At 37.3% G+C, this 57,671-nt stretch carries 62 protein-coding genes and 1 other RNA gene (1 of these 63 running past the window's edge); 17 read left to right on the top strand and 46 right to left on the bottom strand.

The window, feature by feature from the left end:
• Positions 1-270 precede the first annotated feature (270 nt).
• Genes CQA43_RS07780 through folD form a run of 5 tightly spaced genes read right to left on the bottom strand, consistent with a single transcriptional unit; the run spans position 271 to position 3,455 of the window.
• Positions 271-609 (bottom strand): hypothetical protein, encoded by a 339-nt coding sequence (locus CQA43_RS07780; protein ID WP_115552034.1) that lies wholly within the window; start codon positions 607-609, stop codon positions 271-273.
• Between the two features lie 16 nt (positions 610-625).
• A complete protein-coding gene (rpiB, locus tag CQA43_RS07785) occupies positions 626-1,048 on the bottom strand; it encodes a ribose 5-phosphate isomerase B (RefSeq protein WP_115552035.1) in 423 nt (140 codons plus the stop codon).
• Between the two features lie 8 nt (positions 1,049-1,056).
• Positions 1,057-1,740 carry a site-2 protease family protein gene (locus CQA43_RS07790; protein ID WP_115552036.1) on the bottom strand — a complete coding sequence of 228 codons (684 nt, stop codon included), beginning with the start codon at positions 1,738-1,740 and terminating at the stop codon, positions 1,057-1,059.
• A gap of 20 nt (positions 1,741-1,760) precedes the next feature.
• A complete protein-coding gene (lepB, locus tag CQA43_RS07795) occupies positions 1,761-2,594 on the bottom strand; it encodes a signal peptidase I (RefSeq protein WP_115552037.1) in 834 nt (277 codons plus the stop codon).
• 12 nt (positions 2,595-2,606) lie between these two features.
• A complete protein-coding gene (gene folD / locus CQA43_RS07800) occupies positions 2,607-3,455 on the bottom strand; it encodes a bifunctional methylenetetrahydrofolate dehydrogenase/methenyltetrahydrofolate cyclohydrolase FolD (RefSeq protein WP_115552038.1) in 849 nt (282 codons plus the stop codon).
• A 72-nt stretch (positions 3,456-3,527) separates the two neighbouring features.
• Between folD and CQA43_RS07805 the strand changes: the two genes are divergently transcribed.
• Complete coding sequence (locus CQA43_RS07805) at positions 3,528-3,887, top strand: c-type cytochrome (RefSeq protein ID WP_245944279.1); 360 nt, start codon at positions 3,528-3,530, stop codon at positions 3,885-3,887.
• On the opposite strand, the gene CQA43_RS09935 is transcribed toward CQA43_RS07805, so the two are convergent.
• The 7 genes from CQA43_RS09935 to CQA43_RS07835 form a co-directional block, all read right to left on the bottom strand.
• Entirely contained in the window at positions 3,884-4,012 is a 129-nt protein-coding gene (locus CQA43_RS09935; RefSeq protein ID WP_281270119.1) for a hypothetical protein, read from the bottom strand. The genes CQA43_RS07805 and CQA43_RS09935 overlap by 4 nt on opposite strands.
• 117 nt (positions 4,013-4,129) lie before the next feature.
• Positions 4,130-4,227, bottom strand: an RNA gene (gene ffs / locus CQA43_RS07810) — signal recognition particle sRNA small type.
• Positions 4,228-4,327: 100 nt separating this feature from the next.
• Positions 4,328-5,386 carry an NAD-dependent epimerase gene (locus CQA43_RS07815; protein ID WP_115552039.1) on the bottom strand — a complete coding sequence of 353 codons (1,059 nt, stop codon included), beginning with the start codon at positions 5,384-5,386 and terminating at the stop codon, positions 4,328-4,330.
• 4 nt (positions 5,387-5,390) lie between these two features.
• Complete coding sequence (locus CQA43_RS07820) at positions 5,391-6,503, bottom strand: pyridoxal-phosphate-dependent aminotransferase family protein (RefSeq protein ID WP_115552040.1); 1,113 nt, start codon at positions 6,501-6,503, stop codon at positions 5,391-5,393.
• A 245-nt stretch (positions 6,504-6,748) separates the two neighbouring features.
• Positions 6,749-7,861, bottom strand: a complete 1,113-nt coding sequence (locus CQA43_RS07825) for a TRAP transporter substrate-binding protein (RefSeq protein ID WP_245944280.1) — start codon at positions 7,859-7,861, stop codon at positions 6,749-6,751.
• Positions 7,862-7,873: 12 nt separating this feature from the next.
• Complete coding sequence (locus CQA43_RS07830; protein WP_115552041.1) at positions 7,874-9,202, bottom strand: TRAP transporter large permease; 1,329 nt, start codon at positions 9,200-9,202, stop codon at positions 7,874-7,876.
• A gap of 2 nt (positions 9,203-9,204) precedes the next feature.
• Positions 9,205-9,792, bottom strand: coding sequence for a TRAP transporter small permease subunit (locus CQA43_RS07835; protein WP_115552042.1), 588 nt, complete (start codon positions 9,790-9,792; stop codon positions 9,205-9,207).
• A gap of 249 nt (positions 9,793-10,041) precedes the next feature.
• Here CQA43_RS07835 and CQA43_RS07840 point away from each other — a divergent pair, with 249 nt between their 5' ends.
• The 4 genes from CQA43_RS07840 to CQA43_RS09775 all read left to right on the top strand — a co-directional run bounded on the left by CQA43_RS07840 (position 10,042) and on the right by CQA43_RS09775 (position 16,970).
• Positions 10,042-10,785, top strand: a complete 744-nt coding sequence (locus CQA43_RS07840) for a TerC family protein (protein ID WP_115552043.1) — start codon at positions 10,042-10,044, stop codon at positions 10,783-10,785.
• 9 nt (positions 10,786-10,794) lie between these two features.
• Positions 10,795-11,034 carry a tautomerase family protein gene (locus tag CQA43_RS07845; protein ID WP_115552044.1) on the top strand — a complete coding sequence of 80 codons (240 nt, stop codon included), beginning with the start codon at positions 10,795-10,797 and terminating at the stop codon, positions 11,032-11,034.
• The gene (gene polA / locus CQA43_RS07850) at positions 11,031-13,748 is read left to right on the top strand and encodes a DNA polymerase I (RefSeq protein WP_115552045.1); all 2,718 of its coding nucleotides are present in this window, start codon (positions 11,031-11,033) and stop codon (positions 13,746-13,748) included. Before CQA43_RS07845 ends, polA begins: the two co-directional genes overlap by 4 nt.
• A 150-nt stretch (positions 13,749-13,898) precedes the next feature.
• Positions 13,899-16,970, top strand: a complete 3,072-nt coding sequence (locus tag CQA43_RS09775) for an autotransporter family protein (RefSeq protein ID WP_245944281.1) — start codon at positions 13,899-13,901, stop codon at positions 16,968-16,970.
• Between the two features lie 179 nt (positions 16,971-17,149).
• On the opposite strand, the gene CQA43_RS07860 is transcribed toward CQA43_RS09775, so the two are convergent.
• The gene (locus CQA43_RS07860) at positions 17,150-18,832 is read right to left on the bottom strand and encodes an N-6 DNA methylase (protein ID WP_115552046.1); all 1,683 of its coding nucleotides are present in this window, start codon (positions 18,830-18,832) and stop codon (positions 17,150-17,152) included.
• 10 nt (positions 18,833-18,842) lie between these two features.
• Positions 18,843-20,114, bottom strand: a complete 1,272-nt coding sequence (locus CQA43_RS07865) for an aromatic amino acid transporter (RefSeq protein WP_115552047.1) — start codon at positions 20,112-20,114, stop codon at positions 18,843-18,845.
• 132 nt (positions 20,115-20,246) lie between these two features.
• Between CQA43_RS07865 and CQA43_RS07870 the strand changes: the two genes are divergently transcribed.
• From CQA43_RS07870 to CQA43_RS07890, 5 genes are all read left to right on the top strand, one after another.
• Complete coding sequence (locus CQA43_RS07870; RefSeq protein WP_115552048.1) at positions 20,247-22,007, top strand: DNA polymerase III subunit gamma/tau; 1,761 nt, start codon at positions 20,247-20,249, stop codon at positions 22,005-22,007.
• Positions 22,008-22,016: 9 nt separating this feature from the next.
• Entirely contained in the window at positions 22,017-22,436 is a 420-nt protein-coding gene (gene tsaE / locus CQA43_RS07875) for a tRNA (adenosine(37)-N6)-threonylcarbamoyltransferase complex ATPase subunit type 1 TsaE (RefSeq protein ID WP_115552049.1), read from the top strand.
• Complete coding sequence (lptB, locus tag CQA43_RS07880; RefSeq protein ID WP_115552050.1) at positions 22,424-23,146, top strand: LPS export ABC transporter ATP-binding protein; 723 nt, start codon at positions 22,424-22,426, stop codon at positions 23,144-23,146. Before tsaE ends, lptB begins: the two co-directional genes overlap by 13 nt.
• Entirely contained in the window at positions 23,143-24,471 is a 1,329-nt protein-coding gene (locus tag CQA43_RS07885) for an RNA polymerase factor sigma-54 (protein ID WP_115552051.1), read from the top strand. The genes lptB and CQA43_RS07885 overlap by 4 nt, the downstream gene beginning before the upstream one ends.
• 74 nt (positions 24,472-24,545) lie before the next feature.
• Positions 24,546-24,998, top strand: a complete 453-nt coding sequence (locus CQA43_RS07890) for a DUF1104 domain-containing protein (protein WP_115552052.1) — start codon at positions 24,546-24,548, stop codon at positions 24,996-24,998.
• A 54-nt stretch (positions 24,999-25,052) separates the two neighbouring features.
• Here the strand turns inward: CQA43_RS07890 and CQA43_RS07895 are convergent, their stop codons facing one another.
• From CQA43_RS07895 to CQA43_RS07955, 13 genes are all read right to left on the bottom strand, one after another.
• Positions 25,053-25,952, bottom strand: coding sequence for a thiamine-phosphate kinase (locus CQA43_RS07895; protein WP_245944282.1), 900 nt, complete (start codon positions 25,950-25,952; stop codon positions 25,053-25,055).
• Positions 25,922-26,749: a carboxylating nicotinate-nucleotide diphosphorylase gene (gene nadC, locus CQA43_RS07900; protein ID WP_115552053.1), complete on the bottom strand. Its 828-nt coding sequence runs from the start codon at positions 26,747-26,749 to the stop codon at positions 25,922-25,924. Before nadC ends, CQA43_RS07895 begins: the two co-directional genes overlap by 31 nt.
• Positions 26,750-26,763: 14 nt before the next feature.
• A complete protein-coding gene (nadA, locus tag CQA43_RS07905) occupies positions 26,764-27,768 on the bottom strand; it encodes a quinolinate synthase NadA (RefSeq protein WP_407918779.1) in 1,005 nt (334 codons plus the stop codon).
• Positions 27,765-28,571, bottom strand: coding sequence for a phosphatidylserine decarboxylase (locus CQA43_RS07910; RefSeq protein ID WP_115552055.1), 807 nt, complete (start codon positions 28,569-28,571; stop codon positions 27,765-27,767). The genes nadA and CQA43_RS07910 overlap by 4 nt, the downstream gene beginning before the upstream one ends.
• A gap of 2 nt (positions 28,572-28,573) precedes the next feature.
• Positions 28,574-29,287, bottom strand: a complete 714-nt coding sequence (locus CQA43_RS07915; protein ID WP_115552056.1) for an arginyltransferase — start codon at positions 29,285-29,287, stop codon at positions 28,574-28,576.
• Between the two features lie 4 nt (positions 29,288-29,291).
• Positions 29,292-30,548 carry a murein transglycosylase domain-containing protein gene (locus CQA43_RS07920; protein ID WP_115552057.1) on the bottom strand — a complete coding sequence of 419 codons (1,257 nt, stop codon included), beginning with the start codon at positions 30,546-30,548 and terminating at the stop codon, positions 29,292-29,294.
• On the bottom strand, positions 30,548-31,315 hold the full coding sequence (locus CQA43_RS07925; protein WP_115552058.1) for a murein transglycosylase domain-containing protein: 768 nt from the start codon (positions 31,313-31,315) through the stop codon (positions 30,548-30,550). Before CQA43_RS07925 ends, CQA43_RS07920 begins: the two co-directional genes overlap by 1 nt.
• Positions 31,312-31,902, bottom strand: a complete 591-nt coding sequence (locus CQA43_RS07930; protein WP_115552059.1) for a DJ-1 family glyoxalase III — start codon at positions 31,900-31,902, stop codon at positions 31,312-31,314. The genes CQA43_RS07925 and CQA43_RS07930 overlap by 4 nt, the downstream gene beginning before the upstream one ends.
• Positions 31,903-31,912: 10 nt before the next feature.
• The gene (gene efp / locus CQA43_RS07935; RefSeq protein WP_115552060.1) at positions 31,913-32,476 is read right to left on the bottom strand and encodes an elongation factor P; all 564 of its coding nucleotides are present in this window, start codon (positions 32,474-32,476) and stop codon (positions 31,913-31,915) included.
• 13 nt (positions 32,477-32,489) lie between these two features.
• Positions 32,490-33,413 (bottom strand): class II fructose-bisphosphate aldolase, encoded by a 924-nt coding sequence (locus tag CQA43_RS07940; RefSeq protein ID WP_115552061.1) that lies wholly within the window; start codon positions 33,411-33,413, stop codon positions 32,490-32,492.
• Between the two features lie 9 nt (positions 33,414-33,422).
• Entirely contained in the window at positions 33,423-34,238 is an 816-nt protein-coding gene (locus tag CQA43_RS07945) for a peptidyl-prolyl cis-trans isomerase (RefSeq protein WP_115552062.1), read from the bottom strand.
• A gap of 145 nt (positions 34,239-34,383) precedes the next feature.
• Entirely contained in the window at positions 34,384-34,944 is a 561-nt protein-coding gene (locus CQA43_RS07950; RefSeq protein ID WP_245944283.1) for a hypothetical protein, read from the bottom strand.
• Between the two features lie 9 nt (positions 34,945-34,953).
• A complete protein-coding gene (locus CQA43_RS07955; protein ID WP_115552063.1) occupies positions 34,954-37,050 on the bottom strand; it encodes a TonB-dependent receptor domain-containing protein in 2,097 nt (698 codons plus the stop codon).
• A gap of 174 nt (positions 37,051-37,224) precedes the next feature.
• On the opposite strand from CQA43_RS07955, the gene exbB reads away from it, so the two are divergent.
• From exbB to CQA43_RS07970, 3 genes are read left to right on the top strand one after another with little or no spacing between them, the layout of a single operon-like run.
• Positions 37,225-37,659 (top strand): TonB-system energizer ExbB, encoded by a 435-nt coding sequence (exbB, locus tag CQA43_RS07960; RefSeq protein ID WP_115552064.1) that lies wholly within the window; start codon positions 37,225-37,227, stop codon positions 37,657-37,659.
• Positions 37,653-38,042 (top strand): TonB system transport protein ExbD, encoded by a 390-nt coding sequence (gene exbD / locus CQA43_RS07965; RefSeq protein ID WP_115552065.1) that lies wholly within the window; start codon positions 37,653-37,655, stop codon positions 38,040-38,042. Before exbB ends, exbD begins: the two co-directional genes overlap by 7 nt.
• A complete protein-coding gene (locus CQA43_RS07970) occupies positions 38,039-38,692 on the top strand; it encodes an energy transducer TonB (RefSeq protein WP_115552066.1) in 654 nt (217 codons plus the stop codon). The genes exbD and CQA43_RS07970 overlap by 4 nt, the downstream gene beginning before the upstream one ends.
• 35 nt (positions 38,693-38,727) lie before the next feature.
• On the opposite strand, the gene CQA43_RS07975 is transcribed toward CQA43_RS07970, so the two are convergent.
• From CQA43_RS07975 to CQA43_RS08000, 6 genes are all read right to left on the bottom strand, one after another.
• Positions 38,728-40,581, bottom strand: coding sequence for an ammonia-forming cytochrome c nitrite reductase subunit c552 (locus CQA43_RS07975; protein WP_115552067.1), 1,854 nt, complete (start codon positions 40,579-40,581; stop codon positions 38,728-38,730).
• An 18-nt stretch (positions 40,582-40,599) separates the two neighbouring features.
• The gene (gene nrfH, locus CQA43_RS07980; protein ID WP_115552068.1) at positions 40,600-41,109 is read right to left on the bottom strand and encodes a cytochrome c nitrite reductase small subunit; all 510 of its coding nucleotides are present in this window, start codon (positions 41,107-41,109) and stop codon (positions 40,600-40,602) included.
• A 201-nt stretch (positions 41,110-41,310) separates the two neighbouring features.
• Positions 41,311-42,657: an anaerobic C4-dicarboxylate transporter gene (locus CQA43_RS07985; protein ID WP_115552069.1), complete on the bottom strand. Its 1,347-nt coding sequence runs from the start codon at positions 42,655-42,657 to the stop codon at positions 41,311-41,313.
• A 9-nt stretch (positions 42,658-42,666) separates the two neighbouring features.
• Positions 42,667-44,073, bottom strand: a complete 1,407-nt coding sequence (locus CQA43_RS07990; protein WP_115552070.1) for an aspartate ammonia-lyase — start codon at positions 44,071-44,073, stop codon at positions 42,667-42,669.
• Between the two features lie 130 nt (positions 44,074-44,203).
• Positions 44,204-45,553 (bottom strand): MATE family efflux transporter, encoded by a 1,350-nt coding sequence (locus tag CQA43_RS07995; protein WP_115552071.1) that lies wholly within the window; start codon positions 45,551-45,553, stop codon positions 44,204-44,206.
• Positions 45,554-45,616: 63 nt separating this feature from the next.
• On the bottom strand, positions 45,617-46,336 hold the full coding sequence (locus CQA43_RS08000) for a uroporphyrinogen-III synthase (RefSeq protein WP_115552072.1): 720 nt from the start codon (positions 46,334-46,336) through the stop codon (positions 45,617-45,619).
• Between the two features lie 44 nt (positions 46,337-46,380).
• Here CQA43_RS08000 and CQA43_RS08005 point away from each other — a divergent pair, with 44 nt between their 5' ends.
• On the top strand, positions 46,381-46,710 hold the full coding sequence (locus CQA43_RS08005; protein WP_115552073.1) for a rhodanese-like domain-containing protein: 330 nt from the start codon (positions 46,381-46,383) through the stop codon (positions 46,708-46,710).
• A 227-nt stretch (positions 46,711-46,937) separates the two neighbouring features.
• On the opposite strand, the gene CQA43_RS08010 is transcribed toward CQA43_RS08005, so the two are convergent.
• From CQA43_RS08010 to CQA43_RS08020, 3 genes are read right to left on the bottom strand one after another with little or no spacing between them, the layout of a single operon-like run.
• Positions 46,938-47,279, bottom strand: coding sequence for a hypothetical protein (locus CQA43_RS08010; RefSeq protein WP_115552074.1), 342 nt, complete (start codon positions 47,277-47,279; stop codon positions 46,938-46,940).
• 57 nt (positions 47,280-47,336) lie between these two features.
• Positions 47,337-47,528, bottom strand: a complete 192-nt coding sequence (locus tag CQA43_RS08015; protein ID WP_115552075.1) for a hypothetical protein — start codon at positions 47,526-47,528, stop codon at positions 47,337-47,339.
• A gap of 18 nt (positions 47,529-47,546) precedes the next feature.
• Complete coding sequence (locus CQA43_RS08020; RefSeq protein WP_115552076.1) at positions 47,547-47,885, bottom strand: hypothetical protein; 339 nt, start codon at positions 47,883-47,885, stop codon at positions 47,547-47,549.
• Between the two features lie 168 nt (positions 47,886-48,053).
• On the opposite strand from CQA43_RS08020, the gene CQA43_RS09780 reads away from it, so the two are divergent.
• Positions 48,054-48,263: a helix-turn-helix domain-containing protein gene (locus tag CQA43_RS09780; protein ID WP_245944284.1), complete on the top strand. Its 210-nt coding sequence runs from the start codon at positions 48,054-48,056 to the stop codon at positions 48,261-48,263.
• A gap of 81 nt (positions 48,264-48,344) precedes the next feature.
• On the opposite strand, the gene CQA43_RS08030 is transcribed toward CQA43_RS09780, so the two are convergent.
• From CQA43_RS08030 to CQA43_RS08055, 6 genes are all read right to left on the bottom strand, one after another.
• Positions 48,345-49,565 (bottom strand): aminoacetone oxidase family FAD-binding enzyme, encoded by a 1,221-nt coding sequence (locus CQA43_RS08030; RefSeq protein ID WP_245944285.1) that lies wholly within the window; start codon positions 49,563-49,565, stop codon positions 48,345-48,347.
• A 33-nt stretch (positions 49,566-49,598) separates the two neighbouring features.
• Positions 49,599-50,525, bottom strand: a complete 927-nt coding sequence (gene accA, locus CQA43_RS08035; RefSeq protein ID WP_115552078.1) for an acetyl-CoA carboxylase carboxyl transferase subunit alpha — start codon at positions 50,523-50,525, stop codon at positions 49,599-49,601.
• 3 nt (positions 50,526-50,528) lie between these two features.
• Positions 50,529-51,764 carry a beta-ketoacyl-ACP synthase II gene (locus CQA43_RS08040; RefSeq protein WP_115552079.1) on the bottom strand — a complete coding sequence of 412 codons (1,236 nt, stop codon included), beginning with the start codon at positions 51,762-51,764 and terminating at the stop codon, positions 50,529-50,531.
• 72 nt (positions 51,765-51,836) lie between these two features.
• Complete coding sequence (gene acpP / locus CQA43_RS08045) at positions 51,837-52,070, bottom strand: acyl carrier protein (protein ID WP_115552080.1); 234 nt, start codon at positions 52,068-52,070, stop codon at positions 51,837-51,839.
• An 80-nt stretch (positions 52,071-52,150) separates the two neighbouring features.
• Entirely contained in the window at positions 52,151-52,894 is a 744-nt protein-coding gene (fabG, locus tag CQA43_RS08050) for a 3-oxoacyl-ACP reductase FabG (RefSeq protein WP_115552081.1), read from the bottom strand.
• 42 nt (positions 52,895-52,936) lie between these two features.
• Entirely contained in the window at positions 52,937-53,776 is an 840-nt protein-coding gene (locus CQA43_RS08055) for a YaaA family protein (RefSeq protein WP_115552082.1), read from the bottom strand.
• Positions 53,777-53,904: 128 nt separating this feature from the next.
• Here CQA43_RS08055 and CQA43_RS08060 point away from each other — a divergent pair, with 128 nt between their 5' ends.
• Together CQA43_RS08060 and CQA43_RS08065 are read left to right on the top strand one after the other, a co-directional pair.
• Positions 53,905-54,312 carry a hypothetical protein gene (locus CQA43_RS08060; protein ID WP_115552083.1) on the top strand — a complete coding sequence of 136 codons (408 nt, stop codon included), beginning with the start codon at positions 53,905-53,907 and terminating at the stop codon, positions 54,310-54,312.
• The gene (locus CQA43_RS08065; RefSeq protein WP_115552084.1) at positions 54,313-54,975 is read left to right on the top strand and encodes a 16S rRNA (uracil(1498)-N(3))-methyltransferase; all 663 of its coding nucleotides are present in this window, start codon (positions 54,313-54,315) and stop codon (positions 54,973-54,975) included.
• Between the two features lie 186 nt (positions 54,976-55,161).
• On the opposite strand, the gene CQA43_RS08070 is transcribed toward CQA43_RS08065, so the two are convergent.
• The 4 genes from CQA43_RS08070 to CQA43_RS08085 all read right to left on the bottom strand — a co-directional run.
• The gene (locus tag CQA43_RS08070) at positions 55,162-55,986 is read right to left on the bottom strand and encodes a hypothetical protein (RefSeq protein ID WP_115552085.1); all 825 of its coding nucleotides are present in this window, start codon (positions 55,984-55,986) and stop codon (positions 55,162-55,164) included.
• A gap of 35 nt (positions 55,987-56,021) precedes the next feature.
• Positions 56,022-56,720, bottom strand: a complete 699-nt coding sequence (locus CQA43_RS09785) for a hypothetical protein (RefSeq protein ID WP_245944286.1) — start codon at positions 56,718-56,720, stop codon at positions 56,022-56,024.
• Between the two features lie 245 nt (positions 56,721-56,965).
• Complete coding sequence (locus CQA43_RS08080) at positions 56,966-57,310, bottom strand: branched-chain amino acid ABC transporter (RefSeq protein WP_115552086.1); 345 nt, start codon at positions 57,308-57,310, stop codon at positions 56,966-56,968.
• A protein-coding gene (locus CQA43_RS08085; protein ID WP_115552087.1) for an AzlC family ABC transporter permease crosses the window boundary here: on the bottom strand, positions 57,307-57,671 show its 3' portion. It continues 334 nt past the right edge of the window; the window shows 365 of its 699 coding nt (coding positions 335-699); its start codon lies beyond the right edge, outside the window; it ends in the stop codon at positions 57,307-57,309. Before CQA43_RS08085 ends, CQA43_RS08080 begins: the two co-directional genes overlap by 4 nt.

Genomic DNA, 57,671 nt, shown 5'->3' on the forward strand with positions numbered 1-57,671 from the left:
GTGTCAAGTGCTTTTTTAAGAAATTTTTAATTTAATGTGTTTCTCTGCTTTTTTCTTTTTGTGTTTTGATTGCTTGAAAGTTCATTGTTTGCATTGTTTGTTCTTTGTTTCTTAAATATTTGAGAGGAGAAAATTTTTGTTTATTTTTTATGAAAATTTTATTGCAAAAAAGAGTAAAAGTGTAATAGAGATTACAAGAAAGAATGCAAAAAGATAAAATCTTATGGTAAGATTGTGGAATGAGATGAGGTTAAGTTTGAAAACCAAAGCCTATAACAAGGCTTCAATTTTTTGTTCTAAATCTTTAATTTTACTTTTGTATTTCTCGCTCTCTACACGATATTGTGAGTTACGCTGTTTGAGGGCTTTTACTTCATTACGCAAGGAAGTGATTTCATCGGTAAGAATATCAATGTTTCCCAAAGCTCTTTGAAGCTGTAATTGGTGTTTGCGGATTAAAATTTCAGCTTCTTGTAGTGTTAATTTCATCACGGCACTATTTTTTTCTTCTTTTTGGGCAACACTTTTATAAAAAAAGGTTTTTACTACCATAAACAAAACGAATAGAATAAATGCCGTTAAAAATAACCATTGTGTAAATTGTGCCATTTTATTTCCTTAAAAGTTATAATTTCCCTATACGACAGGTATGCCTACCACCTTCAAACACTCCCTCGCAAAAACTTTTTAAAATCTGTTCTACCATACCCTCCCCTACAACGCGTGCGCCTAAGCACAGCACATTTGCGTCATTATGTGCTCGGCTCATTGCAGCACTATAAGGCTCATTGCAGAGTGCTGCGCGGATACCTTTATGACGATTAGCAGCAATACTCATTCCAATTCCGCTTCCACAAATCAAAATTCCAAAACTTTTATCATTTTTCAAAACATTTTCACATAAGAGATTAGCAAAATCCGGATAATCCACGCGATTAGAATCGCTAGGTCCCAAATCCTCCACACTATGCCCCATTTCCCCTAATGTTTGAACCACAAAAGCCTTTAATGTAAATCCCGCGTGGTCGCTTGCGATAAAAAATTTCATTCTCTCTCCTATAATAGCAAGTTTATAATTGTCTGCACAGGCACAGAAATTATACTAGATAAAGGTGTGCTTAAGATAATCATTAACACCACCATACCCACCATTGGCGGCACTCTCTCAAACAATCTTGCAAAAAAATCATTCCGAAACATCAATCCAAAATAAGCAAGCACATTTGAGCCATCTAAGGGCGGAATTGGGATTAGGTTAAATACAGCCAAAACAACATTATAAATCAATAATTGTAAGAAAAAATAAATCACAAGCAGGGCAACAAAATTTGGATTAGAAAAATATTCAAAAAATCCCGCTAAGATTCCACCATTAAAGGCATAAATCAAAAGAGCGGTTAGAATCGCTAAGGCAAAATTATACGCCACACCTGCGATAGAAACCGCAAAAGCCCCAAAATATCCTCCTCTATAAATCACGCGGTCCATTCGCACAGGCACAGGTTTCGCCCAACCAAACAAAAAAGGCGCATTCACAAGGAACAACAAAGCAGGCAACAAGATAGAACCCACTAAATCTATATGTAGCAGCGGATTAATTTTCAACCTTCCCGCGTCTTGTGCGGTTGTATCGCCAAATTTGAGCGCAACAAAGCCGTGCATAATCTCGTGTCCTATAATTGCGACAAGCAGGGCTATAATCATTATAGGAATCTTAAAGCTAAGCGGTAAATCAAACATTATAGACTTTCCTTTGTATCTTACATTTCAGCATTTTGCGATTCTATGGTTTTGGAATTTTGTATTTGTTTTTCTAGGGATTCTATGCTTCTGCCAATGCGTTCCCAACGAATCTTAAAGTTATCATCCCAGCTAAAATAAACAAACCAAGGCTTGCCAATCACATATTTATAGCTCACCGCGCCCCAAAAACGCGAATCATTAGAATTGTTGCGATTATCTCCCATCATAAAGAATTCCTCTTCTTGCACTCGTGCAAAAAACGCAAGCTCGCCATTGGACAACTGCACTCTTTCCATACCAAGCGACTCGCCTTGTTGGGATAGAATCTCTAATTGAGTAAAGGCATCAGGAAACACATCTAAGTATTGCACGCCAGAATGTGTAGCCAAATAAGGGTCATAGTAAAAGGTTTTGCCTCTAAACTGCAAAGTTTGTGCCGCCTCGTCTTGATAAATAGAATCGCTACCGAAATGCACCCAAAGCCCTTTTTGTGTATAAAGCACCTCATCGCCACCTACAGCAACATTGCGCTTGACATAATGGATTTTGGGAGAATGGGGGTAACGAAAGATGACAATATCTCCACGTTTGGGACGCTCTCCCTCAAACAAGTGTCCATTACCCCTAAAATCGGGCAAAACTTTTAATTCAATCCACGGAATCGTGGGTGTTGGGATTCCATACGCAAACTTTTTGACAAACAAATTATCACCAATCAACATCGTATTTAGCATACTTCCGCTTGGAATCACAAAGGCTTGCGCAACAAAAAAGATAATGCCTAGCACAATAATAATCGTCCCCACCCAGCTATTGACAAACGCATAAAGTTTGATAAAGATTTTTTTCATTTCCTTTTTCCTCTAATGGTTTGCGCGAAGTTTTGCTGATTTTAAAGTGTTTTGAAGCAAAGAAGCAATCGTCATTGGTCCCACTCCGCCGGGCACAGGCGTGATGAATTCACACAAAGGTGCGACATTTTCAAAATCCACATCACCCACAATTTGCCCGCTTGGTAGCTTTGAGATTCCAATATCTACGACGATTGCACCTTGTTTTACCATTTCTTTGGTAATCAAATTTGGCTTGCCCACTGCAACACACAAAATATCTGCATTCTTTGTGTGTGCAATCAAATCTTGCGTGTAAATATGGCAAAGAGTTATCGTCGCATTTTCGTTTAAAAATAACGCTCCTAGTGGCTTGCCGACGATATTACTTGCGCCAACAATCACGACATTTTTGCCTTGAATTTCTATCTTATAATGCTTCAAAAGGCTCAAAACACCCATAGGTGTGGCAGGAACAAAGCCCGCAAGATTCGCAAAAATGCGCCCCATATTAAAAGGATGGAATCCATCTACATCTTTGTGTGGGGCAATTGCTTCTAGCACCGCGGTTGTATCAATATGCTTAGGCAAAGGCAGCTGCACTAAGATTCCGTCAATATTAGGGTTAGCGTTTAGCATTGTAATGGTTTGCAATAAAGAATCTTGTGCAATGTTTTCGGGCATTTCGTGTGTAATAGAATAGATTCCTGTGCGCTTACACGCTTTAGCTTTCATATTCACATAGCTTTGTGAAGCAGGGTCATTCCCCACCAAAATAACAGCTAAACCGGGAGTAATTCCCTTTTGGCTTAAAACACCCACTTCGGATTTAATTTCTGTTTCAATTTGTTGCGCAAGAGCTTTTCCATCTAAAATTTGCATTCATAATCGCCTTTAAAAAATAATTTTGTTATTATAATCAAAAAAAATTTCTAAAAGTTTAAGGCAACATTCGTGCAAAAAGTATTTAAAACTTTTTTGATTATCCTTAGCAGCTTTGGATTCCTTGCAAATGCGGAAGAAAGTTTTATTACGACTTTGGAATATGGCAAAATGCTTTATACCAACCCACGCGGAATCGGTTGCGTAGAATGTCATGGACGCTTTGGCGAGGGGCAACAAATCGCAAACTATATCCATAAACGCAAAGGCAAAACCCTGCAAGGTCCGCGTATCAACAATCTAAGCTTCAGAGAATTTGAAAACGCACTGCAAAAAACTAAAAAGGTAATGCCCAAATATTATTTAACCTCCAACGAAATTGAAGCAATCTACAAATACTTAGAATCCATTGAAAAACCGCAAGAATATTAACTTTTATAGCAAGATTCCGCTACTACATTCTTTGGAGTCGTTTTTATCCTTTGAAAAATCTTAAGGAATCGTGATTTTTGTCCTTGCAAAGCCTCATTAGACGACGAAGCAACATAACTTTGCATTATTTTCAGTTTGCCATTCCGTCATTGCAAAACTTGATTTATCAAGTCGTGGCAATCCATAATCTTGTATAAAATAGTAGGAATTATAAAAGAATAAAAAGACTTAGTAGATAAAACCTTCCTTAAGATACTTGCGGCACTTAAATGCTTAAAAGGCTCTGCTGTGTTCCCACCCTGAAGCATTATTCCAAGCACTTATCGCACAAGTCTCAAGAAAGGCGAATGGGATTATATTAGGTTTTTGCCAAAATTCAACTTAAGACTTGATTTTATATCCAACAATGCAAATAGAATCTTACCTTTAGGATTCTGCTTTCAAACGCATACTTTAAAAAATTCTTTATACCATTGGATAAAATTCTTGATTCCCTCTTGTATGCTTGTGTTGGGTTTATAATCTAAATCCTTTACTAAATCCTCTACATTTGCGTAAGTTGCCGGCACATCACCGGGCTGGAGTGGAAGCATATTTTTCTTTGCTACGACTCCAAGTTCTTTTTCAATGGCTTCAATGAAATCCATTAGTTTTATTGGATTATTGTTGCCGATATTATAAATTTTATAAGGAGCTTTGGAGCTGTGTGGGTCTGAATTAAGTCCGTTCCAAGTAGGATTTGGGGTTGCATTGTGGTCAAGCACGCGCACGACACCTTCTACAATATCATCAATATAAGTAAAATCTCGTAGCATTTGCCCGTGGTTAAAAACATCTATGGGTTTGCCCTCCAAAATCGCCTTTGTAAATAAAAACAAAGCCATATCTGGTCGTCCCCAAGGACCATAAACTGTGAAGAATCGCAAGCCTGTTGTTGGCAAACCAAAGAGATAAGAATAAGTATGCGCCATTAGTTCATTGCTTTTTTTACTTGCTGCATAAAGGCTAATAGGGTGATCCACATTATCGCTTGTAGAAAAGGGCATTTTTTCATTTAATCCATACACGGACGAGCTAGACGCATAAGCTAAATGAGCAATTCCAAACTGCCTGCAAGCTTCCAAAATATTCACGAATCCCACAATATTACTTTGTATATACGCATAAGGATTTACAAGAGAGTAACGCACTCCCGCCTGTGCTGCGAGATTACAAACTTTGTCAAATTTCTCATTCTTAAAGAGATTCATAAGATTCTCTCTGTCCTCTAATTCCAAACAAATAAAACGATAATTGGGGTATTTGCTGCTTTGCAAGAGTTGATTTTCTACGATAGAATCCTGTGCGATTCCAGCTTCTGCTAATCTGCCATATTTGATTCGCACATCATAATAATCGTTGATACAATCTAGCCCGACAACCTCATCTCCACGTTGAATAAGAGTCTTTGCTACAAAAGAACCGATAAACCCGGCTGTGCCTGTTACTAAAACTTTCATCGCATTACTTTATAAGCTTAAAATAATGTTTTAAAAACACTTGATTTGCAGTGCCTTTAAACTCGCATCTTCCTAACTCTTGTAGGCTTAATTCTATTGCATTGACAACCCAAGAAATCTCGCTAATATCAATCAACCCCATATGATTAATCCGAAAAATCTTGCCTTTTAAATTATCCTGCCCTCCTGCAATATTCACATTAAATTTATTTTTTAGAATCTTGCGCAATGTGTCGCTTTCTTCATCATAGACACAAGTTATAGAGAGTGCGGGTTTTGTTGGATAGATTTTTAATCCAATGCTTTGCATTGCCTCATTGCACGCAAGAGAGCGCGCTTTAGTTTGTTGATAAATTTTGTCCCAGCCTATTTCCTTTGCTTTTTGTAAAAAAGCGCAAAGTCCAATGATAATTGTTGTCGGTGCAGTCCAAGCTGTCGTATTTTTCACCTGATTTTTAAGCTCTGTTTTGAGATTAAAATAAAACCCCACATTGCGCTCTTCTATCTTTTCTATGGCGCATTGGCTTAATCCAATAATACTAAGACCCGGCGGAAGCATAAAGGCTTTTTGAGAGCCACCAATTAGTGCATCTACACAACTTACATCTAATTTTTCTACACCCATTGCAGTAATACTATCTACAATGACCATAATCTTTGGATTGTGATTTTTCACCGCTTTAGCAATCTCTTCATAAGAATGGCGCAACCCCCCTGCACTCTCGCACGCTTGAATACAAAAAGCGTCAATCTCTGGATTTTGTTTCAAGACTTCCAAAACAGACTCCACACTAGCAGGCGTATCCCATTCGTTTTTAATCTCTACATTTGGGATTCCAAAGGCTTTCGCAATCTTGCCAAATCTTTCCCCAAACTTGCCGCTATTAATGCTTAAGAGTTTCTTTTGACACAAGGAAGTAACGCAAGCCTCCATTGCTCCACTTCCAGAGCTTGCAAGCAAGAGAACTTCCGGCATTTGAATCACTTCTTTTAAAAGCATACGCGTAGTTGCAAAAATCTCTTCAAATTCTGGGGTGCGATGGTGGATTGTAGGCTCACTCATCGCAACGCGCACAAACTCTGGCACAGGAGTAGGACCGGGGGTAAAAAGTAACATTCTTTTATCCTTTTTAAAAAATTGCGCAATTATAACGAAAATTTTATTATATCCATCTTTGTTAGATTGCGTTTTCTAAGTCATTGCGTCCTTTACAAAGTCTCTTTAGGAGCAGTAGCAATCCATAGCTTTGCATTATTTTAAGTTTGCCATTACGTCATTGCGAGAATCGTTCGCGATTCTTGGCAATCTATAATTTTTTACTCACCTTTGATAATTCACTTTTTACTTTGATTAAGGATAAACTAACGAATCGCTAGGTACGCTCCTAAGCTATCTTGTGTCCAAGTAGCCTGCTCTTTTTGGAACTTCTGATAACTTTCTAATACCTTTTTAAAGTCTGCATTTTTGGCACTTTCCTCCTCTAGCACCACCGCAAGCGTCTTTTTGAATCCCTCAATCACTTCAGGAGGAAATGTGCGCACTTTTGCGCCCTCTTTTTTGAGAGTTTCTAAAGCTTTGGCATTATAAAAACTCCCCATTGCGGTCATTTGCATATGTGCTTCACGACTTGCAACCTCCAAAATTGCTTGAACCTCTTTAGAATAACTCTCCCATTTCTGCTTATTAAAAACAAATTCCGTAATAGAACCTGCTTCCTGCCAAGGTGTGTAATAATAAGGAGCAACTTTATGAATATCTAACTTTTGGTCAAAGGCAGGAGAAACCCATTCTGCTGCATCTAAAACACCTCTTTCTAAGTTTGGCACGATTTCGCCACCGGGCGTGCTTTTCGTTGCTGCACCAAGCTTGGATAGCACTTGCCCTGCCACGCCTACCATACGAATCCTTAACCCCTCAAAGTCTTTCAAACTATTCATTTCTTTTTTATACCAACCCGACATTTGAATGCTCGTCGCCCCTCCAAGCATTGGATAAAGATTATACTTTGCTGCAATCTCACGCCATAGCTCCATTCCCTCGCCATAGAGATACCAAGCATTTTGCTCACTATCAATCATACCAAAAGGAATCCCAGAAAAAAGATTAAACGCTGTATTTTTCCCCTCCCAATAATAAGGAGCAGAATGGAATGCGTCAATCTGTCCGCTACTTGCCGCATCAAACACTCCAAGCGCAGGCACAAGCTTGCCCGCAGGAAAAATCTCAATCACAATGCTGCCACCACTTAATTCATTAACAACCTTTGCATAATGTTTCACCGTATCTGAAAGAATCGGCATTGTAATAGACCAAGTCATTGCTAAACGAATCTTTGTCGTTGCTTTTTTAGTCGGCTTTGCATTTTCCTCTGCATTTGCAGTTGCATTCTCGCTATTGCAGCCAACCAACGCTGCTGCTCCCAATGCAGAAGCGAATCCTAAACTTGTATTTTTCAAAAACTCTCGTCGTTTCATTCTTTTTATCCTTTAAAAAATAAATTGCAAAATTGTAGCCCATTTTTCATTGCTTAATGTTAATTGTGGAAACAAAAAAACCAAAAGTAAAATCAAAACTTGTAACAAAATAAAAGGCACAACACCTTTGTAAATTTCGCTAATTTTAATTTGTTCTCCTACGGCGGATTTCAAAAAGAAAATAGAAAATCCAAAAGGAGGCGTAAGAAAGCTTGTTTGCAGATTAATCGCTACAAGCAATGCAAACCATAGCATATCCACTTGATAGTGCATTGCAATCCCTGCTAAAATAGGCAAAGCAATATAACAAATTTCAAAAAAATCAATCAAAAAGCCAAGCACAAACACCACAAGCATTGCAACAAGCATAAAATAAAAGGGCGAATCTAAATATTTTGCGAAAAAATCAAGCACAACAACATCGCCTCCTAACTCGTTAAATACAAGCGTAAAGCAGTTTGCGCCAATGAGAATCATAAAAACCATTCCACAAAACACAATCGTCTCTTGACTAGCTTGCTTAATTAAAGCAAGATTCAGTTGCCCATTTAAAAAACTCAACAGCAATGCGCCCACCACTCCGATTGCCGCTGCTTGCGTTGGTTCTACGATTCCACCTAAAATACTTCCTAACACAAGAGTAATTAAAACAATTGGTGGAATCGCCATTTTAAGAGCATCTAATGCCAAAGTGCGCAGATTTTTAGAATCATCAGGACTTGCAGGGGCAAGCTTAGGAGCAAAACACACCACACCCAAGACAAATAAAACATAAGTTGCTACAAGCATAATACTTGGCAGAATCGCGGCACTAAAGAGGTCGCGCACACTAACATTTAAAACATCTGCTAAAATGATTAAAATAATAGAAGGTGGGATAATCTGCCCTAAAGTGCCACTTGCAGCCACCACACCAGAAATCAAACATTTGTTATAATTTGCCTTTATCATCGTAGGTACTGCAATCACTCCCATCATTACCACCGTTGCCCCTACGATTCCTGTGCTAGCAGACAAAAGCACGCCAACCAAAATCACTCCCATTGCCGCTCCCCCACCAAATGAGCCAAAAAGCTTGGCAATAGAATTAATCAGCCGCTCTGCGATTCCGCTTCTCTCCAAAATCATTCCCATTAAAATAAACAATGGAATCGCAATCAAGGTTGTGTTGCTAAAGATTCCCTCCAAGCGATTGGGCAAAAAAGTTAGCACATAGGGATTCTCCTCAAAAATCATTAAATAACTTCCGACTATTAATCCACTAGAACCAAAAGCAAAAGCAACCGGCACTCCTATAATTAAAAGCACGATTGCGATTCCAATTAAAGCCAATAATTCCATATTTAATGTTCCTGCTTTAATTTTTGCTCTTTTAAGCTTTCTTTCAAAATTTGTGTTTCTTCTGTAACAAAATCCGCACTCTGCGTGTAATTTCGTTGTTTTATCTTGACAAAAGATTTTAAAATTTCGCTAACACTTTGCAGACTCAAAAGCACAAATCCAAGCACCACGAAAGATTTAAAAACAAAATAATAAGGAATCTTTCCATTTTGCGAGGATTCACCCATTTTATAAGATTGAATCGTAAAATCCAAACCATACTTTATCATCACCAAACAAAAGGGCAAAATAAAAAATAGATTCACCAAAAGAAAACCAATAACTTTTGTTTTGTCGCTATAATGCGCATAAAGCAAATCAATGCGTACATGTTTGTCTTTTTGTAATGTCCAAGAAAATGCCAAAAGAACCATTAAAGCAAAACAATAAAGACTAAAATCGTCTAATTTGCTATTCACATAAGAAAAATTGAGCGCAAGTGCAAGCCCGAAAGTAAGCAAACATAAGACCCATAATGCAACGCCAGAAATACAAGAGGCAATCAAACTCAAGCTATTTAAAACGCGTGCAATTTTTAAGATTTTCTGCATTTGGAGGATTTCCTAATTTAAATTAAAGATTAAGAATTGAATTTATATCAAAAATATCAATAAATTTCAAGCAATAAATTGGGATTCCCATATCCTTGAAGGTAAGATTCCATATTTTATGGATTACTTTGCTACACTTGCAAGCAACAGAAAAAATCACAAAGACAAAAAATAGCAAAATCTTTAAGCTAAGATTTTAAAAAAATCCTTACAATATAGATTTTATTTTAAAAATCTAAAGGAATCCTTATGTTTGAATGGATTGCAAACCCTGAAATGTGGATTGCATTGGTAACCTTGATTGCCCTTGAAATCGTGCTTGGAATTGATAATATTATTTTTATCGCAATTCTTGTGGGACGATTACCCAAAGAACAGCGACAGAAAGCGCGTATTTTGGGACTATCTCTTGCAATGATTACCCGCCTCTTGCTTCTTCTTTCACTCTTTTGGATTATGAAACTCACTGCGCCCTTATTTAGTGTTTTGGGGCAAGACATTTCGGGACGCGATTTAATTTTGATTCTTGGGGGACTTTTCTTGATTGGCAAATCTACTTTAGAGATTCACCACGATATAGAGGAGGCAGACGAATCTAAACCTCAAGATTCCCTACAATCAAGTGCAAAAAAAGGCTTTATTAATGTGCTAATTCAAATTGCAATATTAGACATTGTTTTTTCATTGGATTCTGTGATTACCGCAGTGGGAATGGTTAGCAACATTGAAATTATGATGCTCGCAGTGATTGTAGCAGTAGGTGTAATGATGATTGCAAGCAAGGGAATTTCCGAATTTGTAGAAAATAATCCGACAATTAAAATTTTAGCTCTTGCATTTTTGATTTTAGTCGGCGTTACACTTGTCGCAGAAGGTTTGAATTTCCATATTTCTAAGGCTTATATTTATTTTGCAATGGCATTCTCTCTTGGTGTGGAATCTATTAATATTTATATCAAGAAAAAACGAATTGCACAAAAAAATCAACATTAAAGGAATCCTATGCCTTATGTGAATATCAAAATCACACGAGAAAATGGCACACCCACAAAGGAGCAAAAACAACGCATTATACAAGGCATTACAGAGATTCTAAGTGAGGTTTTGGGTAGAGATTCCGCTTCGCTTGTCGTTGTCATTGATGAGATTGACTGCGATAACTATGGAATCGGGGGCACTACAATTACCCAAAAACGCAAACAACAAAGCTTAAACCCACCAAACAAGGTAAAAACCAAATGAAAACACTGACAATAATTGATACTTTCGGATTCCTTTTTCGCAGTTATTTTGCCCTACCCCCGCTCAAAAACCACGATGGATTCCCTACAGGATTGCTGACGGGATTTGCAAAACTTATTTTGCAACTCTACAAGGATTATCCGCAAGATTATTTAGTTTTCGCGCTAGATTCCAAAGAAGAAAATTTCCGCAAAAGCATTGACCCACTTTATAAAGCGAATCGCCCAGAAGCTCCACAAGATTTGCAGCTACAACTCAAAGTTGCGATTGAATGGGTAGAACAAATGGGATTTAGAAACATTTCTATTGCAGGTTATGAAGCAGACGATGTTATCGCTTCTATCAACAAACAAGCCAATCGCCTCAATGTCCAAGTACGCATTATCAGCCACGACAAAGACCTTTACCAACTCATTAATGACAACACCTTTCTCTTTGACCCCAAGAAAAAAAAAGAAATCCACATCGCAGATTGCATAGACAAATATGGAGTAACCCCAGCGCAATTTATAGATTTTCAGAGTCTTGTGGGGGATAGTTCGGATAATATTCCCGGTGTCAAAGGAATTGGAGCAAAAGGCGCGGCAGGATTATTGCACAATTTCCACAGCCTTAATGGAATCTACGAAAACATTGATAAAATTGCTTCTAAGCGCACACAAGAACTATTGAAAATTTACAAAGAGGACGCTTATCGCTCTTTGGAGCTTGTGCGCTTGCGTGAGGATTTGCTAGAGGATTTCAATCTCCAAGACTGCCAAATGCCACATCAAAACCCATTATTAAAAATTACAGAATCACTCAAGGTATATGAAATTAATAGTGTGTTAAAAAAGATTCTGTCCAAAGATTCTGCTAAAAAATCTTTACACCTATTTGAAAACGCAACAAAAATCAGAGAATCGCAAGATTTTATCCCACAAACCCCCGCTCCAACACCTTTTCACTTTCAAGCGCATTTGTTAAACACGGATACAAAATTGCAAGCATTTCTCCCAAAAATCACACGCGATTCCGTTGTGTCTTTTGATACAGAAACAACAAATTTAGATGTTTTTAATGCTAAAATCGTAGGGTTTTCTTTCAGTTTTGATGGCACAAATGCCTATTATGTGCCTTTAGCGCACAATTATCTAGGCGTAGAGGAACAGGTAAGTCAAGAGGTTGCGCTAGAATTTATCCAAGCACTTTTTAATGCCAAAGCCATTATCGGACATAATCTCAAATACGACTTAGAGATTCTACGCACAAACTTCGGCTTCTCTCCCAAAAATCCTTATAATATCAAGGATAGTATGCTTGTCGCGTGGCTTTACCAAAGTGATTTGCCTTGCAATTTGGATTCTTTAATGTTGCGGTATTTTAAGCACGAGATGATTCATTATAAAGATGTAGTAAAAAAGGGAGAAAACTTTTCGCAAATCTCCATAGAATACGCTTGCCAGTATGCTAGCGAGGACGCGGCGGCTTGTTATCAACTCTACCAAAAACTTACACACTTGCTCCCACCTAATCTACTTGAAGTCGCAGAATCTACGGAATTTCCGCTGATTACTTGCCTTGTCAATATGGAGTTAAGCGGGACTAAAATTGACATTGAATATTTTAAAGAGTTAAAATCCGAAATGTCCGCCAAACTTTTGAATCTATCAGAGGAAATCTTCGCACTTGCACAAAAAAACTTTAATCTAAATTCACCGCAGCAACTTTCTATTGTCTTGTTTGAGGATTTGAAACTCCAAAGTGGCAAAAAAACAAAATCCGGCTTAAGCACTTCCCAAATGGTATTAAATTCCCTTTTTGACGCGCACCCTATCGTGCCAAAGATTTTAGAATATCGTGAGCTTTTCAAGCTTTTTAGCACCTATATAGAGCCTCTAATAGAACACGCTAAACTCAACGAATCGCATAAAATCTACACTTCTTTTATGCAAACAGGCACAAGCACTGGACGCTTAAGCTCCAAAAATCCGAATCTCCAAAATATTCCCGTCAAAACCGCACAAGGCAGACGCATACGACAAGGCTTCATCGCACAAGAAAACCACTTGCTCCTAAGCCTTGATTATTCACAAATTGAATTGCGCCTTCTAGCGCATTTTTCGCAGGATAAGGCGATGATTGAAGCATTTTGCCACAATGCAGACATTCATCTTGAAACTGCCAAAAAAATTTTTGGTGGCGCAAAAGCGCAAGAAAAACGCGCCGTGGCAAAAAGTATTAACTTCGGACTTATCTATGGTATGGGACCCAAAAAACTCTCCGAAACATTAAAAATCAGTTATCAAGAGGCAAAAACCTACATTCAAAACTATTTTGAATCTTTTCCCACCGTGAAAGATTTTTTGAAAGCTCAAGAGGATTTTATCCTAGAAAATGGTTATTCGCTTACGCTTCTAGGACGTATGCGCAAGTTTGACTTTCGCGGAATCCAAGAATACCAAAAGGCAGCATTTTTGCGTGAGGGTATCAATGCAATCTTTCAAGGAAGTGCCGCAGACATTATTAAAATGGCAATGAACGCTATCACGCAGGCAAACTTAGAATCCAAACTACTTTTGCAAGTGCATGATGAATTAATCTTTGAATCCCCGATAGCTTGTGCGGAATCCGAAGCAAAAAAAATCGCTTCCATTATGGAAAACATTACAAAGCTTAAGATTCCTCTTAGATGCTCTATTAGTATGGCAAAACATTGGGGCGACTTAAAATAACTCCTATTCTCCTCGCAAAAAGCAAAAATCCACCAAAAATACAAAAAATTTCAAATTTTCTCAACCTTTTTCACTCATTTAATTGACTTTTAAGGGGGGGGGGGGGGTATTATTTTGACTTAAATTTATTTTAAAATTTAAGGAGTCAAAATGACAAAACTTTCATTGGCAGCAAGCAGAACGCTTGTAGGTTTCGGTGTGGTAGCATTGACTAGCACAGGTAGTTTTGCTGCACAGAAGAATATTGACAACACCCCCACAGGGACAAACGCATCTTTCACACAAAGTGGCAATAGCTATACTTGGAATGGCAAGGATAGCACAGGTGCAGCGGTAACTCAAGGCACAGACGATGTAACTCTTACTTTAAGCGCGCCAACCACCGCTACCATAGGCACTCCACCCAAAGAAGTAAGTTCGTTTAACACAAACGCAAACAGCAGTGTAAAAATCAATCTTCAACAAAATTCCAACACTGCTTTGGTTGCAGGAGACAAACTCACAATCAAAGGCGATAATGCAACAGATTCTCGCACACTTTATAACTTTGATTTAAACGCAGGTGTGATTGACATAGGAGACGGGACAGCTCTCCTAAATCTTGAAGCAAATAGCGGAGAATCCAAGCTTGGCACGATTGTAGGACAAGCAACAACTTTCAAAGACAAATCCACGCTCACGCTTAAAAACAATGGTTCAGTCAGTGCGACACAAGACTTGACTTTTGAGAATGGTTCTACGCTTGACTTACAAGGAAGTGGTTCGCTAAAAGTAGGTGGAAGTCTTAATATGACAGGCGCAGCAGGGACACCAAACATTCTCTACACAAACCCCAAAAATGTAGGCGCAATCAGTGTCGGAGGGAATGCTACTTTCACAAATTCAGAGATTGCTTTACAATCTAAAGATTTCAATCAACTAAGCTTTGATACACCCAAAGTGTTACTAAAAGGCGGTAAAGATTCCACAACCCTAGCAGGAGTTACTCTCACAAAAGATGCAAAGGGCAACTTCAACACAGCTGCCACAGCGGTAGCTGATACAAGCCTAAAAGTTGGAAGAGTAACCCTACAAAGAACAGCGGGAGATTGGCTAGGAAGAAGTATTAGCACAGAGTTGCAAAAAGATATTAATATGAGTTTAGGTGGCACAGATTCTGTTATAGGTGGTAATGCAGGCAATAGCTTCACTCAAAACTTTGGTCAAAATGCAGCAAACACCACAACAAACGGCTTTGTGGATTACACAAGTGCGAACAAGGTGATTTATGGACAAAATGCAAATGGAGAATTAACAAAAAGCAATATAGCAAATACAGATAAAACTGCTGCACTTGTCAATAATGGAATCTATGTGCAAGGTAATGAAGTGTTACTAAGCAGTTATCTCATTAAAAATGTCGTCAATGGTAAATGGGTAGCAAATATCAACAATATGAGTAGCATTATTGATAATGCAGCAACAAACTTATACACTTACAGAAATACTCTTACAGGCGGTTCCACTAATGCTAATACAATCTTAGATGCTAATGGAAAAGTCTTAGACACTGAATTCCAAAAAAAAGTTAATGGCGGAACATTAAAAGGAATCTACGACATAAGAGATGCACAAGTAACCGCTGCGGGTGGCACAGCTTCTACTGACGCAAACGAAAGCAAGAGGAATGCGGCAGATAGAAAGGTTATCACAGACGATATATCTGCAAAACAAACTGCTTACAACAATGCACAAGCAGCTTACAATGCACTCTCTGATGCAGACAAGAAAAATCCTGCTAATCAAGTAGTAACAGCTTACAACACTGCAACTACGGATTTAGAGACAGCCAAAGATAGATTAACAACATTTGATAAACAAATCTCTTTAATCAATGAGGGCAAATCTCTATGGATTCAAGCAGAGAAATCTGCAGCCACTTACACAAAGCTTACCACAGAAATATATAACGCTAATAACAATGGCGGAAATGCTCTGCTTAATGGACAAAAACTATACTTCAAGCAAGTAGCAGTCAAAGACGCACAAGGCAAAATCACAGGTTATAAAGATACAGAGAAACTTAACCGCGCAGGGATTAACCTCATCGCAAGCACGACCGATGTAGGCTCTCACACAGGATTAGCAGTAGGAATCTTTGATTCTTTACAAGAATCTGGGCTAAGCGAACTTGCAAGAGGCGATATTATGACAGACGCAGTGTGGAATGGTGGTCAAAGATGGAAAGGCTTAACCAACGATACCCATAACAATGCCCGCTCTGTAACCAACTTCACAAACTCTGTAAGCACTGCAATCAATGTTTCTAATGATATGGCATTAGGAGATAGAATCGCAAGAGTACACAACCCTTATGGTGAGAAACTCGCAGCTGCAGGGGGAAGCGATGCGTATAATGACTTCTACCGCAGAACAAATGGAAGCGTTTGGGCAAATGCGTTTGGTGGAGCAAATATCGTAGATGGCGAAAGTGGTGGCGTCTATGGAATCTCACTAGGTGCGGATAAACAAGTAGGCGATTCTGCGCTAATAGGTGTATATTTCACTTATGCAGACGCGGACTTGAAAGACAAGAGTGCAAAACAAAAATCCGATAACTTCAGACTAGGGATTTACTCCAATATTAAACTCTCCCCAAGCTGGGAATTGAATCTTCACGGATTTGGACAACTTGCACAAACTGACCAATACACTTCTAAACTAGGAGAAGGATACTCAAGTGATTTTGATAAAAAATTCTTTGGTTTAAGTGGAAGTGTGGGTAAAATCATTGATTTTGAAAACAGCTTATATTTAAAACCTTTTGTAGGTTTGAATTACTACTATTCAAACAATCCTAGCTATACAGAAAAAGGTGGAAGCTTGCCTGTGAATGTCAATAAAATGCAAAACAATTCTATTAGTGTAGATGTGGGCTTAGAAGCTAGAAAATATTTCAACGAAACTTCTTATCTCTTTGCTACTCCAAAAATTGAGCAATACTTGCTAAATGACGGAGACAATTATACTGCTTCCTTTGTGGGTTCTCCTCTCAATTTCAGTGTAAGTGCAAGTGATAAGCTTAAAACTTATGGACAAATTGTCGTAGGCGGAAGCTTCGGAATCACTGATGCTTTGAACATTGAGCTAGGACTTGGTGCAAAACAAATCCTTGCAAACAAAGTAGATGACAAAAACGAAACTTACCTAAGCGGAAATCTAGGATTAAAATATAAATTCTAATGTCTTTGACGCAGGGCTCTGTCCTTGCGTCCTTGCAAGAATTACTTTAACTTTTCGTGGCAATCCGTAATCTAGGATTGCTTCTACTAAATTCTTCCTTGCTGAATTTTAGAAATTTCATCTCTCGCAAACCCTTGCGAGAATTCCCTTGTCCTTGTAAGCGGATTTAGTGGATTATCCTATTCATAGCCCAATAATTTTGCAATTCCTTGTTTTTGCGCTTTAATCTGCTCTCCTCGCGCAATCAGTTCATAAAAGCATTCATTGTAATCCTCCAAAACTTGCGAATCCAAAAACCCACTTGGCAAAAGCATTTCTTTAATTTCTTTTTCACCAATTCGCTCATTATTATCTTGATAAATTTTACTCAACGCCAAACAACCCGCGGAAGTTAAAAAATAAAAATATAATGCTTTTGCTACAACAGAATTTTTCACTCTAAGCACCAAGATTCCAGCATTTGGCAAGACAATCTTTTGCGCTGCACTCTTGCCTATAATCGCAACTTTTGGGGTAACTCCACGCATAGAGAGCAAAACATCATAAGGTTGCACTCTAAGTTCATACAGACGCTCAAGATTCGGCTTTAGCGCATAATCATTAAAAGAATTGCTCACACCATAAGCTTCAAAATCCTTAACCCCTAAATCATAACAACCAATCATCTCTTTGTCTTGTTTCATTTCTACACGAGTTCCACGATAACATTTTTCCAAAAAATCCCCCAAAACTACTTTGATTTGCGGAGATTGCATTTCTTGTTGCATATAATAAGAGGGTTTAAGATTTTCCAAATTTATGTTTTGATAATCCAAAAGACACGAAATCTTAGTATTTCTTTTGAAAGCACACAAATCTGTTATCTCTTCTAAATTAATGAGTTTATTGTATTTTCCCTCTTTTAAGTGAAAATCTTGCGCATTGATAAAAAACATTCGTTGATTTTTAGGAGAAAGCACAAGCAAGCAAAATTCCCCCATTTGATGTGGAAAAATATTCGTCGGTAGTTCAATAATTACTTCTAAAATCTTAGATTGCACGAGATGATGACGCAATCGTTCCCCTATGGACTTGTTTAATAATACAGAACGAATGATAAAAATAGCTTTTTTGTTGAATTTTGAAAGCGCAAAGTCCAAAAACGGAATCTCTGGAGAGGTTTTTGTATAAGGTGCAAGAGGCGAAGTTTTCGGGGCTTTAAGATTAAGATGAGAAAGCAAAGGGGGATGGCAAAAGACTTTATCAAATTTTGTATTACTCCTCTCCTTTTGATTATTTTGCACATTTAAAAAATCTTTGAAAATATCTGCAACCTCTAAATGACAATCTTTAAATTTCAAAAGCAATGCAAGTGCTTTGGCGATTTCAATAAGCTTAGGATGAATATCCACACCAAAAAATTGACATTCGTTGTGATGTGCGCTTAAACTCAAAAGCCAAGAACCAACCCCGCAACAAGGATTATAAATGCTTTCATTTTTTTGTAAATGCAATAACTTACACACAAGCATATTTATCTCTGCTGGTGTTGCATAATCATAGAGTTTTAAAATTGTTTTTTGCAGCGCAATAGTCTGAATAAAATCCTCTAATTCTTGCGCATTGACTTTGAGATTCTGCGCAAGTTTTATAATTTTTTTATAATTCAAATCCGAATTAATTGCTATTTTATGCGTTAAATTGTGTTTTTGTAGATAACAATAAAAACTCTGTGGAATCTCTTTTGTTTTAGAGATTAACAATTCTGCACTCAAAGTCTTGTCTTGTCCTACCAACAAAAACTCCAATGTCAAGCACAATACATCAAAATTATCCTCGTGGTATTTTTGAATGTATTGAAAAATCTGCAATAATTCTTTCATTGTATTCTCCTTATTTATACATCGGCAACCAATTAAACACAAACAAAATATGGCAGACGCCAACCACACAGCCAAAAATCAATAAACTATAAATCGTCCAACTCCCGCCCTTGACGCGAAAATTATGCTCCAAAGCAAGATTTGATGTGCATTGCCTTAATTCCTTGCGTGAGATTCTGCTTGCCCTAAGCAATAAAGCAGGAATAATCACAGACCAAATCGTCGCCGCAAGCCCCGCCCAACCAATCGCAAGCAAAAAGCCATCGGGATAAATCATTCCCGCAACAATCGGTGGTACAAAGGCAACCAATAGAGTTTTTGTGCGCCCTAATCTGCTATCATCAAATCCACATAAATCAGCCATATAATCAAACAACCCAAGCCCAGCACCCAAAAACGAAGTAGAGACTGCCAAAAACGCGAATCCCTCTAGCATTCTTAGCAAAAATGCTCCATTGAGATTTAAACTCGCAGCTTCAACCAAGTGGCGCACATTGCCTCCCGCAGCAATTACATTTTTAAAATCGCTCCGTTCAATGTTGCCATCGCACGCAATATTCCATATCACATAAGCCACAAAAGCAATCAATGTACCATAGACTAAACATTTGTTAATTTTTTTGGGTTCTTTGCCAAAATACTTCACGAGACTTGGCACGCTTGCGTGGAAACAAAAGGAAGTCAGATAAGTAGAAAATGCTACAAACACAAAGATTCCATAAGGATTATTATCGTGATTTAAATCTAGCAAATAAGACATTTTCATTTCACTTAACATACCACTCATAGCAAAGACAAAGGTTAAAGCCATTCCCCCAATCATCACCACAGAGAATCTATCCACAAGATAAGTACTCCACCAAACACAACCGCTAAGCAGAATCGCAAACAATAAACTTGCCAATAGTTTAGGAGGTTCATAATCAAAAGCAACGAGCGAAATATGCACCACCATAGAACCGCCTCCGCTCACATAGGCATAAATCAAGATATAAAGCACAAAGGCAACACTCAAACCATTAACGAGATTCCAAAATTTACCCAAATTATCTAGCACAAGCGTATGGAAGCTTGAACCGGGGTGATAATACAGATTTACTTCCAATAAAGCTTGGGAAGAAAGCAGCATCATAAACCAAGTCAGCACTAATAATCCCAAAGAATACCAAATCCACATTCCCGCACTTATCGTGGGTAACGCCAACATTCCCGCTCCAATTGCCGTCCCAGCAATAATCATTGTCCCGCCAAGCACGCTTGGCTTGCGTTTCACATTAAACATAGAATCCCTTTAAAGTAGATTTTACATTATATCTAAGATTTAGATTTGAGAAATTAAAATTTGGCTGATTAACAAATTTTTAGGCTAGCTTTGTGTAGAATTCAAATTTTTAAACTTAGGATAGCAAAAATTATGGAACAACAAGCCTTAGCACTGAAATATCGTCCAATGGATTTTGATGAACTCATCGGACAAGAAGCAGTCAGTCGCACTCTCTCCTTAGCATTAAGCAGCAAACGACTCTCCCACGCTTATTTATTTTCAGGCTTGCGCGGGAGTGGCAAAACTTCTAGTGCTAGAATTTTCGCAAGGGCATTACAATGCGAAAATGGTCCGTGTGCAAAACCTTGTGGTGTATGTGCAAACTGCGTTGCAGCCAATCCTCACAAAATGCGTCATATTGACATCATAGAGCTAGATGGTGCGTCTAGCCGCAAGATTGATGACATTCGCGATTTAATAGAACAGACAAAATACCACCCCAATATGGGACGCTTTAAAATCTTTATTATTGATGAAGTGCATATGCTTACCAAAGAAGCCTTTAACGCGCTCCTCAAGACACTTGAAGAACCACCAGAATATGTGAAATTTATCCTTGCCACCACAGACCCGCTGAAACTTCCTGCGACGATTTTAAGTCGCACACAGCATTTTCGCTTCAAACGCATTTCAGATAAAAGCATTTTGGAACACCTAAAAAATATTCTTCAAAAAGAACAAATCACTTACCAAGACGAGGCTTTAAATATGCTTATTCGGAGCGGTTCAGGCTCTTTGCGCGACACTTTAACACTACTAGACCAAGTGATTATTTATTCTAATTACAACATCACTTCTGATTCTTGCGCAAATATGTTAGGGCTTATTAATCCCCAAAGCCTCAACGCGCTTTTTGAGTGCATTTTCAAGCAAGACAGAGATCTTTTATTGCGTGAGCTTGAAGCATTTTTTGAATATGAAGCCGAAATGCTTTTAGATGAAATGAGTATTTTCTTAAAAGACAAGCTTTTAAAGGGAGAGGATTCTCGTTACAATCCTTTGTTGATAGACAGATTCTTTCGGATTCTAACCCAATCCAAAGAATTATTATTCTTAGGCTCTGAAGATGAATTTGTTTTGACGCTTACCTTTTTTAAAATGTTAGAATCCCTCCAAATAGAAGCAATTGATATAGCGATTCAAAACCTAGAAAAAGGCTTGTTTGAAAATTTACCCAAACAAATTCCAAACACGCAATCCCCAAACCAACAGACAACAAAAGATTTGCAAAGCATTCCCACAGATTCTATAGCTACAACATTTAAAGAATCTCCACCCACGCCCACCCAACCAACAGAAATTGCCAAAAATTCGTTAGAACCAAGCCAAGAAAATGCCTTGAATTTATTTGCTCTGCTCCAACAAAAAATCTATGAACGAAATTATGAATTGGGAGAAATATTTGCTCAAGAGATTCGTTTTGTTTCATTCATAGACCATACACTCACTTGGGAAAGTTCCGCAAGCGGTGAGAATCGTGAGAGGCTTAAAACTAGCTATTCTATTATTAAAAACCTTGTTTTGGAAGTTTTTGGAATCCAAACACAAATCAAATCCATTAGCAATCCAAACCAAAACCTATCCTCCACTTCGCAGCAAATTCCGCAGGTACAAGAAGCGCAAGCTCAAAACTCTACTTCTATGTCTTTGGATTCTATGGATTTAGCCCCACTAACCAATCCACATCAAGAATCCACCCAAGCCACTCAAACCCCTACCAAATCTCATCAGGCTACACAAGACATACAAGCCGAAGTCAATGCAGCTTTAGAATTGCCTTTATTACAAAGTGCAAAAGAATTGTTAGAAATCAAGCAAATCAAAGTGCGCCCAAAATCCATTATAAGTTAGGATATTAAAATGGAATGGATTTTAAGTAAAAAAGAGTTGCCTAAACTCTGCGAATATTTGGATTTGAAAAATCATCGTGGTATTTACTTGTTTAGTGGCGACTTAGCAAGCGGTAAAACAACATTGATTCAAGCAATGGTTGCCTCATTAGGAAGCAAGGCAAAGGTTACTTCGCCAACTTTCTTAACCGCATTAGAGTATGGCAATCAAATCTATCATTATGATATTTACAATAAGGATTTGGAGAAACTCTTTGCGCTAGGATTTTTAGAAGAAATTGAAAAGGAAGGTTGGCATTTTATTGAATGGGGAGATGAAAATTTAGCTAAAATTCTAAAACAAATTGGTTTGCCCTTTTGGAGAATTATCATTCATATTGAATCCAAAGGAAGAAAATATTGTATTGAGGAAAGTTTATGCACACATTAGAAGCAATGCACCTAAGCAAAACAATCAAAAAAACAAACATCATTAGAGAGATTTCTATACGCGTGCAAAGCGGTGAAGTCGTAGGGCTTTTAGGTCCAAATGGTGCGGGCAAAACCACGACTTTTTATATCATCTGCGGACTTTTAAGAGCAAGTAGTGGCAAAGTTTGCTTTGATAGTCAAGAAATCACAGGCTTAAGCCTTCATAAACGCGCACAACTCGGAATCGGCTATCTGCCACAAGAATCTAGCGTTTTTAAAGATTTAAGTGTAGAGGAAAATCTCTTGATTGCAGCAGAAGTGTGCTTAAGCAATGAAAATGAAAGAAACCAACGCATTGAAGAGCTTTTGGAAGATTTTAGTATTGAGCCGATTCGGAATCGCAAAGGCGTCAATTTAAGCGGAGGAGAAAGGAGGCGCGTAGAAATTGCGCGTGCTCTTGTCAAAAAGCCAAAATTTATTTTATTAGATGAACCTTTTGCAGGAGTTGATCCTATTGCTGTGTTAGATATTCAAAATATTATTAAAAAACTCGTTTCACTGGACATTGGGGTTCTCATCACTGACCACAATGTGCGTGAGACACTTGGTGTTTGTAATCGTGCGTATGTCATCAACAAAGGCACTTTGCTTGCAAGCGGAAATTCTAACGAAATTTACAAAAATGAACTTGTCCGCAAACATTATTTAGGCGAGAATTTCCAAGTATGAAACTACGCACCCAAACCCAAACCACACTCAAGGCAAAGCTCTCCTCTACACTCAAAAGTTGGCTTCCAATTCTACAAAGCGGAATGAGTGATTTAGAGGATACTTTAGGAGAATTCAGTAAAGAGAATCCCTATTTTAGCGTCCAATCCAACATTGCACAAGATTTCAGCTCTCAAAGCTCTGCTCAAAAAAAGCGACAACAAGAAATTTCAAGAGGCGTAAAAGGCTCTAGTATAGAGAATGATGCGATAGAACAATTTTGCATTCAAGAGGAATCTCTAGAAGTAACCTTAAATGGACAAATCGTGCCACCATTATTTCCCACTAGAAGCTCTCAAGAGATTGCTAAACAAATCATTGAAAACCTCAACGAAGAAGGCTATTTTGATGGAGATTGTGAGCAAATTGCACAGGCTTGTGGCAAGATGCTTAATGCCCCTATTAGCGCAACAGAGGTTGAAAAAGTGCGCAAACGTTTTGCATATCTTGACCCACCGGGCATTGCAGCACTTGATTTGATGGAATCCTTTTGTTTTCAGTTAGATAATTTAGATGTTCCAAGTGAAGTTTATACCCTAACGCAAGAGATTTTGCAGGATTTAAAAAACCATACAAAGCATAAAAATGCTCCACTCTACGAAAAAGCAATGAAAATAATTCAAAGTTTCAAAAATCCACCTGCACTTGATTTTTTCCAAAAAGAATCCGCAATCATTCCAGATATTTTAGTTTTGGAGGAAAAAAACAACATTCAAGTGCAAATTAATGAAAAATATTATCCAACCATTGAAATCCAAACACAAAATAAAGAAGACAAAATCAAGCTCAAAGATGAGTTTATCAAAACCAAAATTAAAGAGGCGCGCGACCTTGTAGATGCACTTGAAATGCGAAAGGCAACGCTGTACAAAATCGGACTAATGATTGTGGAATATCAATATGAGTTTTTTAAAGGTGGTGAAATCAAGCCAATGAAACTTAAAGACTTAGCTGAAGAATTTGGGCACGCGCCTAGCACGATTTCGCGTGCGATTTCCAATAAATTTTTGGAATGTTCTCGCGGAATCTTTCCACTCAAAAACTTCTTTGCCACTGCGATTGATGAAGAGACTGCCAATACAACGATTAAAGACTTTGTAGCAGATTTAGTCAAAAACGAAAGCAAGCAAAAACCACTAAGCGATAATAGAATCCTAGAACTCATTGAGGAAAAATTCAATATTAAAATGGTGCGTCGCACGATTACCAAATACCGAGCGCAACTCAATATTGCAAGCTCAAGCGAGCGGAAAAAACTCTACAAAATCTCTGCCCCCTCTGTTTAATTTAACAAACTTCACACTGATTTCACACTCACAAATTATAATTCCGCTGTTCAAAAAATTTTAAGGAGCAAACAATGAAAACAAAAACTATCTTATCTCTTGCTTTGATTGGCACTTTGATTTCAGGCGCACTAGCGGCGGATTATTCCAAAGCAAGCAATGAAGAATTAATTAAGTTATCCGGAAAAGTTGCGCCAAAAGATTATCCTGATTATAGAATGGAGATTCATAAACGTATGCAAGAAATGAAAGTCAAAGATGCAAGAGTGTTTCGCGATAGATTGAGAGAATCCCACCAAAATGCGTATGGCAATATGACACACAAAGAATATTTAGAGCACCACAATGCTCTTTGTGAGGAAGTGCAAAGACGTTTAGACACAATGAGCGAATCTCAAGCAAGAGAAAGCGGATTAATAGGTTATGGATATAGTCATCATAGAGGCTATAGAGGCGAATATGGTCAAGCAGGCAACAAAAACTATCGCAACTGCTATAATAGAGGTGGATACCACCATTTTTGGTAAGATATGCACAAGGCGTTATGGATTGCCACGATTCCTTAGTAGAATCCCCGCAATCTACTCGTGCCAATTTTGCTTTTTGGCGATATATTTACCACGAATCGCAACAGCAAAAGGCACAAATTGATGGCGAAACTTCCAAGCTTTTTTTTGCATTTTTTTGAGATTTCGTCTCTCTATGGCATAAAGCATTTGATATTCTTCAGGAGAATAAAGCCAATCTCCCTTTTGTTTTAAAATCTTAAACCCCAAACGATTCACTTGACTTAGACGCGACAATTCTAGCGAGATTCCATCGGAAATATCCATACCCGCTTTTGCAATATTGTTTAGCTCAAACAACATTTTAGGGTATAAAAGCGGCTTAGCAAAGCGTGAATATTTGGAGATTTTTTTATCGCGACAGAATCGCAAGGAATTTTTTAAAATTTTAAGATTCTGCCCAAAGGATTGCATTTTAGCGTGATTTAACGCGCCTTTTGGGGTGATATATCCCAAAATATTGCCTTGCTTGATTCCTTTTCTAAATAAAGTTCTCTGTCTTTTTTGACCCAAAAGCGTTAAAGAAAAGTGCAATTTTTCGCCTACAAGCGTATCGCCACCGATGATTTTAATACGATATTTTTTTGCGCAATCCCCTATGATTTGCGCCAACTTTGAAACTTCTTTAAAATTATCAGGCACACTAAGCGTTAAGAGTAAAAAACTTGGAATCGCATTCATCGCATAGATATCGGACAGATTTACTAAAAAACATTTTTCTACCAAATCCTCTAAACTTGCCCAAGCTCTTTTAAAATGAATATCCTCAAAGAATGCGTCATTTGCGATGAGATATGTCCCAACAGACACCCCATCATCTCCGATTCCAAAAGTCGCCCCACTTTGTTTTAATGTGTGAATAAAAACCTTTTCTCTATCACGCATTAGTCTATTTTCATACTCAAATCCACCCAAACTGCTTGATGTGTAATCGCGCCAACAGATACAGCATCTACACCACTTTGAGCATACTCTCTAATATTTCTTAAAGTAATGTTTCCGCTTGCTTCTAGCAAGACACTTGGAGCAATTTCGTTACGCATTTTGACTACTTCGTGAATCATTTGTATATCCATATTATCACACATTAAAATATCTACTTCTGCTTCTAATGCCTCTTTGGCTTGTAAAACATTCTCACATTCTACCTCAATCTTAGAGACAATTGGAGTCTTGCAACGAATATCATCAATGAATTTCTTTAGCGATAGAATGCGTGTCAAATGTGTATCTTTTAACATTAAACAATCATCTAAACCCAAGCGATGATTCACCGCCCCCCCATTACGCGTAGAATATTTCTCAAAATCCCTTAGCAAAGGGCGCGTTTTCCTTGTATCTAGCAGCATACAACTCGTACCTTCTAGCTTTTGCACATATTTATGTGTTAATGTTGCAATTCCACTAGAATGCTCTAATAAATTCAAAATTGTGCGCTCCGCACTTAGCAACTCGCTCATATTGCCCTCAAAAGAAACAATCCTTTCACCTCTTTTAAAAACCATTCCGTCATCAAAAATAAATTCACATTTGAGATTTAACAATTCGCAAAGTCGCTCAATATACATTCTTCCCGATAACACACCATCTTCTTTGGCAAGTATATAAGCTTCTACTTGTGTATTGTTTCGCATTCTAGTGTATAAATCACCGCGCCCAATGTCCTCTTTTAGAACTTCTTTTAAAAAATCATCTAACAATATTTTATGCATTGTTTGCTCCTTTTTTAAGATAATTGTAGCATTTTATCTAATGCTTTTTTTGCACGATTCGCAATTTCTAATTCTAACAGAATCTCATTATAAGATTCGCCTTGCTTGATTGCTTCTAAGCATTGTAAAACATCTTTTAAAGTGGTTTCATTCATCGTGGGACATTCTGGTTTTGTAGAGCTTAACACGAATGTGTTTTGTTCTTGTCCTTTTTTGGGTTTTCTTAGGCGATGGACAAGATTAAATTCTGTGCCAACTGCTACTTTTTGGGATTCTTCTAGGCTTTGCACAAATTTTATAATTTGACTTGTAGAGCCAACAAAATCCGCCATTTTAACAACCTCTGGCTGACATTCTGGATGGACAACAATCAAAATGTTTGGAAATTTCTCCCTAAAAAACTCAATATCTTGTGGCGTAAAAAGCTGATGCACAGAACAAAATCCATCATAGCAAATGATTTCTGCTTCTTTGATTTTTTCCATAGAATCCACGCCCAAAACCGCACTTTTAAGTCCATTTTGAATTGCAAGATTCTGCCCTAAACATCTATCAGGCAAAAAGAATATTTTTTTGTTTTGTTTTAGGGCAAAATCCAAAATCTTTGCTGCATTAGAACTTGTGCAAACCACACCTCCTAACTCTGCAACTTTGGCTTTTACCTCCGCATTAGAGTTAATATAAGTAACAGGAAAAATCTCTGCGATTCCATAACTTTTTAAAAGAGTGATAGACTTATCAAAATAACTACCATCTATCATTCTCGCCATAGAACAACAGGCAATTTTTGGCATAAAAACACGTTTTTGTGGGGCTAGAATCTTTACGCTCTGCCCCATAAAGCCAACTCCACAAAAAATAATTTTTGATTTTTCACTTTGACTTGCTTTGCGTGCTAGCTCCAAACTATCGCCACTTAAATCTGCAATCTCCACAATCTCATCGCGTTGGTAAAAATGTGCAACTAGCAGTGCGTCCAATTCATTTAATAATTTTCTAATCGTTTGTTTCATTTTCATTCCTTTGATTCTTTTGAATTTTTTGTTTTGTGCTTGGCAATACATTGCCCAAAATAAACTTTTTCTTTAATCCTTAAATCATATTGCCAATTTTTACTCAAAAGAACAATCGTAGAACCCATTAAAAAGCTTCCGATTTCCTCTCCTTTTTTCAGCATTATAGGCGTCTTAAATTCCAAAATTTGAGAAGTTTTAAATTGAACGACTTCTGGGGCGAAATTGATTTGAATTTTTCCTACATTTAATGCACCAATCGCAACAAAATAAAATGGCTCTCCAAACTCATCTTCACATTCCAACACAACGCGTTTATTTTGGATAAAGACATCTTTGTGTCTTAAAAGAGATTTTTCACAAACACTATGCAATCTTCCATCAATAAATTCTAAATGTTTGACTTTTAGATTCAAAGGAGCGTGGAATCTATGATAATCACTTGGAGAAAGGTAGAAATTGACAAAACAATAATCCTCTCCTAGCTTTGTCTTGACAAAATCACTCACATGATAATTTCTACCTTTGATTTGCATTGCATAATCCTCTTGACATTGACCAAACTCCATAACAATAGAATCACAAGGAGCAATCAGATGAAAGGTAGTTTGGTCAAACTTACGCATTTTAACAAGAGAACGCGTAAAAAGCGCATTAAGTGTAGGATAATTTGCCAAAGTGTCAAATTCCTCTAAATTCACTTGAAAAATTTTGATATATGTATAATGAATCCATTGCTGAATTTTTGGAGGAAATTCAAAATGCGCAAATTTTTCAAAACACCAAGAAAGAATATTTGTATAATGCAAAATTACTCCTTAACCCAAAGGGGATTTTCATTCAAATCTGGACGATTACAAAGAATCTCAAAGGGCTTAAAACGTTCTTTATAACCCATAGAATGATGATTTTGTATCCAATAGCCCGGATAAAGGTATTTGATATTATACCTTTTTGCAACTTCTATCTGTTTAAGAATGGAATAAGTGCCGATAGAAAAATGCTCAAAATCGTGGTCATAATAACAATAAACTGCTGAAATTACAGCGGGCAAAATATCCACATACGCCACGCCCACTAATTTATCTTCCACATAATAGTCAAATTCATAACCAAATTCCAAGAATCCTCTCACAAAGGTATCATAATACGCATCTAATGTGATTCCTTGATAATCCCAACCCTTTTTCTCGTGCATTTTTTGATGATATTTGTCATAAAGATTCAAATGTTCATCGCTTACTCTTGGACGAGAAACTTGCAGGGTAAGCGGAGCTTTTAATGTGCGCTTATGTGATTTAGAAAACACGAAATTCGCGCAATCTTGACGAATAGAAATGCAAGCATCACACGTTTTACAAGTTGGCACAAAAAAATAATTTCCAAATCTTCTCCAACCTCGCTCTAATAATGCGCAATAAAGATAAACTGTGCAATTTTTGATATAAAAATAACGAAAAGATGCCTCCAAGTTGGGCAGATAACTACAAGGTCTTGGGGCTTGAACAAGCTCATACACTTCCATTGGATTATTTTAGACTTAAACTTGCTATGGAATTAATTGGAGATTCCGCATTTTGCATATGACTTTGTTGTATTTGAAATTCTTTTTTAGCATTGGTAACTTTATGCAAATAATTCCTCGCTTCTTCATATTTCAAAGAGGTGCGGAGTTTGCGATAAACTTCAGCAGAAGTCATAGAATTAATTTTTTGCACCGCTTTTGTGCGGTCTTTGTCAAAAACACTTAGCACATTGCCGCTTCCTGTATTATACGCAGCAATCACACAATATTCGTGGGATAAAGAATTTTTCACTCCTTTGATATAGCGAGTAAATAAAATATTGAGATAAGTAGAGCCGTATTGAATGTTTGTCTTAGGTGTAAAGAGCATTTCCTTTGTTGGAATCCCATCTCTGTTATTTAACATCTTATAAACATCTCTCCCTGCGCTTGCTGGCACAACTTGCATTAGCCCATAAGCTGGAATATGACTTACCGCATAAGGATTGAAACTAGATTCCGTTTTGATAATTGCAAAAATCAATGCTTGCTCTAGCTTGTATTCTTTAGCAAAAAGTGCAACATATTCGCCATATTTATGCTCACTTTGAACCTCGTAATCCTCTACCATTTCAAACTGCACATAATAAACCTTTTTCTTTGTGCCATTTTCTGTAATTTCTGTAGTTTGTAATTTGTTTTCTATTAAATAATCTGCATACTGATTCGCGCGCCAAGAATAAAGCACTGCTTTGCCCTCATTGTCTTTTACCAAATCTGCCAAATAAGGCTTGCTGTTAAAAGTAATTTCCTTATCAGAGTATAAATCTACTTCCTCTGGGTCTTCTGGCGTTAGCAATGTCGTTACAATGGCTCTTTTGAGGCTTGCTTTGGGATTCTCTGTATCTAGAGTTGCTACAGAAATGATACCTTTGCTAAAATCTACTTGCGCACGGGAGAGATAGGAATCTGTATATTTTACATACACTTCTTGTGAAGCAGTAGGAGTGTTATTTTCTCCCCATTTTTTAGAAGCATTTTGCGTCAAAGTTGTAACAATTTTTTTAAAATTTGCTTGTAAATTTTTAATATCACTTTCAATCTGTTTTGGATTAAGTGCGTAATTGACGGCTTTTTTTATCACTTGCTCTTTAGAGATTCCCTCTGTTAAAATCTGTGGGTTATAGATTAAATCCCTATAACTCATTAAACAGCCACCAAACACGAAGCTAAGCAAGGCTGCAAACAATAATCCAAAAAATACACAAAGAATCCTATTCATTAAAAACTCACGACTCTTTTTTGCATTGTTTCTAATGTAGCAATATTTTGTATTACCTTATTAATATTATCGGATTGCGCATTTTTAAGTCCCCCATCAAGCGTGCCACTCGTTTGGAATTTCTTTTTGCTATTCATTACCGTATGCAAACAGCTACGCACCTCTTTGGGATACAAAGAAGTGCGGAGTTTGCGATAAACTTCAGTAGAAGTCGTAGAATTAATTTTTTGCACCACTTTTGTGCAATTCTTATCAAACACATTAAGCGCATTACCACTTCCTGCATTATACGCAGCAATCACACAATATTCGTGGGATAAGGAATTGGCAATCCCTGTAAGATAACGTGTAAAGAGTATGTTTGAGTAAGTCGTGCCATATTGGATATTCGTCTTAGGTGTAAAGAGCTTTTCTTTCGTCGGAATCCTATCTTTATTATTTAATGTTTTATAAACATCTTTTCCCACATCTGTTGGCACGATTTGCATTAGTCCATAAGCTAAAGTATAGGAATTAAAAGATTTTGTCTTAACGATTGCAAAAACCAATGCCTCCTCTAGCTGATAATCAAATCTCACATACTCACCATATTTATGCTGATTTTGTGTGCGGTAATCCACACTCATAGCAAACTGCACATAATAGACTTGTTTTTTAAATTTTTTTTCTTTGATTTCGGTAGTTTTTAGATTGTTTTCTAGCAAATAATCGGCAAAATTATTTGCTTGTTTTTTTGGCTTATCCTTAGAAAAAAAATGTTTTTTCATTCAACCCCATTTTTGTTGAATTCATAAGCTAACATTCCACTTTGCACCTCTCTTGTCTTTGCTTCTCCTACCAACTCTTTTGCCAAAGCAAAACCAAAACATAATGCAGTAGCAGGACCTCTTGAGGTAATCAGATTCCCATCTTTGACAACAGCTTGATGAGGGATATAATTTTGATTTGCAATGTTTTCCTCTATACTAGGATAACAAGTAAAATTTTGATTAGTTAAAATATCGTGCTTAAAAAGTGCCAAAGGAGCTGCACAAATCGCTCCTATTACTCTGCCTCTTTTGTGTAAATCTGCTAGTAGCGCACCAACTTCTTTGGATTTGATAAGATTTTGTGTCCCCTCCCAGCCTCCAGGAAGCACAATACTATCAAGACTGCTTGCCAAAACTTCTGTAATTTTTACATTGACACCGATTTTTAAACCGCTTTGGGATTCCGCTATCAAAGTTTTTTGCGATTCCTCATCAACTGCTGCTAAAATCACTTCGCAACCCACACGCCTTAACACATCAATCACAGAAACAGCCTCAACCTCCTCAAACCCCTTTCCAAGTGGAATCAAAACCCTTATACTCATAATCTTTTCCCTATTTAACTTTGTCTAAATACTCACCTATTTCAGTATTCACACGAATTACATCTCCTTCTAATACATGGTAAGGAACTTGCACCACCGCACCAGTTTCAAGCGTGGCAGGTTTTTTCCCTGCACTTGTCGTATCGCCTTTGAAATTTGGAGGTGTCTCTGTGATTTTTAATTCCACAGTTTGCGGCACATTCACAGTAATTGCTTTACCATTATGAAACAAAATACTAACTGCCATTCCGTCAATCATCCATTTTGCAACCTCTCCTACTTGCTCCTCACTCAAACCGATTTGCTCGTAGTTTTCGTTGTCCATAAACTGAAAATAATCGCCATCGTGATATAAAAACTGCATAGAACGTTCTTGCAAATTCGGTTCTTCGCATTTATCCCCCGCGTGGAATGTTTTTTCTAATACTCTTCCGTCTAAAAAAGATTTCATTTTCACACGCACAAATGCTGCACCCTTGCCGGGCTTTACATGCTGATATTCTGTGATTCTATAAGGAATCCCCTCTAACTCAACTTTTAAGCCTTTTTTCAAATCTCCCATTGAATAAGCCATTGTATTCCTTTATTTAAATTTTATTAGAACTTCCTAAAATGTCCATACGCTCCGCAATCACTTGCACCATAAATGCCTTTGCAGGAGCGAAAAACTTTCTTAAGTCAAATTGTGTTTTATCCTCATTTGCTACGCGTCGCACTTCAGACATAAATGCAATTCTTAGGTCTGTGTCGGTATTGATTTTGTTAATCCCGCCCTTTACCGCTTCTTGCAAAAATGCAAAAGGCACGCCCTTACTTCCTTTTAAATCCCCTCCACTTGCCAAAAATGCTTCGCTGACATTTTGTGGAATCGCACTTGCTCCGTGTAAAACTAATGGAATCTTTGTGCGTCTTTTTACTTCAATCAAGCGGTCAAAGTCTAATTTTGGCTCACCTTTAAACTTAAAAGCTCCGTGGCTTGTGCCAATGGCTGGAGCTAAAAAATCTACTTTGGATTCTTTTACAAACTCTTCTGCTTCATTGGGATTTACCAAACACGCATCTTTTGCATCTACGGAGATATTATCCTCAATCCCCATTAAGCGTCCAAGCTCTGCCTCTACACTTACACCTGCAATGTGTGCAACCTCCACAACTTTTTTGGTTTCTTTTAAATTTTCCTCAAAACAATGATGACTTGCGTCGATCATTACGGAAGTGAATCCTGCGCGGATTGCTTTCACACAAGATTCAAAACTTGTTCCGTGGTCTAAATGCAATGCTACAGGAATATGTGGATAAGTTTTAGAGAGAATCTCCACCATTCCTACTGCCATTTCAATGCCCAAATATTTAATTGCACCCTCACTTGCTTGCACAATAATGGGAGAATTTTTAAGATTCGCTGCTTCAAAAATCGCACTTAGCATTTCATAATTTACAAAGTTAAAAGCACCTACGCCATAATTTCCCTTATTTGCCTTTTCTAAAATTGTATTTCCACAAACTAACATTGGGATTCCTTATTTAAAAATCTCAACTTTTGCTTTTTTTCGTAAGGATTCGCCCTCTTTTTTGATATTTTCTTGTAATTTTTTAATCTTTAGATTCTGCTCAATTTGCCCTTTTATATCATTAAGCGACAATGTGCCAGAAGATTTTTTATCTTCTACATAAATCACATGATAACCGAATTGTGTTTTAACTGGTGTTGCAGTATAAGTGCCTTTATTAAGTTTAAAGGCTGCGTTAGCAAATTCTGGCACCATTTGATTTTTGGCAAAATATCCTAGATTCCCTCCATCTTTTGCGGAACCATTTTGCATTTTTTCTCTAATAATTTCATTAAAGCGCGCACTTGTATTCTTGCCTGCTTTTTTAAGCTCTGCAATGATTGCTTTTGCGTCATTTTCGCTAGCCACTAAAATATGGCTTGCTTTTACCATTTCAGGTTGAACAAACTTGGTTTTGTTTTGATTATAAAATTGTGTAATTTCAGAATCTGTAACTTTGATTTTTTCTATTTGTTTGCGTGTCCAAACCTCAAGAGTTAGTTCCTCTTCCATAGCCACAAGGGCATCTTTGTATTCTTTAGAGCTTTGAATTTTGTCTTTTTTGGCTTGCTCTATCAAAAGCTTACGCTCCACTGCTTGATTGATAATCTGTGTTTTTGCATCTTCTGGTAATTGCTCAAACGCCACACCGGGTAAAGAACGCATTAAAGGCGCAATATCTTTTTCAGTAATAGACTTTCCATTTACTTTTGCATAATCTTTTGCAAAACTTACACCTTGCAACAAAGCAAATGCCACCATAGAACCCATAAGAATTTTTTTCATGTTTAACCTTAATTTGAAAATTTTTGAAATTTTACCTTTAAATTTTTAATATTTAATTAATGAAACCAAAAGCCATTCAATTAATCAATCGTTTTGTTGCACTTAAATCACTTCTTAAAGACACAAACCATAAAAACAAAAATCCTTACAAGCTTAAAGCAACTGCCAAAGCTGTAACAAAAAAACCTAGAATCGTAACTATACTAGCACTCAAATAATTTCGCTTGCAAAATGCAGTCAGAAAAAGCCCTGACAAATAAAGAACAATCAGTGCCACAGAGAATCCCACAGCCAAAATATCAAAATACCACTTCCCAGCTGCTTTATGTAGCATCAAAAGCACTCCATACCAGCCTCTCTCTACACTGCGAACAATGGGATTCCCTGCCTTATCTTTTGAAAGTGTTACAGAATACTTTAAGTTTCCCATAGAATATGAGTTTCTAAAAAAACGCACGTCTGTATTTTGTGGAATCTTTAGATGATTTTTTTTAAGCGTTTCTAAAATGATTCGTTGTTCCTCTCCTTTGATAATTGGGGATTCCACCTTAACCTCTACAATCTCCGCTCCCGCATTTTGACGCACACCAAAAATATGAAAAGAACCTGTAATTGCATAAATTAAAGCCATAGGAATAAAAAACAAACTCACATACAAATGGATTTGCATCCAAGTTTTATTAGAAATCAATTTCTTTTTTATCATTTTTTATCCTTAAAATTCTGCGCGCAAAGTAAGCCAAAGATTCCTACCTGGAATCATTCTTTGATAATTATTCGTATAAGACAATCCTCTCGCACCTTGATAGGTTACATAATCCACAAAGTCTTCATCTAGTAAGTTGTTAATCACTGCTCCCAAAGTCCATTTTTTATTAAAATGATAATTTGCTCCCAAATCTACCGTATGCATATCTTTATAATACGCTCCCGGACCAATATTTGCAGTGTGTGCATTCGTCGTTGGAGTTTTTAGCTTTCCAACATAGCGCACATAAGTATCCCATTTGCTTTGTTTGTAGGAGAGTTTTGCGGAGAGATTATGTCTTGGCACATCGTTTAAATCACTCCCTTTGTCCGCCCCGCTCTTTTTTTCTGTTTCTGTTAAAGCATAGTTAAAATCCGCATAGATTCCATTAGGAATCACAGAGGTCAAAAGTGCTTTGCTTTTCAATGAAACCTCTACACCCGAAACTACTGCTTTGTCTATGTTTTCATAAATATTACACGAATCGTATCCACACACTCCATATCCGCTTGGCAACATTGTGCCATTTAAATAATTTTGCGTGCTAATTGCCTTTTTTAAGTCTGTGTAGAATCCTGTAATCGTAAAAGTTGCCAAAGGCAACTCTACGATTCCACTTAACTCATAATTCCAACTCTCCTCTGCTTCCAAATCCTTGTTTCCATATGAGGCAATATCTCCACCTGCTCTACTGCTACTCACATCATATAACCCATCATAACGTGTGGCAAGCTCTGGAAGCCTCAATCCACTAGAGATTCCAGTCTTTAAGGTAAGCCACTCTGTCGGATAAGTATTAACATAGAATCTTGGATTGAAAAACTCTTTGTAAAAATCATCATAATTCACCCGCAATCCCGCAGTGGTAGAAACATACTCATTAAAGAAATATTCCCCCTCACCAAATAGCGCAAACTGATTGGAATCCTTATCAAACTTCGTATCACGATTAAAAAGTCTTTCGTATTTATAATAAGGTCCCGCAGTTAAAATCAAAGCACCTTTATCACCAAAATCATAATCCTTTTTCAAAGAAGAGCTTAAAATAATATTAGAATCATCAACCAGTCTTGTTCTATCTGGAGTGCCTGCACTTGCTCCTAAATTCACATCTTTATGTGGAATTTTTTGTGTGTTGAGATATTGGATATAGTTATTAATAGAACCCCAATCGTAGCTTCCATCGTGGTTTAAAATCGCATTATAGCGATGATATTCCCTCACGGCTGTAACTTGTGCGGAAGAAGTATTTAAGCTACCCATTCGTTGAAATCCGTAATCAAAATCCGCATAAAAACTATTTTGTGCATCTAAAAGATAGTTTAAGCGCCCACCGCCTGAAATATTACGATAACCTGTTGGGGAATGGCTTGTGTAAGGATTCGTGCTAGTGGGTAAATACCCGGGAATATCTTTTTGATAGAAATAATTTCCTTCGCCATAATACACTTTACCTCTAAGGTTTGCAGAAAATTGTTCATTGATAGGCACAAAAAGATTACCATTAACTCCATAGGTATTCCCCCAAGTATCGTGATGCTCTTGCAATCTTGTTTCAAGCGCAATCGTTCCACTTAACTCACTTGGATTCTTTTTGGTGATAATATTAATCACCCCACCCATTGCATCGCTTCCATAGATAAGAGATGAAGGACCGCGAATCACCTCTACGCGTTCAATCATACTTGCAGGCGGAATAAATCCACTTGTAGAATCAAAACCATTACCATCAAAACCCGCGTCCATATTCACGCGTTTGCCATCTATCAAAATCAAAGTATATTTAGACGACATACCGCGCATTTGGATTGTTGTACCCCCTGTTTTGCTGATTGTCGTAGAAACACCCGGAACCTCCTGCACAATGTCTCCCAAATCCCTAATAGGACGATTTATAATCTCTTCTGCAGGAATCACAGAAATGCTCGCAGGAGCTTCTTTAATATCTTGTTCAAATCCAGAGGCACTCACGACAGAATCCCCTAAAACAAACTGCTCTGTCTTTGAAAATAAACTTCCTTGGCTGATTAATATTCCAGCTGAAATTAAAAAAATTTTACGCATTTCCTTATTATTCTCCTTATTTGAAAATTGAATTAAAAATTATAATAATCATTACTAAAATTAAAATAAATTTTGCTTTTTTATTGCATTAATAACTAATAATAATCATTTTTATTATTTTATAAGCTTTAAAGTTTCATAATTTTGAAAATTACTTTTATGAAAGGAAAATTTATGGAAATTCTTAAATCCTATGTGGATATTCTCATCTTTACAATTCTTGGATTAATGGCATTTATAGCTCTTTGGTGCGTGATTGAGAGGCTATTGTTTTTTAGAAAACTTGAGCTAAAAAACTTCAACACTCAAGAAAACTTTGAAGCAGCCATTACAGAAAATCTAACAACATTGCATATTATTTATTCTAATGCTCCTTATGTTGGACTGCTTGGCACGGTGATTGGCATTATGATTACCTTTTACGATATGGGGCTTAGTGGAAATATTGATGTCAAATCCATTGTAATGGGGCTTTCTTTGGCATTAAAAGCCACTGCACTTGGGCTACTTGTTGCGATTCCATCTCTTATTAGCTACAACGCACTTTTTAGAAAAGTCAGCCTCTTAAACAATGATTATAAAGCAAATACAAAGAATCCACGATGTTAAAAATTCAACATTCAGAGGGACTAAATATTGTTCCTTTTATTGATGTCATTTTAGTTTTACTTGCAATGGTGTTGAGCATTTCTACCTTTATTGCGCACGGAGAGATAAAAATAGAATTGCCTAAATCTGATTCAAGTATGCAATCTTCTAATGATTCCAACAAAATCCAAATCCTTATTAACGCACAAGATGTTTATTACTTGGAAGACAAAGAAACCACACTTGAGGAGATTCAAAAAAGAATTAATACTTTGGATAAACAAACAATTGTGGAACTCAAAAGTGATAAAAATGCAACTTTTAATAGTTTTGTGCAAATCATTGATATTTTAAGAACAAATCATCACGAGAATTTTCAAATCATTACCGAGAAAAACCAATGAATGCACTTTCAACTCACAAAGCCCAAGCTTTTTATTTAACAACTCTTTGTTTTCTACCTTTAGTCATAGGATTTTTTAACTACTTCCTAATTTTTAAAATTAATCCTAAAAATCAAGAAAATTTTACGCTTAGTATGCAACAATTTATTGCACAATCCTATATTGCTCACCCTCAACAATCCGCACAACAACCATATATGGAAAACAAGAAACCGATTCCAAAAAAACACAAAATACATAAAAAACACAAACACATAAGAGACAAATCATTTTCTCAAAACCAAACAACCACTCAACCTCAAAACAACACAAACCCCGTATCTCCTTCAAATACAAGCGGAACAGAAACGCAATTTTTCTCCTATGGCAAAGACAATAATCCTTTTTTAAAAGCTGTAAAATTAGCGATTGATAGTGCCACCACTTATCCAAGACAAGCAAGAAAAATACGCATACAAGGAAAGGTTTTGGTGGAATTCCTATGGACCCAACAAAAACAATTAAAGGATTTAAAAATTATTAAAAGTTCAGGATATGAGATTTTGGATAAAAATACGCTCCAAACCATACAAAGAGCTTCGGTTGATTTTCCAGTTTATACAAATAATGTGCGCTTGCAGATTCCTATTATTTATCAGTTAAAAGATTAAATTCCCAAATGCCTTAAAGCATTTGGGAATAAGCATTAATACGCAGAAGTTTTAGAATCAATTACCTTATAGTTATAAGGTTTGTTATTTTTATCCAATTCCATTAATTCTTTTGGAGCTGGACCATTGATTTCTTCGTGTTTATAATAACGTTCTCCTGCTTTATGTCCATTCAAATCCACTTTATAAATAATCTCACCCGGATTATACTTTTGAATCTCCTCGAAACCTAAATTAGAGGTTTTAAAATCTTTGATTCCATTTGCATTTGCGATTTCAACAAGTTTTGTTTGCCCCATTCTAGCCATTTCAACTGCTTGAAGTAACATTCTACTTGCCTCTCTTGGATTGTGGAATCCTGTGGAGTTTTCCGCACCCACGAAGTCGCCTCTCATTTGTCCTTTGCGATGAAGCTCTAATGGCTCTTTTAAAGCCGCAGAAATCTTTTTATCATCTACTTTGCCATCCGTTTGAAAAGCAGGCAATGCACCAAGTTTCTCACGCATAACTTTAATGTCTTCAATTAAACTAACCGTTGCATATTCTGCACTTCTTAAATCAAATGCAATGGATTTTTGAATATCAAAAATTTGCGCTTTTAAATACTCTTCGCTTTGTGTATGGCAAGTTTTGCACGCAGCGTTAATATCTTGCAATGGAGAGGTGATATTGTGTTCTGTCATTTTCTTCGCTCCTTTGCGCTTATAGGGCATATGACAATCCGCACAACTTACGCCATTTGCTGCATGGACACCACCGCTAAAAAGCTCTGTCTCTGGGTGTTGGATTTTTAACATCGGGGCTTTAGTGATTTTATGTTGCCAATCTTGGGCAAAAATATCACGCACTTTTTCATAATGCTCATCAAACATTTCAATTCTAAAAGGCTCATTTTTCTTCCAAGCACTCCAAGGAAATACCAATTCTAAGCCTGCAACTTCAATTTCAGTGGGCTCGTTGCCATTTCTCCAAGAATCAAACTCATCATAAGTTTTTTGTGTGCCATTCCACCACTTTTGTGTAGAATCATTCGCAATAGATTCTCCCATCACCTTAACTTTTGTGCCTGTTGGTTTAAAGTAATATTCTACGTGGCATTGTGAGCAAACGAGTGTGCGCATTTCATCGCGACTTGCTTTGATTCCTGTTACAGGGTCTTTTTCATAACCACGACTTACAAGTGCATTAATTGCAGCCTGACGCGTTAAACGCAACTGCATATCATTTGGATTATGACAATCCGCACAAGTTACCCCCATTCTTTTACCGCCATGCGGTCCGCTATGTGCTTCAGAGTTTGGCTCAATTCCATTGACTGCTGGGACATTTTTAATCATCGTCCAATATTTCGTAGAGTTAAAAGAAATCCATTTTTCCTCTGGGGTATTTCCGATTCCAACATTTTTAAGTAACCAAGGGCTCCAACCACTATGACAATTCATGCAAGCCGTAGGTTGTCCGCCAAATCCTGCAAAGCCATGTGCATTTAGAAAATCTTTATTATTTCTTGCTGTATCCATTTGATCTACTTGAATCCAAAAATGCCCTCTCTCCTCATTTGCGTCAATGCTAAAAGGATAGCCCGCCCAAAGAATCGTAAGCTGTGGATAACGAATCAATTTAGAATACGCCAAATTCCCACCAAATTCTGTTGAAATAGGAGCTTGCTTTTCTACCGTCAAATACATATCCAAATAATCCGGAAAATTCTTGCCCCAATAGTCAAAAGTTGGATTTTCATCACTCATCTCTACAAAGCCCTTAGAGCTTAGCCCACCTGTGCTTTCTGCTTGTTTCTTGCTAATATCAGAGTTTAGCCAAAGCATTCCAGAAATCACAATTAAAACAATCACCACCAAAATTGGCATTAAAGGCGATTTTTTTTGCATTTTAACCTCCTAAATAATTTAAAAACCTCGTTTATGTCCTACGCCTGTATGGCAAGAAACACAACTAAGAGACTCATTCCCGTGTGGATTAGTCGTAGGATTCACGACATTACTCACCATTTCGCTATGGCAACGCACGCAATTATCTTGAATCATTCCTTTAGATTTTTGTGTTGCACTCAAATTTGTTGGCAACACATCTAGTTTAAAGGTAAATGCATACGCGTGCCCTATTCCACTTTCCGCTTTTGCAATCCACTTCTCTACAAAACTATGCGGTAAATGGCAATCATTACAAGTTGCACGTGGTTTTCCAGCAATCTTTTTTGAATGCGAGCTTTTCAACCAATCATTATAAACATCATTCATAATATGGCAATTATTACAAGCTTCACTTTCATTGCTGAAATATGACATACCTTTTGCATTATAGAAAGTATATAGCCCTATAATACAAGCAAATAGACACAAAACCCCTAACAACAAAGCGACAAATGAGAGCGGTTTTTTAGGTTCTTTACCGTTCAATAGACGCTCCTTTTAGTATTTTTTGAATCCAAAATCATTCAAAGATTCTAAATTCAAGGACATTATTTTAATTTTATTTTCTACAAAACTCCTTGACTTAAATCAAAAAGTAAATAGTTGGTAAATAGAATTGTAAAAGAGAAGTAGAATGAAAGTGAAAAGCTTAAAAAACCCTCAAGGGAAACTTGAGAGTTTTAGAATTTATACAAAAGCAACTGCAACGAATCCTAAGATAACGCTAAAGGCAATCGCTAAAACGCCGGGAATCAAGAATGCGTGGTTAAAGATATAATGCCCGATTCTTGTTGAACCTGTATCGTCCATTTGCACCGCACCAAGTAATGTAGGATAAGTTGGCAATACAAACAAAGCAGAAACCGCAGCAAAAGAAGCAACAATCATATAAGAATCGCCCGGATTTGCAACACTAATACCTAGAGCTGTAATCACCACAGGTGTAATTGCTTTTGCAGTGGCTGCTTGAGAATACAACAAGGTAGCCGCAAAGAAATAAGCAACTGCCAATAAAGCTGGAATCTGTTTAACCAAATCGCTAGACAATTCACCAATTTGTGTTTTATAACCATCTACAAATGTATTTCCAAGCCAAGCAACACCAAGCACGCACACACACGCAATCATACCAGATTTAAATACGCTCGAATCTGCAATTTTACCTACTTCAATTTTGCAAAGAATGGTGATAAAAGTCGCTACCCCGAGCATAAAACTCATAATCGCTGCATCTCTAGGCACGACAACATTTTCAATAAAGACAGGTTTGCCACCAATTTTTGAAATTGCAGTCGCATACAAAACAACAGCCAAAACGCCAATAAGGAAAATCCCAACAGAAAGTTTTGCACCTTCTTTAAGTTGCATATTTTGCGCACCTACTGCTGGTTTTACTAAACCTTTTGCTAATCTATCTTGATATACAGGGTCTGAACTCAAGTCAAGATTTGAGAACATTGTAACCACAAACGCTGTTAGCATACAACCAATAAATGTAGTTGGAATCCAAATAGCCAAAAGAAGTGGATAACTCCAACCAAGTGGCTCTAGCGCACCGGTCATATATACAACTGCCGCACTTACAGGGCTTGCAGTAATTGCGATTTGACTTGCAACTACCGCAATAGAAAGCGGTGCAGAAGGTTTAATATTTTGCTCTTTTGCTACTTCCACGATAACAGGAATCATAGAAAATGCAGTGTGCCCAGTCCCCGCCAAAATTGTCAAGAAGTAAGTAACGGTTGGAGCAAGATAGTTGATATATTTTGGATTGGAACGCAAGATTCTCTCTGCAATTTGCACTAAATAATCTAAGCCTCCTGCAAGCTGCATTGCAGAAATTGCTGCAATAACAGACATAATAATCAAGATAACATCCCATGGAATCGCACCAGGCTTCATACCAAGGCAAAGCCCTAAAATCACAACACCTAAACCACCGGCATAACCGATTCCAATCCCTCCAAGTCTAATCCCTACAAAAATCGCGCCAAGCAGCACAATCACTTGCAGAATAAGCATTAACATTTCCATTCTTTTTCCTTATTTTTTTGATTTCATTTGTGGATTTAGCATATTTTTTGGGTCTAAGATTTTATCAATCTCTTCTTTTGGTAAATATCCTCTCTCCAAGCAAATATCCGCTACTGATTTGCCTGTCTGCAACGCTTCTTTTGCCATACTAGCGGATTTTTCATAGCCCAACACAGGGTTAAACGCTGTTACGATTCCAATAGAATTAAGCACTGCATTTTTGCAAGCTTCCGGATTTGCAGTCAAATCTTTGATAGCCTTTTGAGCTAAAGTTCTCATTGCATTTTCCAAAACTATTACAGAATTAAAAAGTGCGTAGGCAATACCGGGCTCAAACGCATTTAACTCAAACTCTCCTCTTTCACTACAAAGCATAATCGTTACATCATTTCCGATGACTTCATAGCAAGCCTCTCCCACAACTTCGCAAATTACAGGATTCACTTTGCCGGGCATAATAGAGCTTCCGGGCTGCATTTTTGGCAAATTCACTTCGCCAAGTCCGCATCTAGGACCGCTATTCATTAATCTTATATCGTTTGCAATTTTAGAAAGTCTCACTGCAGCAGTTTTTAGTGCGCCGCTGACATGCACGAAATCCGCAGTATCTTGTGTCGCAGCGATAAAGTCCTCTGCAGGCTTAAATTCTACTCCTGTGATTTCTTTTAGTTTTTTCTCTACGACAAATTTATAATCTGGGTGGCAGTTGATTCCTGTTCCAATCGCAGTTGCACCCATATTAAGCACCGCCATAGATTCTCTTGCTGCTTTGATTTTTGCAATATCACTTTTGATATAACTTGCAAACGCATTAAATGTATTTCCAAGTGTTGTTGGTACAGCATCTTCTAACTCTGTGCGTCCCATTTTGATAATATCTTTCCATTCTTTTGCTTTTTTCTCAAGCTCTTTTTTAAGCTCTTCCATTGCCTCAAGTAAATGTCCTAATTTCTCGTGAGTTGCAACTTTGATAGAGCTTGGATAGGTATCATTCGTGGATTGTCCCAAATTGGTATGGTCATTAGGGTGAAGATATTGATATTCTCCCTTTTTATGTCCCATACTTTCCAATGCAATGTTAGTAATGACTTCATTAACATTCATATTAGTAGATGTTCCAGCACCTCCTTGCATCATATCCACGACAAATTGGTCAATAAATTCACCATTAATCAATCTATCCGCGGCTTTTGCAATTGCATCTGCTTTTTGTGCATCAAGCACTCCTACTTCTTTGTTTGCTAATGCAGCTGCTTTTTTAATTTGTGCAAACGCCTTGACAAAAAAAGGATAGTTTTTGAGCGTTCTTCCAGTCATTTTGAAGTTTTCCACAGCTCTAAAAGTCTGCACTCCATAATACACAGAATCGTCAATTTCTAACTCACCAATGAAGTCATGTTCTTTTCTAGTTCCCATGATAACCTCTTCTGTAAAAAATTAAAATTTTAAAGATTAACCTTGAATAATCTTTAATAAATTGATATTACACTTAATATATTTGTAGTTTGATAAAATCTAATATATAAAACAAAATTTTTATAATTTTTTAATAATTTTTCAAAATACCTTGCTTGCACTCATATAAAATGATTCCAAAAGAAACAAAAGTTGCACATAAAGTTCCCAATGGATAAGAAAGAATCACACCATTAAATCCATACATTTTGGGTAGAATCATCACAAAACAAAGCGCAAAAAGTAAAGTATAGGAAAAAGTAATCACAAAGGAACTGAACGTGCGCTGAATGGATTGAAAGAAAATCGCACTCACAATATTAACACCCAACAAAATATAGCCCAAAAAATAAAATTTCATTGCATTTTGTGTATCACTCAACAAGCTTGCATCACGCATTGCAATGTCATTTGGCAAAAACCAAGCAATCAAAAAAGGAGAGAAAACAAAAGTCAAAAAATAAAGTGTGATTCCACCTCCAAAGCTAAAAACTAAACCAAAGTTAAACACTCTTCGCACGCGCTCCATTAATCCTGCACCATAGTTAAAACTTGCAATGGGTTGCACACCTTGCGCCATAGAAAGCAGAATCGTAAAAGGAATAATCCCCACATACATTAAAACACTATAAATTGCGATTCCTCTATCTCCCGCAATTTCTGCAATCGTATGGTTAAAGATTAACATCATAATGCTCACGCTAATCTCTGAACTACTTTGTGGGATTCCATTTTTAGTTGCACTTAAAAGCGCGTAAATATCAAATGTCCTGATGAGATATAAATCTCCTTTTTTGCGCAAGAAATGTTGTAGTAAAATGCACATTCCAATCCCGTGTCCAAGCAATGTGGCTAATGCACTACTTGCGATTCCAAGCTCTAATATAAATAAAAAAATATAATTCAGCACAATATTTGCCAATGAACCTACAATCATTGCAATCATCGCGAGCACTGGCTGTTTATCGTTAATTGCAAAAATATCTAACATCGGGTGCAAAATGATGATGAATGCCCCAAGATAAATGACTTCGGTATAATGCCGCACAAGTGGCAAAAGTGTCGCGCTACTACCAAGCATTAGTGCAATAGAATCGCTATAAAAATACAACACAATCCCACCAATAAGGCTTGTGCTTAATGCAAAATAAAACACACTGCTAAACACAATCCTCGCACGAAAGGCTTTCCCGCGTCCCAAAAAATAGGAAGCCATTGCCGCAGCACCCACGCTAAAGAGCAATTCAAAAGCAATAAGAATCGGAAAAATAGGCCAAGCAATTCCAATCGCTGCCAACGCATTTTCTCCAAGCTTCTTACCCACAAAGATTCCATCAATCGTGGAATAGGTAGAAAGAGCAAGCATAGCAATAAGTGAGGGCAAAAAATAACTTAAAAATAATTTTGGAATTGCTGCCGTTTTGAGGTTAAGCTTTTTCATTTTGTGAATTTCCCTGTGTTTTTGTGGATTCTATCACAACTTTGCTTTACAAAGTCGGAATCCCTAAAGCGTCCTTGCAAACTCCAACGCAGCTTCCTTGCTAACTTTGGGAGAAAGCAAAATCTCTGCTTCTGCCCCCAAAAGCTCCCTTGCACATTTTTGCGTCGTCTCCCCAATACATAATGCGATAAAACTAGAATCCCAAGCGAAATTAAGCAAAAACGCCCTAATATGCGAGGGTGCGCTGAAAAAGATTACACAATCTCTTGTCAAAGGTTCTTTTTGCGATTCTTGCAATTGGCGCGGTGAAGTTTCATAAAGAATAGATTGTTGTAGCGAGATTCCCGCGCTTGCTAAGATTTGTGGAAGCTTTGAAGCAATTTTATGCGCCCGAATAAAGAGAGGCTTTTTGCCCTGCAAATGTGGAATCAACTCTCTTGCAAACTCCTCGCCATACGCACGACTTGCGCTAAAGAAAGGCTTAAGGTTTAAGCTTTTTAAGGCTTCGTTACAGCCGCTACCTAGAGTAAAACTAGGCAGATTCCGCCACCTCTGCATTGCCTCTACTGCATTAGGCAAGGATTCTAAATTTTTCTTTAGCGCAAAAATGGCGTTTTTTGAAGTAAAAATCAAAGAATCGCACGAAAAAAATTTCTCTAAAACCGCGCAATCCAAAAGTGTTTTTATCTCTAAAAGTGGCAAAATTATAATGGATTCCTTTAATTCCTTACCAAATCTTTGCAAATCGGGAGGCATTTTTGTGATATAATAAATCGTTCTCATTTGTTAATTTTAACAAAATTTTATAAAAATTCAAGAGGCAAATAATGTATATTAAAAATCAGAGTTTAGCGATACCTGCGGATTTAGAAAAGATTGATTTAAATGAATTTATCGTGATTGATTTGCGTGGGAGGGGATATTTTCTCATTAGCCATATTCAAAACGCGATTAATGTGGAATCCCTGCAACGCATTGCCTTTATCGCACAAGAAAATGCTGATAAAAAGATTCTGCTTTATTGCCATAGCGGAGCGACTGCGGCGGACTTTGGCACACAGCTTGCACAGCAGGGATTCCATAATATTTATTATGTAGATGAGAATTACTTTAATCTCGCAAAATATGGAATTGCGGTGGAGGGCGATGCGGGATAATCCTGTCATTGCAAGATTCTATAATCGTTATTCACTCGTTATTACAAGCATTTTATAAACTTACTTGGCAATCTATAACTTTGCGCAAGTGGATTCTGCCCTTTTATCATTGAGAGAAACTCTAGGTTTTCTTGGCAATCCATAATCAAACATACCTAATGATACAATACATTATTTTACCATTGCGAATATTTTTGTAAAAATGCTCATACTTATGCAAAAGCAAATCAATAGAGGCTATGATTCAAATTGTTTAGATTTCTATTTAAATTTTGCATTTGATATAGCATTTGGTTCTGATAATTCTCTTGGTCTTGTTGCCTCCAATACTCTAAGCTTCTGTCAAAATTCTCTTGCTGCATTCTATTTTGTTCCCATATACTTCTATTTAATTCATCTAGTTGTTGTGATAACATTTGTCTTTGCTGCATTGCCATTTGTTGTCGTTGCATTTCCTCTTGTTGCTTCATTTGCTGCACTTGAAATGCAAACTGCATATCTTTATCTAAATCTGGATAATCTGGTCTTTGTAGAGTGCTTCGGACGCCTTGGGGATATTCTTCTACCACATCACCCCAATAGTTTTGGAATGTAGCCCTTGCGCCACTTATCCATATTGCTTCACATTATACCGTATTATAATTGTCATTTTCAAAAGTATAATATAAAGTTACAGGCGTATAACCTTTACTCTGTCCGCCACAAACTAAATTCGCACCTATCGGATTTGTATTATAAGTAATTCCATAATGACCACTACTGCACCCTATTGTAAAAAACGATAATATCGTTAAAAATGTAATTAAGAAAATTTTCATTGTAACTCCTAAATTTTGCTATCTTTTAGCCTTTGCTCGTTCCATTGCCAAAGCCCTTTGATAATTAATTTCATTTTGCAATAATTTTCTCTCTAACTCTTGCCTTCTTTTAACCTCATTAGCGACCATATCTTTATAAGTAACATTAGAACCTAAGATTGCTTGTTCTTGCATAGATAATCCGGGAGCTGCAAACCCATTTTCTAAAACTCGTGTAGGGTCATATTGCTTGCTTAATTCATACTCTTGATATGCTTGTCTGTCAGCTAGTTCCTTTTCAGTAGCGACATCAAAAGCATATAAACCAACCATAAGAAAGACTAATAATATAGCTTGTTTAAAAATTGATACTCTCACTTGCTCTCCTTTTAAGATTTTAGCATTATGGTTAAATTAACCTACGCAAGCTGTAATAGCCCAACCAACAATAACAAAGATAGCGGCACTAACAATAATTCCAAAGACAGGATTTCCTGTTTTTTCTGCAGCTGCTGCACCAGCACCCAAACCACCAAAGAAAACAAATTGAATAAAGGCAAAAATGTAGCAAAAATTCGTAAAGAAAAAGGCATATCCCAGCTTGAACTCTCCTTGCGACTTGGACACAAAAGTGTAAGCATTGTCGCGAGTGCAGAGAGGTTTTACAGAGGGGCGCATTTCAATATTGAGCATCTTTTAATGATTGCAGAAATCCTAGAAGTGGATATTTGCGAGTTTTTCAAACCCTCATTATAGAATCTTAAAAGTGAGATTATAGGTTATAGATTGTTCAGGCAAGCCCTCGCAATGATGAAAAACAAAGCATCTGCCACTGCGTCATTGCAGACATTTTGCCCTGATTGCCCTTGCGCACACCCACGCACTGGAGAAAGCAAAGGCGAGATTATGCCCTCCGCGATTCCCAACAACATCTAACATTTCCCCAACAATATAAAGGTTTGAATATTTTTTGGATTCCATAGTTTTGGGATTAATCTCCTCTCCGCTCACACCTCCTCCACTTACTTCTGCATTTTCAAAGCCCTTTGTTGTTGGATTTTTAAGCTCAAAATTTTTCAGTTTAAACACTAATTGCTTCAACTGCTTCGTATTTTTAGGATTCCAATGAAAATTTTGCGCAAAAGCTTTGGCGATTTTAGGATTCAAAAATCCACTTAGTAGAGAAATAAGATTCCGTTTGGGATAGGTTTTTGCAAGATTTACAAGCTGATTTTCCAATGCTCTTTCCTCAAAACTTGGCAAAAAATCCAAAATCATCGTCAAATCTTTTTCCAATCTCACATAAGAGGAAATGTCCAACACCCCAAATCCCGAGATTCCATAATCTGTAAAAAGCACATCTCCTAGCACTTCAGCAAGCGTTTGATTGGCTTTTTTGAGCGTTAGTTTTGCCTTGATTTTCACACCATTTAGAGCGCAAATCAATGGGGACTCTATATTCAAAGAAACCAAAGAGGGGTAAGTTTGAACAATCTCTAATCCCAAATTTTTAGCTAATTCCAACCCCTTATCACTTCCTCCAAGTTTTGGTGTAGCTTCGCTTCCACAAGCAAGCACCACGCAAGAATACTTTTCTTGTCCTTGCGCACTTTTCAGCAAGAATCCCCCTTGTGTTTGACATAATTCCAAAACTTCAGTTTCCAAAACCATTGTGAAATTTTTGGAATCTTTTAATATATCACCAAAGACTTCTAACACGGATTTTGCGGAATTGCTTTGCGGATAAACCCTACCATCTTCGCAAATCTCCAATGCGATTCCAAGCTTTTGACAAGTCTTTGCAAATGTTCCAAAACTGCAAGTTTGCAAAATGCTTTGAATCTCTTTTGGGGTAAAGCTTGAAGTTTGATAATGTTTTGAGTTAGTGTGTTGATTGTGGATATTGCAACGTCCATTCCCTGTGGCAAGGAGTTTTTTGCCTAAAGTCTTGTTTTTTTCATACAAAACAATCGGGATTCCAAAGGACAAAAGTAGCATAGCACAAAAGATTCCGCTTGCTCCTGCACCAATAATTGCGACCTTTGGAATCTCTTGCAACTTTTTACCTAATGCAAGCTTTTTGCATAAAAATTATTGAAAACTCCCATAAGTCATTAGCTTGTTATAACGATTCTGCAAATAATTAGAATCTGCTTGAATTTCCTTTAAGGTAGTCAAAAAATAATTTTTAATTGCCTGAGCTGCACTTTCCTTGTCTCTATGCGCGCCAATTTGAGGCTCTTGGATAATTGCGTCAATGAGACGAGATTCTTTTAAGGATTCTGGAGTGATTTTAAGGGCTTGTGTAGCACTTTCAATCTTGCTTGAGTCATTCCACAAAATCGCAGCGCAACCCTCTGGAGAAATCACACTAAACACAGAATATTGCATCATTGCTAGCCTATCTGCCACGCCAATTGCAAGCGCACCTCCACTTCCTCCCTCGCCAATTACAATAGAAATTGTCGGCACTTTTAGCTTGCTAAATTCTTGTAGATTTTTTGCAATCGCCTCACTCTGTCCGCGCTCCTCTGCACCGATTCCGGGATAAGCTCCTGGAGTATCTACAAACATCAGAAGCGGGATTCCAAATTTTTCTGCCATTTTTGCGGCGCGCAACGCTTTACGATAGCCTTCCGGATTTGGCATACCAAAGTTTCGCTGGAGCTTATTTTTTGTTCCTCTACCCTTTTCCTCACCAATTACCATAACCTTTTGCTCCTCAATTCTTCCCAAGAAACAAACGATGGCATTATCATCTTTGAAGTGTCTATCCCCGTGAATCTCTAGTGGTTCTTTTAAAAGCAATGTGATATAATCCATTGCATAAGGGCGGTCGGGGTGGCGTGCTAATTGAAGCTTTTGATAATCCGAAAGATTAGAATACACCTTTGCTACTTCTTTATCCAAGTCTTTTTGCAAAATCGCAATTGCTGGGGTATCATTTTTTAATTGTGCAGTTGCAATATTTTCTTGGATTGTTTTAATCTTTACTTCAAAATCTAAATAAGTTGCCACAATTTATACTCGTTTAAAAATCACAACCCCATTAGTTCCGCCAAAACCAAAAGAATTGCTCATAAATGCGTTAATCTTTGCTTCTCGTGCAGTATTTGGAACATAATCTAAATCGCAATCTGGGTCTTTTTGGATTTGGTTAATTGTTGGTGGCAAGATTCCTTTTTGCAAAGACATAAGAGAAATGACAGCTTCAATACCCCCTGCTGCGCCCAAGCAGTGTCCAATCTGTCCTTTGGTAGAGCTCACAGGCGGCACTGCGCCATTAAAGACTTTTTTAAGAGCCAAAGTCTCATAATAATCATTATATTTCGTGCTAGTCCCATGTGCATTGACATAATCAATCGGAATCCCCGCCATTTGTAATGCCATTTTCATTGCGCGATAAGCCCCTTCACCCTCTGGTGCAGGTGTCGTAATATGGTTTGCATCTCCACTTTCGCCAAATCCTACAAGCTCTGCATAAATGTTTGCCCCTCTTGCTTTAGCAATTTCATATTCTTCAAGCACCAATGCTGCTGCTCCCTCACCCATTACAAAGCCGTTGCGCTCATTGTCAAAAGGACGGCTCGCAAGCTCTGGGGCGTCGTTTCTATCCGAAAGGGCTTTCATTGCAGCAAACCCACCGATTCCAACACCACAAATCGCAGCTTCTGCTGCGACAACTAGCATTCTATCTGCACAATTTAGCATAATCGTTTTGCCCGCTTCACTAATTCCGTGCGTGCCAGCCGCACACGCTGTAACACTTGCTAGATTAGGACCTTTGAGTGAATAATCAATAGAAATGAAACCTCCTAACATATTCACAAGCGAAGAGGGAATAAAGAAAGGGGAAATGCGTTTAGGACCGCGTTCAAAGTTAATCACAGAGTTTTTTTCAATATTTCCCAAACCTCCAATTCCAGAAGCAGAACTCATACCAAATCTCTCTGCATTTACATTGTCTAGTAATTTCCCTTCACCATTTAGCAAACCACTATCTTGCATTGCCTCTTTAGCGGCTTTGATTCCTAGTTGAATAAAGCGGTCTGCCTTTTTGACTTCTTTTGCGTCCATTACAGAAGTGGGGTCAAAGTTCGCAATTTCTGCGGCAATTTTTACAGGAAATTCCGAGACATCAAAAGAGGAGATTGTTTTAACTCCACATCTTCCATCTACAATAGCTTTAAAAGAATCTTCTCTATTTAATCCGAGAGCATTAATCATTCCTATCCCGGTAACTACTACGCGTCTCATATTTCTCCTTATTAAATTAAAAACTTTAAACAAGCGCACCCAAAGGCGCACCTAAGTTAATTTTGCTTTATTTTAAGCTTTTGATTTTTCAATGTATGCGACAACATCACCTACGGTTTGGATTTTTTCTGCTTCCTCATCAGGAATCTCAATCTCAAATTTTTCCTCTAATGCCATTACAAGTTCTACAACATCTAAAGAATCTGCCCCCAAATCATCTACGAATTTAGATTCTGGCTTTACTTCACCCTCATTTACATTGAGTTGCTCTACTACAACTGCTTTTACATCATCAAACATTGCCATTACTATCTCCTTAAAAAATTTCAATAAGTCAGTATTGTAACCGAGTTTTTCTTAAAAATTTCAAAAACTTTTCAAGTTACTTACATATATAATCCACCATTAACCTTTAAGACTTCCCCTGTGATATAGTTTGCACCATTAGAAAGCAAAAATGCCACCGCACTTGCAACCTCTTCTCCTTTACCAAATCTTCCCAATGGAATGTTTTGAGCATAGGATTGTTTAATCTCCTCTTTTAAAGCTTTTGTCATATCGCTTTCAATGAATCCCGGAGTAACACAATTAAAGCGAATTCCTTTACTTCCACCCTCTTTGGCAAAAGACTTCGTCATCGCAATCATTCCACCCTTGCTTGCTGCGTAATTGCATTGCCCCATATTACCAATTTCCCCAATAATAGAAGCAATATTCACAACCGCCCCATAACCTTGTTTGCGCATAATTTTCAATGCCTCTTTGCAGCCAATGAAGCTTGAAGTGAGATTTGCATCAAGCACTGAAGTAAAATCTTCAACTTTCATACGCATAGAAAGTTTATCGTTTGTAATTCCTGCATTATTCACTACAAATGCCAATTCACCATCATTACTAAGAATCGTATTTATTCCTGCGATAAACTCCTCTTCTTTGGTTGCGTCAAAACAAACTACTGCAGCTTCTCCACCCTCTTTTTGGATTTCCTCTTGTAGAGCGTCTGCAAGTTCTGGCTTGGAACGATAATTAATCCATACTTTTAAACCCTCTTTTGCCAATACTTTTGCAATCTCTGCACCAATTCCTTTACTGGCTCCCGTGATTAAAACATTTTTTCCACAAAATTTCATTTGCAATCCTAAAAAATAAAATAGCGCATATTATACACTTTTTCATACATTTTTAAGTGTGTAAGTCAAAACAACGCGTTTTAAATTGTCCTCTTGCACTCTTTGTGCAGATTCTAACTCCAACCCCTCAAGATAGAGATTCTCCAAATCTACCAAACACTCTAGCTTCTCTATCGCGCAAGCCCTAAGCAAAATACCACGATAATGCTTAGCATAATGGCTAATCACTTTACCATTTTTAACAAAAATCGGCTCATACACCACACTTTCTTGCACATTCAAATACATAGGCAGTTTATTTACATTAAAACATTTTTGGTAGAATCCCGCACGTAAGTCTAAAATTTCCAAAGATTTTGGGGATTTTTTTGGATTGCCACTTGCGGATTCCAAGAGATATTCCCAAATTTTTTTTGTATTTTTGAGATAAAATTGTTTCGTGTTGAATTTTACTGATTTATTTTCAAAACTTTCACCTTGCTTTAAATCATAATAAGGAATTTTATCCATTGCGCGCAAAGGTCCAAAAAGATTAGAAAAAATCAATAAATGCTGCTTTAAATAATCTTGCGATTCTTGTCGCAAATGCTCAAAATCTAGCGCACTAAATGCAATACCACAATAGCGTAAAACAGCAGGCAATAAAGGAGACTCCATTAAATTTTGTGCGCAAGCTAACTCCTCTAAAACAAGATGCTTGACACCAAAAAGCTGCTGGATTTCCGATTCTTTCGCACTTTGTAAAAATTCTTGATAAGCCTTTAAAGCCTCCTCTAAGCTTTCTTTGCAAATGAAATCTTGATAAAATGGCTCGCCTTGTTTTTCTTGCGCTTTTTTGTGTTCTAAGCATTTTTTCTCACTTGGTGAAAACAAAATCCACATTCTGCACTCCTAATTAAGAATATTCTGCGACAAGAAATCTTAACATATTCCGCTTTCAAGATTCCACATTTACTTTACAAAGCAAACATTTATTGTTACAATTCGCGTAAATTTTAGGATAGTCATCAATGGAATTTGTTGGAGAACAGCTACTTTTTATACATCTATTTTTATCTTTTCCACTGCTTTTGCCACCTCTTTGGAATCTTTTTTGTTTATTCACCAAGGAATCCCACACGCAAAGGCTTCGCTCCCTTGCTGTTACTGCGCCTGCATATTATACTTTCTTAAGTGCAAGCCTTTTTAGTGGGCTTGTAATTTGGGCTATGTTGGGATTTATAATGGATTTTAAAATCCTTACAATGCTTGCACTATGGCTTGTTTGTTTTGGGCTTGAAATCCTACGTCATAAGCGTCAAAAACTTATTAAAGTAGAAGCTGACATTTCTAAACGCGAAGCATTTTTTCGCTGGGCAAAGCTCAAATACAGTTTAGACTTGAGCTTTTTTGCGATTCTACTTCTTTGGGTCATTTAAATGCAATTTATCATTTATCAAAATGCGGGAGAGCCACAAATCACGCTCAAAAATGAAACCTATCACCACCTTTTCCACTCTCGCAGAACGCACAAATCAGAATCACTCTTTTTGTGTAATGGACGTGATTTGAAACTCTGTCGCTACACAATTACAGAAATCAACAAAAAAGATGCGAAACTTACCTTGCAAGAAATCCAAATTATCTCGCCCCACAATCCACCCAAAGGGCATTTGATTTGGGCAATGATAGAGCCAAAAAATATTGAAAAAACACTTCCTATGCTCAATGAACTCAATTTAGCCAAAGTTACCTTTTTTTATGCGCAATATTCCCAAAAACAATTTAAGCTAGATTTCAAGCGACTTCAGAGAATCTTAAATCATTCTTGTGAGCAATGCGGACGCTTAATAGGATTAGAAATTGAAATTTTCTCAAATATGGAGGAAGTGCTACAAAACTACCCAAATTTTGCAGTTTTAGACTTTGGTGGTGAGGCTTTAGTGGATTCTTTGAAAATGCCTTTAATGATTGGTTGCGAGGGGGGATTTAGTCAAAAAGAACGCGAAATCTTGCGGGATAAACACATTTTTAGCGCACCAAAATGCAATATTCTACGAAGCGAAACCGCCGCACTATATGCTGCAAGTAGATTGATTTAATTTACGATTCTGCTATCATTGCGAGCGTGTTTATCACGTGTGGCAGTCTATACTCTTAAATTGCTTTAAAGATTCCATTGTAAAGATTTATGTATGCGTGATTATGGATTGGATTTCTTCACTTACGCTTGCAATGGCTAAAGGACAAAGCAAATCCTCATTTCCTTTTCCCCCTAAACTCTTTCTTTAACTTACGCACTTCTTGAAAAAAGGCAAGATAAGCAAAGATTCGCCCCCCCCCCGCACAGAATTAGCAGTAATGAGTGCTTTACCTAATTTATAAGTAAAGCATTCTTTTTCTTTTAAAGCTTGTTTGTAATCTGTATAGGATTCTAAAGGAGGAAGTTTTAAGCTAGGATTCTTTGCAACTCTTGCTTCATAATCTGCAATTTCTTTTCTATGTGTTTCTTTGATATAAGATAACACATAAGGCATTCGGATATATCCCCATAAACTTTTAGAGTTTAGAATCATTGCAGAACCTAGTTTGTAGGCGAGGTGGGAGTGGATTCTATGGGTGGCGGTTACAAGGTAAATGCTAGGGGTTGGGGTTTCTTTGATGACTTCTTTGGGGGGTGGGGACTTTGTCAATCGCATTGCAACACAATATTCCTCAATAATCTCTTTGATAGCTTTTACATTAGGAATAAGAAAATCAAAGTCATATTCCGATTCCACAATGATATTTGCACAATTAAATGGAATCTCATAATCCCACTTGCCACCTTTAGCCAACAAAAAATCAATCAGGTTAAAATAAGAAATCGTATAAGAATGAGGGTTTAAAATCACAGCTTCACTTTTTTCTGTGCAACAATTTGTTTCATCAAATGCACAAAAACTTTTATCATCTAAGAGCAATGGAGTATTAAGGGTGTTAAACAAGCGAATCAGTGAGCTACTTTTGGAGATTTGGCGATTTTGCGTCATCACACGAATACTAGAATAAACATTATAGCTGCTACACTGATTTTTTGGTCTCTCATTATTCCACGCGTGGATTCCAAGCAATGTCCAACCCGCACAATTTTTGGGGAATTGGAGTCTTATGCCTTTTTGTAAGGGATAAGCTTCCTCGCAAAATACAGAATTTTGTAATCTAATAAGGGAAATCCCCCCCCCCCCGCAGAAGTCTGCATTTCTCTAGGTGTTAAGATTCTAAATTCTGGATTTGCATTGCAAGAGACTTTTTGTTTTGGACTTTTAAACAAATGGATACTTTTGACAATATTTTGTCCAAAACAACTCATCAATCTTGCCATTTGGTGCGCTCCAAAACCACCATAGAATCCAAACATATTTTCTCTAATGTAATGCCCTTGCATATCTATACAATTAAAGCCATATTGATTTGCGCAAGACCTATGGGCATTGTCAATTGCTGTTGCATACTGATAGAGGCTTGGATTATAGGGCAAAAGCAAGATGAGTACTTTTTTCTTTAAATGATACAATTCCTCATAAAGCCAATGGACACTAGCAAGAATGATTGAAAGAGGGACGAAACTATATCCGTGATGATTTGCAATCTCATTAATATTGCTTTCTGTAATAATTAAATCTGCAACTTGCAAGAATTCTTGATTTTTCTCTCGCTTTAATTCATAAAGGTTTTGCAGAGAAATAGAACTGCCTAAAGCTAAATTCGTTAGCTTTACATTCTCTCCTCTTAGCCCTTTTTGTAAGCCATTTACCATTACAGAATTACTACCACCTAGTAAAACGATAGAATAATTTTTCATCATTAATAAGCCTTTATAGAATTATGAATTGACGCTTGTTTGGATAAATTATACCATAAAGGTTATGTCCTTGTGAGATTCTTTCATTTGGATTGCTTCGTTCGTTGCACTCTCTCGCAATGACATGTTAATATGCGTCATTGCGAGAAAATTTGTAAAATTGTCGTGGCAATCTATGAATTTTGGATTGTTTTAAAGATTCCATTGTGGAATCCATTTATGCACACTTAAAGAGTTACATTGGTTACTTAAGAAACCCCAAGCACAAAGCCTACAAAAATCACTAACGCTAACAAAAACGCGCTTAAGAGGCGATTGGTCCAAAGTGTGCCAAAAAACACAAGCAGTAACAAAGCGATTTTCACAACATCAATGAGCGCAAACTCACTCAATAGCTGCACAATATCACGCATAAAAAACGCAGTCGCATACACAATCGCCCCAAGCATCGCCTGTGTGCTGTAAGTTAAAAAGCGATAAAATCTACCATCTTGGTTGCCAAGCATGGAGTGATTAGCGAAGAAAAACGGCGTGATTCTGCAAATAAAAATACTCACTGCCGAAAAAATTAACAAAATCCAAAACAAACTCATCTTTGCCCCCTTATTGCACTTCTCCTCTGTGCTTCATCATAGACTAGCATCGCAAACCCTATCACAAAAGGCAGAATCAGCAGATAAAATTTCGGGCTAAAAGCTATCATAAAGGGTGCGAGAATGAAGCCCCAAAAATAACTTCCCACTTCTTTGAGATTCGGATAATGCTTCGCTGCAAGCCCCGTAAATTGCAGAGGCAAAACAAGAGAGACGATTTGTTTAAGCTCGGGCGAACTAAGAGCTGCTCCTGTGCTATATCCTATGCCTGTGCAAATGAGCGAAACAAGCCATATTGGCAAACCAAGCCCCAAAAAATAAGCAAAAGGCGATTCATTCATTTGCTTAAACTTAGAAATGC

It is taken from the genome of Helicobacter ganmani, assembly GCF_003364315.1.
GTDB lineage: Bacteria > Campylobacterota > Campylobacteria > Campylobacterales > Helicobacteraceae > Helicobacter_D > Helicobacter_D ganmani.

Bases quoted from the DNA above. Each gene is read 5' to 3' on its own strand.
- CQA43_RS07845 (WP_115552044.1), top strand. From the start codon at position 10,795: ATGCCTTATGTGAATATCAAAATCACACGAGAAAATGGCACACCCACA.
- CQA43_RS07865 (WP_115552047.1), bottom strand. From the start codon at position 20,114: ATGTTTAATGTGAAACGCAAGCCAAGCGTGCTTGGCGGGACAATGATT.
- CQA43_RS07985 (WP_115552069.1), bottom strand. From the start codon at position 42,657: ATGGAAATGTTAATGCTTATTCTGCAAGTGATTGTGCTGCTTGGCGCG.
- lepB (WP_115552037.1), bottom strand. From the start codon at position 2,594: ATGAAAAAAATCTTTATCAAACTTTATGCGTTTGTCAATAGCTGGGTG.
- folD (WP_115552038.1), bottom strand. From the start codon at position 3,455: ATGCAAATTTTAGATGGAAAAGCTCTTGCGCAACAAATTGAAACAGAA.
- CQA43_RS07950 (WP_245944283.1), bottom strand. From the start codon at position 34,944: ATGATAAAAAAGAAATTGATTTCTAATAAAACTTGGATGCAAATCCAT.
- CQA43_RS07915 (WP_115552056.1), bottom strand. From the start codon at position 29,287: ATGGAAGTGTATGAGCTTGTTCAAGCCCCAAGACCTTGTAGTTATCTG.
- CQA43_RS07870 (WP_115552048.1), top strand. From the start codon at position 20,247: ATGGAACAACAAGCCTTAGCACTGAAATATCGTCCAATGGATTTTGAT.
- CQA43_RS08000 (WP_115552072.1), bottom strand. From the start codon at position 46,336: ATGAGAACGATTTATTATATCACAAAAATGCCTCCCGATTTGCAAAGA.
- fabG (WP_115552081.1), bottom strand. From the start codon at position 52,894: ATGAAATTTTGTGGAAAAAATGTTTTAATCACGGGAGCCAGTAAAGGA.
- CQA43_RS08055 (WP_115552082.1), bottom strand. From the start codon at position 53,776: ATGTGGATTTTGTTTTCACCAAGTGAGAAAAAATGCTTAGAACACAAA.
- CQA43_RS07790 (WP_115552036.1), bottom strand. From the start codon at position 1,740: ATGTTTGATTTACCGCTTAGCTTTAAGATTCCTATAATGATTATAGCC.
- CQA43_RS08080 (WP_115552086.1), bottom strand. From the start codon at position 57,310: ATGAGTTTGTTTTGGATTTTGTTAATTTTTTCGGCAGTGAGTATTTTT.
- CQA43_RS07955 (WP_115552063.1), bottom strand. From the start codon at position 37,050: ATGCGTAAAATTTTTTTAATTTCAGCTGGAATATTAATCAGCCAAGGA.
- CQA43_RS07920 (WP_115552057.1), bottom strand. From the start codon at position 30,548: ATGAATAGGATTCTTTGTGTATTTTTTGGATTATTGTTTGCAGCCTTG.
- CQA43_RS07925 (WP_115552058.1), bottom strand. From the start codon at position 31,315: ATGAAAAAACATTTTTTTTCTAAGGATAAGCCAAAAAAACAAGCAAAT.
- CQA43_RS08060 (WP_115552083.1), top strand. From the start codon at position 53,905: ATGGAATTTGTTGGAGAACAGCTACTTTTTATACATCTATTTTTATCT.
- CQA43_RS07930 (WP_115552059.1), bottom strand. From the start codon at position 31,902: ATGAGTATAAGGGTTTTGATTCCACTTGGAAAGGGGTTTGAGGAGGTT.
- acpP (WP_115552080.1), bottom strand. From the start codon at position 52,070: ATGGCAATGTTTGATGATGTAAAAGCAGTTGTAGTAGAGCAACTCAAT.
- CQA43_RS07860 (WP_115552046.1), bottom strand. From the start codon at position 18,832: ATGAAAGAATTATTGCAGATTTTTCAATACATTCAAAAATACCACGAG.
- CQA43_RS08005 (WP_115552073.1), top strand. From the start codon at position 46,381: ATGTATATTAAAAATCAGAGTTTAGCGATACCTGCGGATTTAGAAAAG.
- CQA43_RS07835 (WP_115552042.1), bottom strand. From the start codon at position 9,792: ATGCAGAAAATCTTAAAAATTGCACGCGTTTTAAATAGCTTGAGTTTG.
- CQA43_RS07830 (WP_115552041.1), bottom strand. From the start codon at position 9,202: ATGGAATTATTGGCTTTAATTGGAATCGCAATCGTGCTTTTAATTATA.
- exbD (WP_115552065.1), top strand. From the start codon at position 37,653: ATGTTAAAAATTCAACATTCAGAGGGACTAAATATTGTTCCTTTTATT.
- CQA43_RS07940 (WP_115552061.1), bottom strand. From the start codon at position 33,413: ATGTTAGTTTGTGGAAATACAATTTTAGAAAAGGCAAATAAGGGAAAT.
- CQA43_RS07995 (WP_115552071.1), bottom strand. From the start codon at position 45,553: ATGAAAAAGCTTAACCTCAAAACGGCAGCAATTCCAAAATTATTTTTA.
- CQA43_RS08040 (WP_115552079.1), bottom strand. From the start codon at position 51,764: ATGAGACGCGTAGTAGTTACCGGGATAGGAATGATTAATGCTCTCGGA.
- CQA43_RS08065 (WP_115552084.1), top strand. From the start codon at position 54,313: ATGCAATTTATCATTTATCAAAATGCGGGAGAGCCACAAATCACGCTC.
- CQA43_RS07890 (WP_115552052.1), top strand. From the start codon at position 24,546: ATGAAAACAAAAACTATCTTATCTCTTGCTTTGATTGGCACTTTGATT.
- CQA43_RS07990 (WP_115552070.1), bottom strand. From the start codon at position 44,073: ATGGGAACTAGAAAAGAACATGACTTCATTGGTGAGTTAGAAATTGAC.
- CQA43_RS07945 (WP_115552062.1), bottom strand. From the start codon at position 34,238: ATGAAAAAAATTCTTATGGGTTCTATGGTGGCATTTGCTTTGTTGCAA.
- CQA43_RS07970 (WP_115552066.1), top strand. From the start codon at position 38,039: ATGAATGCACTTTCAACTCACAAAGCCCAAGCTTTTTATTTAACAACT.
- CQA43_RS07840 (WP_115552043.1), top strand. From the start codon at position 10,042: ATGTTTGAATGGATTGCAAACCCTGAAATGTGGATTGCATTGGTAACC.
- lptB (WP_115552050.1), top strand. From the start codon at position 22,424: ATGCACACATTAGAAGCAATGCACCTAAGCAAAACAATCAAAAAAACA.
- CQA43_RS09935 (WP_281270119.1), bottom strand. From the start codon at position 4,012: ATGCAAAGTTATGTTGCTTCGTCGTCTAATGAGGCTTTGCAAGGACAA.
- CQA43_RS07820 (WP_115552040.1), bottom strand. From the start codon at position 6,503: ATGTTACTTTTTACCCCCGGTCCTACTCCTGTGCCAGAGTTTGTGCGC.
- CQA43_RS07780 (WP_115552034.1), bottom strand. From the start codon at position 609: ATGGCACAATTTACACAATGGTTATTTTTAACGGCATTTATTCTATTC.
- CQA43_RS09785 (WP_245944286.1), bottom strand. From the start codon at position 56,720: ATGATGAAAAATTATTCTATCGTTTTACTAGGTGGTAGTAATTCTGTA.
- efp (WP_115552060.1), bottom strand. From the start codon at position 32,476: ATGGCTTATTCAATGGGAGATTTGAAAAAAGGCTTAAAAGTTGAGTTA.
- CQA43_RS07815 (WP_115552039.1), bottom strand. From the start codon at position 5,386: ATGAAAGTTTTAGTAACAGGCACAGCCGGGTTTATCGGTTCTTTTGTA.
- CQA43_RS09775 (WP_245944281.1), top strand. From the start codon at position 13,899: ATGACAAAACTTTCATTGGCAGCAAGCAGAACGCTTGTAGGTTTCGGT.
- tsaE (WP_115552049.1), top strand. From the start codon at position 22,017: ATGGAATGGATTTTAAGTAAAAAAGAGTTGCCTAAACTCTGCGAATAT.
- nadC (WP_115552053.1), bottom strand. From the start codon at position 26,749: ATGCATAAAATATTGTTAGATGATTTTTTAAAAGAAGTTCTAAAAGAG.
- CQA43_RS07885 (WP_115552051.1), top strand. From the start codon at position 23,143: ATGAAACTACGCACCCAAACCCAAACCACACTCAAGGCAAAGCTCTCC.
- nadA (WP_407918779.1), bottom strand. From the start codon at position 27,768: ATGAAAATGAAACAAACGATTAGAAAATTATTAAATGAATTGGACGCA.
- rpiB (WP_115552035.1), bottom strand. From the start codon at position 1,048: ATGAAATTTTTTATCGCAAGCGACCACGCGGGATTTACATTAAAGGCT.
- polA (WP_115552045.1), top strand. From the start codon at position 11,031: ATGAAAACACTGACAATAATTGATACTTTCGGATTCCTTTTTCGCAGT.
- CQA43_RS07975 (WP_115552067.1), bottom strand. From the start codon at position 40,581: ATGCAAAAAAAATCGCCTTTAATGCCAATTTTGGTGGTGATTGTTTTA.
- CQA43_RS07825 (WP_245944280.1), bottom strand. From the start codon at position 7,861: ATGAAACGACGAGAGTTTTTGAAAAATACAAGTTTAGGATTCGCTTCT.
- exbB (WP_115552064.1), top strand. From the start codon at position 37,225: ATGGAAATTCTTAAATCCTATGTGGATATTCTCATCTTTACAATTCTT.
- CQA43_RS08015 (WP_115552075.1), bottom strand. From the start codon at position 47,528: ATGAAAATTTTCTTAATTACATTTTTAACGATATTATCGTTTTTTACA.